Annotated in this window: 8 protein-coding genes (1 of these 8 running past the window's edge); 6 read left to right on the top strand and 2 right to left on the bottom strand. The window is 43.9% G+C overall.

Annotation, left to right across the window (positions count from 1 at the left end; all coding sequences use genetic code 11):
* The first annotated feature begins 141 nt into the window (after positions 1 to 141).
* From DBR40_RS08035 to DBR40_RS08025, 3 genes are all read left to right on the top strand, one after another.
* The gene (locus DBR40_RS08035) at positions 142 to 11,832 is read left to right on the top strand and encodes a gliding motility-associated C-terminal domain-containing protein (RefSeq protein ID WP_124559224.1); all 11,691 of its coding nucleotides are present in this window, start codon (positions 142 to 144) and stop codon (positions 11,830 to 11,832) included.
* An 11-nt stretch (positions 11,833 to 11,843) separates the two neighbouring features.
* On the top strand, positions 11,844 to 12,818 hold the full coding sequence (locus DBR40_RS08030) for a type IX secretion system membrane protein PorP/SprF (RefSeq protein WP_233603832.1): 975 nt from the start codon (positions 11,844 to 11,846) through the stop codon (positions 12,816 to 12,818).
* Between the two features lie 111 nt (positions 12,819 to 12,929).
* Positions 12,930 to 13,577, top strand: a complete 648-nt coding sequence (locus DBR40_RS08025; RefSeq protein ID WP_039479279.1) for a response regulator transcription factor — start codon at positions 12,930 to 12,932, stop codon at positions 13,575 to 13,577.
* A gap of 19 nt (positions 13,578 to 13,596) precedes the next feature.
* On the opposite strand, the gene DBR40_RS26665 is transcribed toward DBR40_RS08025, so the two are convergent.
* Together DBR40_RS26665 and DBR40_RS27260 are read right to left on the bottom strand one after the other, a co-directional pair.
* Complete coding sequence (locus DBR40_RS26665; RefSeq protein ID WP_158674009.1) at positions 13,597 to 13,770, bottom strand: hypothetical protein; 174 nt, start codon at positions 13,768 to 13,770, stop codon at positions 13,597 to 13,599.
* Positions 13,771 to 14,101: 331 nt separating this feature from the next.
* The gene (locus tag DBR40_RS27260; RefSeq protein WP_410522636.1) at positions 14,102 to 14,221 is read right to left on the bottom strand and encodes a YcxB family protein; all 120 of its coding nucleotides are present in this window, start codon (positions 14,219 to 14,221) and stop codon (positions 14,102 to 14,104) included.
* 197 nt (positions 14,222 to 14,418) lie between these two features.
* Here DBR40_RS27260 and DBR40_RS08020 point away from each other — a divergent pair, with 197 nt between their 5' ends.
* The 3 genes in view from DBR40_RS08020 to DBR40_RS08010 are tightly spaced (at most 58 nt apart) and all read left to right on the top strand, a layout consistent with a single transcriptional unit that may run on beyond the window.
* Complete coding sequence (locus tag DBR40_RS08020; RefSeq protein WP_124559223.1) at positions 14,419 to 39,477, top strand: Calx-beta domain-containing protein; 25,059 nt, start codon at positions 14,419 to 14,421, stop codon at positions 39,475 to 39,477.
* Positions 39,478 to 39,535: 58 nt separating this feature from the next.
* On the top strand, positions 39,536 to 40,507 hold the full coding sequence (locus DBR40_RS08015; protein WP_124559222.1) for a type IX secretion system membrane protein PorP/SprF: 972 nt from the start codon (positions 39,536 to 39,538) through the stop codon (positions 40,505 to 40,507).
* A 45-nt stretch (positions 40,508 to 40,552) separates the two neighbouring features.
* A protein-coding gene (locus DBR40_RS08010; protein ID WP_124559221.1) for an OmpA family protein crosses the window boundary here: on the top strand, positions 40,553 to 42,085 show its 5' portion. Its footprint extends 429 nt past the window's final position; only the first 1,533 of its 1,962 coding nucleotides appear in the window; it begins with the start codon at positions 40,553 to 40,555; the stop codon falls past the right edge of the window.

Genomic DNA, 42,085 nt, shown 5'->3' with positions numbered 1-42,085 from the left:
GCAAGCCGTGCACAGATTACTGTAACGATCTATCAAACACCAAAAGGATTTAATGATACTAAAACAGTTGATTGTACTGGTAGTTTCAGCTATAATCTTCAAACTGCAAATATTGATAATACAGCCAATGGTGGAAATGCTGTGCCTGCATCATTTACCTGGACTGTCAATTCAAACAGCAATGTAAGTGGAGCTGCAAGTGGAACGGGAAATACGATCAATCAAACTCTAATTAATACCAGCAATGCAGCTCAAACCATAACCTATACCGTAACGCCGAAAGCTACGGTAGCCGGAGCATGCGTTGGAAACCCTTTTACTATTATCGTAAATATTCCGGTTTGTTCATCAATTTCGATCGCAAAAGTAGCGGATGTAGCTACTGTTAATCAAGCTGGAAATACAATTCACTATACAGTAACAGTAGCCAATACCGGAAACGCAAGTCAAACCAATGTGGTTGTTAGCGACCCGTTATTGGGTGGAACTTTAAGCAATCCGGTTAAAACAGGAAATGCTGATAATATTTTAGAAAAAGGGGAGAGCTGGACTTATAGCGGATCTTATAATATAGTTCAGGCTGATTTGGATAACAATGGTAAACCAGTTAATAATTCTGGAAAAATTACCAATACAGCAAGTGTTCAAACCACAGAGTTGCTAACGGCGAAAACAGCTACAGCAGATGTTAGTATTACGCTATCGCCAGCCATTACTTTAGTTAAAACCGGTACCCTTAACCTGAATGGAAATACCATTGGCTATTCTTTTACGGTTAAAAATACAGGTAACGTTACACTTAATAATCTGGTTATAACCGATAGTAAAGTTACCGCGCCGATTACATTAGCTGCCACAACTTTAGCTCCAGGGGCCAGTACAACTGCTAACGCAAGCTACACAATCTCTGCTGCAGAGAAAACATCGGGTTCGGTAAGCAATACAGCAACAGTTACCGGAAAAAATCCTTCGAATGGCAATGTAACTGATGTTTCCGGTACAACAGCAACCAACGATACACCGACAGTAACTGCTACAGGTGTTTATGCGGCTGATGATGAAGGAACCTTAAACGCGGTAAGTGGTGGTGTTGCAGTTGCTAATGTTTTAGTGAACGACAAGCTGAACGGAAATCAGGCTACCTTAACGAATGTAACCATTACTCAGATATCGAGCAGTAATCCGAATGTTTCAATCGATCCGGCAACCGGAGAGGTGAAAGTACTTCCAGGCACACCTGTGGGTGATTATACTTTGGTTTATCAGATTGAGGACAAAGCAAATCCTGGAAATTTAAAACAAGCAACAGTTACAGTTCATTTGGTAAGTGGAGCGATAATAGCAGTAAACGACAATGGAACGGCAAACTCAGTAACTGGCGGAACAGCAGTAGCTAACGTGTTAGCTAACGATACTTATAACGGTACTGCAACTGCTCCAACCCTGGCTGATGTAACCATTACTATCGGCACTAACGACAGCAACGGAAAAGTAACACTTGATCCAGCAACTGGAGAAGTTAAAGTTGCTGCGAACACTCCGGCTGCTGTTTATACCTTAACTTATACCATCACCGATAAACTGGACGCGAGCAAAACTTCTACTGCAACAGTAAAAGTAACGGTAGCTTCGGGTACAATATTGGCCAAAGACGATGCCGGTTCGGCAAACTCAGTAACCGGTGGAACAGCGGTTGCGAATGTTTTGGCGAACGATACTTACAATGGTACCGCAACTGCCCCAACTTTGGCAGATGTAACCATTACCAACGGCACTAACGATAGCAACGGAAAAGTAACGCTGGATCCTGCAACAGGTGCAGTGAGCGTAGCAGCAAACACTCCGGCTAGTGTTTATACCTTAACTTATACCATCACCGATAAACTGGATGCAAGCAAAACTTCTACTGCAACAGTAAAAGTAACGGTAGCTTCTGGCGCAATCCTTGCTAAAGACGATGCTGGTTCAGCAAACTCAGTAACTGGTGGAACTGCGGTTGCGAACGTACTCTCAAACGATACTTACAACGGTACTGTAACTGCGCCAACTTTAGCAGATGTAACGATCACCAATGGTACTAACGATAGCAACGGCAAAGTAACACTCGATCCTGCAACAGGCGCAGTGAGTGTTGCAGCAAACACTCCGGCGGGTGTTTATACTTTAACGTATACCATCACCGATAAACTGGATGCGACTAAAACTTCGACTGCAACAGTAAAAGTAACAGTGGCTTCAGGTGCGATATTGGCTAAAGATGATACAGGTGCAGTAAACTCGGTAACCGGCGGAACTGCAGTGGCTAATGTATTAGCGAACGATACCTACAATGGTACTGCAACTGCCCCAACTTTAACAGATGTAACCATTACCAATGGTACTAATGATAGCAATGGAAAAGTAACGCTTGATCCAACAACTGGAGAAGTTAAAGTTGCTGCGAATACTCCGGCTGCTGTTTATACCTTAACTTACACCATCACCGATAAACTGGATGCGACTAAAACTTCTACTGCAACAGTAAAAGTAACAGTGGCTTCAGGAACGCTGACAGCAAAAGACGATGCAGGTACAGTAAACTCGGTAACTGGTGGAACAGCGGTTGCGAACGTTCTTTCGAACGATACTTACAATGGTACTGCAACTGCGCCAACTTTAGCAGATGTAACCATCACCAACGGCACTAACGATAGCAACGGAAAAGTAACGCTGGATCCTGCAACAGGTGCAGTGAGCGTAGCAGCAAACACTCCGGCCGGCGTTTATACCTTAACCTATACCATCACCGATAAACTGGATGCAAGCAAAACTTCTACTGCAACAGTAAAAGTAACAGTGGCTTCAGGAACGCTGACTGCTAAAGACGACGCAGGTTCAGCCAACTCGGTAACTGGCGGAACGGCAGTTGCTAATGTTTTGGCAAACGATACATATAATGGTACTGCAACTGCACCAACTTTGGCAGATGTAACCATCACCAATGGTACAAATGACAGCAACGGAAAAGTAACACTGGATCCTGCAACAGGCGCAGTGAGTGTTGCAGCAAACACTCCGGCGGGTGTTTATACTTTAACGTATACCATCACCGATAAACTGGATGCGACTAAAACTTCTACTGCAACAGTAAAAGTAACAGTGGCTTCAGGAACGCTGACAGCCAAAGACGATGCAGGTACAGCAAACTCTGTAACTGGTGGAACGGCTGTAACGAACGTTTTGGCGAATGACAATTATAATGGTACCACAACTGCACCAACTTTAGCAGATGTAACCATCACCAACGGTACAAATGATAGCAACGGAAAAGTAACACTCGATCCTGCAACAGGTGCAGTGAGCGTAGCAGCAAATACTCCGGCTGGCGTTTATACCTTAACTTATACCATCACCGATAAACTGGATGCAAGCAAAACTTCGACTGCAACAGTAAAAGTAACGGTAGCTTCTGGTGCGATATTGGCTAAAGATGATGCAGGATCTGCAAATTCTGTGACTGGTGGAACAGCTGTTACAAACGTATTAGCGAACGACAATTATAATGGCACTACAACTGCACCAACTTTGGCAGATGTAACCATTACCAACGGTACAAATGACAGCAACGGAAAAGTAACACTGGATCCAACAACTGGTGAAGTTAAAGTTGCTGCGAATACTCCAGCTGGCGTTTATACCTTAACTTATACCATTACCGATGAACTGGATGCAAGCAAAACTTCTACTGCAACAGTAAAAGTAACAGTGGCTTCAGGAACGCTGACTGCTAAAGACGACGCAGGTACAGCAAACTCGGTAACTGGTGGAACAGCAGTAGCTAATGTTTTGGCAAACGATACATATAATGGTACTGCAACTGCCCCAACTTTGGCAGATGTAACCATTACCAACGGTACAAATGATAGCAACGGAAAAGTAACACTTAATCCTGCAACAGGTGCAGTAAGCGTTGCGGCGAACACTCCGGCTGCTGTTTATACCTTAACTTATACCATCACCGATAAACTGGATGCGAGCAAAACTTCTACTGCAACAGTAAAAGTAACGGTAGCTTCGGGTGCAATATTGGCCAAAGACGATGCCGGTTCGGCAAACTCAGTAACCGGTGGAACAGCGGTTGCGAATGTTTTGGCGAACGATACTTACAATGGTACCGCAACTGCCCCAACTTTGGCAGATGTAACCATTACCAACGGTCCTAATGATAGCAACGGAAAAGTAACACTCGATCCAACAACTGGAGAAGTTAAAGTTGCAGCGAACACTCCGGCCGGCGTTTATACCTTAACCTATACCATCACCGATAAACTGGATGCAACTAAAACTTCGACTGCAACAGTAAAAGTAACAGTGGCTTCAGGAACGCTGACTGCTAAAGACGACGCAGGTACAGCAAACTCGGTAACTGGTGGAACAGCAGTAGCTAATGTTTTGGCAAACGATATATATAATGGTACTGCAACTGCTCCAACTTTGGTAGAAGTAACCATTACTAACGGAACTAACGACAGCAATGGCAAAGTAACACTCGATCCAACAACTGGAGAAGTTAAAGTTGCAGCGAACACTCCAGCTGGCGTTTACACCTTAACTTACACCATCACCGATAAACTGGATGCGACTAAAACCTCTACTGCAACAGTAAAAGTAACGGTAGCTTCGGGTGCAATGTTGGCCAAAGACGATGCAGGTACTGCAAACTCAGTAACTGGCGGAACAGCGGTAGCTAATGTTTTGGCGAACGATACCTACAACGGTGCCACAACCGCACCAACTTTGGCAGATGTAACCATTACCAATGGTACAAATGATAGCAACGGAAAAGTAACACTTGATCCTGCAACAGGAGCGGTAAGCGTAGCAGCGAATACTTCGGCTGCTGTTTATACCCTGACTTATACCATTACCGATAAACTGGATGCGACCAAAACTTCTACTGCAACAGTAAAAGTAACAGTGGCTTCAGGAACACTGACAGCAAAAGACGATGCAGGTACAGCAAACTCGGTAACTGGTGGAACAGCGGTTGCGAACGTACTTTCAAACGATACCTACAACGGTACCACAACCACACCAACTCTGGCAGATGTAACCATTACTAACGGCACTAACGATAGCAACGGAAAAGTAACACTCGATCCTGCAACCGGTGGAGTGAGCGTTGCAGCGAACACTCCAGCTGGCGTTTACACCTTAACGTATACCATCACCGATAAACTGGATGCAACTAAAACTTCAACTGCTACGGTTAAGGTTACAGTGGCTTCGGGAACTTTAACTGCTAAAGATGATACCGGTTCAGCCAATTCGGTAACTGGTGGAACAGGGGTAACAAACGTACTTTCAAACGATACTTATAATGGCACCACTTCAGCACCAACTTTAGCTGATGTGACCATTACCAACGGCACAAATGACAGCAATGGAAAAGTAAAACTGGATCCTGCTACAGGCGCAGTGAGCGTTGCTGCGAATACCCCGGCTGGTGTTTACACTTTAACCTATACAATAACCGATAAACTGGACGCTTCGAAAACTTCTACTGCAACAGTAAAAGTAACGGTAGCTTCGGGAACTTTAACGGCTAAAGATGATTCAGGTTCAGCGAACTCGGTAACGGGTGGAACAGCGGTAACAAACGTACTTTCAAACGATACTTATAATGGCACCACTTCAGCACCAACTTTAGCAGATGTAACCATTACCAATGGTACAAATGATAGCAACGGAAAAGTAACACTTGATCCTGCAACAGGAGCGGTAAGCGTAGCAGCGAACACTCCGGCTACTGTTTATACCCTGACTTATACCATTACCGATAAACTGGATGCGACTAAAACTTCTACTGCAACAGTAAAAGTAATAGTAGCTTCGGGAACGCTGACGGCTAAAGACGATGCTGGTTCGGCAAACTCCGTAACTGGCGGAACGGCAGTAGCGAACGTACTTTCGAACGATACTTACAATGGTACTATAACTGCACCAACTTTGGCAGATGTAACCATTACCAACGGAACTAACGACAGTAACGGAAAAGTAACACTTGATCCAACAACTGGAGAAGTTAAAGTTGCAGCGAATACTCCGGCTGCTGTTTATACACTGACTTACACCATTACCGATAAACTGGATGCAACTAAAACCTCAACTGCTACGGTTAAAGTAACGGTAGCTTCGGGTGCGATATTGGCTAAAGATGATGCTGGTTCGGCAAACTCGGTAACTGGTGGAACAGCAGTAGCAAATGTTTTGGCGAACGATACTTATAATGGTACTACAGCTGCCCCAACTTTGGCAGATGTAACCATCACCAATGGTACAAATGATAGCAACGGAAAAGTAACACTCGATCCTGCAACAGGCGCAGTGAGTGTTGCAGCGAATACTCCAGCTGGCGTTTACACCTTAACTTACACCATCACCGATAAACTGGATGCGACCAAAACTTCTACTGCAACAGTAAAAGTAACGGTAGCTTCGAGTGCGATATTGGCTAAAGATGATGCTGGTTCGGCAAACTCCGTAACTGGCGGAACAGCAGTAGCGAACGTACTTTCGAACGATACTTACAACGGTACCACAACAGCACCAACTTTAGCAGATGTAACCATTACCAACGGAACTAACGACAGCAACGGAAAAGTAACACTCGATCCTGCAACAGGATCGGTTAGCGTAGCAGCGAATACTCCGGCAGGTGTTTACACCTTAACTTACACCATCACCGATAAACTGGATGCAACTAAAACCTCAACTGCAACAGTAAAAGTAACGGTAGCTTCGGGTGCGATATTGGCTAAAGATGATGCTGGTTCGGCAAACTCGGTAACTGGTGGAACAGCAGTAGCAAATGTTTTGGCGAACGATACTTATAATGGTACTACAACTGCCCCAACTTTGGCAGATGTAACCATCACCAATGGTACAAATGATAGCAACGGAAAAGTAACACTCGATCCTGCAACAGGCGCAGTGAGTATTGCAGCGAACACCCCAGCTGGTGTTTATACCTTAACGTATACCATCACCGATAAACTGGATGCAAGCAAAACTTCTACTGCAACAGTAAAAGTAACGGTAGCTTCTGGTGCGATATTAGCCAAAGATGATGCTGGTACAGCTAACTCAGTAACTGGTGGAACAGCTATTGCGAATGTACTTTCGAACGATACTTACAACGGTACCACAACCGCGCCAACTTTAGCAGATGTAACCATTACCAATGGTACAAATGATAGCAATGGAAAAGTAACACTCGATCCTGCAACAGGTGCAGTGAGTGTTGCAGCGAATTCTGCCGCTGGTGTTTATACCTTAACGTATACCATTACCGATAAACTGGATGCGACTAAAACCTCTACTGCAATAGTAAAAGTAACGGTAGCTTCGGGAACGCTTACAGCAAAAGACGATACGGGAAGTGTTAATGGTTTAGTAGGAGGGACTCCAGTGGCGAACGTATTAGCAAATGATACTTATAATGGAACAACTGCTGCCCCTGGATTAAGTGATGTTACACTTAGTCAGGTTTCAACAACTAATCCGAACGTTACACTTAATACAACAACCGGAGAGGTTAATGTTAAACCTAATACCCCGGCAGGCGTTTACACGATAGTTTACGAAATTGCAGATAAATTAGATACTACTCAAACAAGGCAAGCTACAGTAACCATTACAGTTACTGCACCAGCAATCGTTGCTACAAACGATGCTGGCAATGCAAACGGCTTTACCGGTGGCACAGCAGTAGAAAATGTATTGGTGAACGATACTTATAATGGTAACCCTGCAACTTTGGCTGATGTTAAATTAACCCAGGTTTCGAGCAGCAATACTAATGTAAGTTTAAATGTGACCACTGGAAAAGTGAATGTAGCACCAAACACGCCTGCCGGAACCTATACTTTGGTTTACCAGATCGAAGATAAACTGAACCCTGGTCAAACTAAAACAGCCACAGTAACCATTACCGTTGGTACAGGTGCAATTTTAGCAAAAGATGATGCCGGTACCGTTAATGGATTTACAGGAGGTACTGCAGTCGCCGATATTTTAGTGAACGACCTTTATAATGCAGTTTCGACCGCAACAACCGGAACCGTTTCAATCACCCAAAATTCAACTGATAACCCGAATATCAACATCGATGTTGCCAGCGGAAAAGTAAATGTAGCAGCTAAAACACTTCCTGGAGTGTACAACCTGACCTATACCATTACCGATAAACTGGATGCGACCAAGACTTCTACAGCTAAAGTTGTGGTTACCATTCCGGATTGGAGCAGCGATCTTCAGATCAGCAAAACAGCTAATGTTAGCGGTGTAGAAACCAGCGGAAATATCAGCTATACCATTAAAATCAAAAACAATGGTCCGACTACCGTTTTAAGCGGCAAATCGATAGGGGTAACAGAAAACCTTCCAGCCGGACTTGAAAATATTACCTACGCAGCTACAGGCGGTGTTTACAGTGCAACTGGAAATACCTTTACCTTATCGGCCGATTTATTGACTGGCGATGAAGTAAGTTTAATAGTGAATGGGAAAGTAGCAGCAGGCTATGCAGGTTCGGCACTGGTTAATCAGGTATCTTTAACCGCACCTTCCGGAACAAACGATCCTGAAAATGCCAATAACCAATCTTCGGTAACTACGCCTTTATTAAAAGGTGGTATAGCACTGGTTAAAACTGGTACCTTAAGCGCCGATGGAAACCAGATTACCTATACTTTCACCGTTACCAATACCGGCGATGTAACCATTAATGATATTGTACTGGTAGATAGTAAGCTAGCCCTCACCAAAACCTTACCTGGTACTTTGGCGGCGGGTGCAAGCTTAACCTATAATGAAGTTTATACCCTTACACAGAGTGATAAAGATGCCGGAAAAGTAAGCAATACGGCTTCGGTAACAGCAAAAACACCTGCTGGAAATTCCGTAACTGATATTTCGGGTAGCGGAAGAAGTAACGATACACCAACTGAAACACCAGTAGTGAGTACTCCATCGTTTACCTTTACCAAAGTTGCCACTTCAGTAGGTACAAAGGCTGGCGAATCAATCGATTATACCTTCACCATTACCAATACCGGTAGCACTACATTGAGTAATCTGGTATTGAGCGATGCAGCGGCAAATGTAGGTAGCATACAGCCGGCAAGCATTGCAACGTTGGCACCGGGAGCAAGTATTAATGCTGTGGCTAAACATACCTTAACACAAAGTGAGATCAATTCAGGTAGCTTTACCAACCAGGCTACTGTAAAAGTTACCGATAGTAAAGGCAATACGATTACCCAATTATCAGATGATCCGGCTACTACCACGCCTAACGATCCTACTGTAACGAAGATAGTTCCTTCGCCTGCTTATACTTTAACCAAGGCCGCTGCAAATACAGCAACCAAAGCCGGCGACGTAATTAATTATAACATTACTTTCAAAAATACAGGTAATGTAACATTAACCGATATTGCTTTAACAGATGCAAATGCCGATGCCGGAAGTTTAACACCTGCCAATATCACCCGCGTATTACCGGGCGAAACGGTGAGCATTAGCGCTAAACATACGGTAAAACAAAGTGACGTAAATGCAGGTGGTTTTAGTAATCAGGTAAATGCAACGGCTAAAGATCCCCAGGGAAATACTTTAACCAAAGTGTCTGATAATCCGGCTACACCTGCTGCCGATGATGCTACTTTCTCGCCAATTATTGCCGATCCATCTGTAAGGTTTACCAAATTGGTAGCCAGCGGTGCCGGTGTAATCAAGGTGATTGAGTACAGCATCCAGGTAACCAATACCGGTAACATTACCTTAACCAATATCGTAGTAACCGATCCTGGTGCTGATGCGGGTAGTATTACGCCTGCGGTTATTGCCAAATTAGAGCCAGCAGAAACAGCTATGATCCTGGCGCGACATACGTTAACCCAGCCTGAAATCGATTACGGAAAATTTGTAAACCAGGCCAGTTTAACGGCTAATTATGGTGTGGGCAACAAGCTGGCCAAAGTTTCTGATAATCCTAAAACTATAGCTCCGGATGATCCTACAGTTTACATTATTCCAGAAGCCCCAGGTTTAACTTTGGTTAAAACAGGTGCCCTAAGTGCTGATGGCAATACGGTTTCTTATACATTCACAGCAAAAAATACCGGTAATGTTACTTTAAGCAACTTTAACCTGGTTGATGCTAAAATCCCTTCAACGGTTACTTTCACACCAGCAAGTATTGCGCCTGGTGAAACTGCTGTAGCAACCGTAGTGTACACCATTACCCAGGCCGAGAAAAATGTAAGTTCGGTTAGCAATACTGCCACACTTACGGCAAGTACTCCGGCAGGGAATAAGGTTACCGATATTTCGGGAACGGCTGAAGATAACGACAGTCCGACAGTTTTAGAACTACCGCGCATTGCCAGTGCCAAAACAGTTACTGATGCTAATAATAATGGCAAAGCCGAGCCTAACGAAGTATTAACCTACAGCATTGTGGTACGCAATAACGGTACTACAAACCGCACCGGTGTTAAAATTACCGATCAGATACCGGCCAATACCACTTATGTAAATGCAAGTGCCGATAAAGGTGCTGTGTTGGCAGGTAATGTATTAACGTGGACCAACCTAAGCATACCAGCTAACGGACAGGTAGTGGTAACTTTCAAGGTGACTGTTGATGCAGCCCTTCCTTCAGGCGTTTTAAATATCAATAACATTGCAACAGTGGTTGATCCGGCCAATATTGCATCTCCATTAAATCCGGCAGTTGCTATTCCAACCGAAGGCAAGTTAGAAGGCAGTAAATCGGTAGCCGATAACAAAGGAAATAAAGATGGTAAGGCACAGGCAAACGAAATATTAACTTATGCATTGCAGGTGCGCAATACTGGTGGCTCGGCATTAAACGGGGTAACCATTACTGATGAGCTTCCGGCAGGTTTAACCTACGTACCAGGCTCGGTTTCTGGTTATGGAACGGTAACAGGCAACAGCCTGAAATGGACCATCAACATGCAACCTAATTCGAGCACAGTGCTCACCTTCGATGCTAAAGTTACACCAGATGTAAATAGCTATAATACCATTAAAAACGTAGCGACAATGACTGCTCCAAACGGAACAGTGATTAAGCCTGAGGTAATTATGGATGTAGATAAATCGGCCGATCTGGTAATCACCAAAGAACTGATGACCAAAGGCGAAATCAGGACCGGATCTGATGTAACCTATAAAATTACCGTAACCAATAAAGGAGCAAATAAGGCTACCGGTGTTACTGTTACCGATAGGTTAACAACGCTTATCGATGCGCCAAAAGAGATTACCGTAACCGTGGGTACTACGACTTACAGTACCACAACCCGCGATTTTGTATGGTTGGTTGGCAGTCTGGATTTAAACCAGTCGGCAACCTTAACCTTCAAATCACGTACACTGGCTACAGGTATATTGAATAATAGTGCAACGGTAAAAGCCGATCAGCCCGATCCGGTAATGAACAACAATACTGTACTTGCAGACGCAGCAACTATTTCGGGTGATGATTTACTTATCCCGAACCTGTTTACGCCAAACGGAGATGGTAACAACGATACTTTCGAGATCAACGGATTGGCCAATTTTGCCGAAAACGAACTGACTATTGTTAATCGCTGGGGTAATGAAGTTTACCGCGCCAAAGGTTACCAGAATAACAGGACAGGTGAGGGGCTGAATGAGGGTACTTATTACTATTTATTACGCGTACGTAAGTCGGGCAGCAGCGAACTGAAAGTGTTTAAAGGTTACATTACTTTAATCAGGGCATTTAAGAATTAATACGAAAGGGAATGATGAAGAAATTAATAAAATTAATAGCAGGTTCGTTCATGTTGCTTTCGCAGGGTGTATTTGCCCAGCAAGATGCCCAGTACAGCCAATACATGTTTAATGGTATATACATTAATCCGGCTTATGCGGGTTATAAAGAAGTGTTAAATGTGCATAGCTTTTACCGTAGCCAGTGGACGGGTATTACAGGTGCACCCCGAAGCATGTCGCTGGCAGTTGATGCCATTGCCAATAGTGGCAATGTAGGTTTAGCTTTGCAAATAGCAAGCGATAAACTGGGCGCACAGAATAACCTGAGCATTTACGGCAACTATGCTTACCGCATTAGGCTGAACGATGATGGCAGCTCTCGCCTGGCCTTAGGTTTTGGTGTAGGCATGGCGCAGTTGGGTATAGATGGTTCGATGCTTAATCCCAACAATCCGGAACCTAACCAACCGGTAGGCATGCAGAGTACCATTGTACCCGATGCAAGGGCAGGCGTGTATTTTGCCAACGATAAATACTACGCTGGTTTTTCGGCCGATAACCTGATTGCCACTTATATCGATATCGATCGTTATGCTTTTATTCCACAGCCCAAACCACACTATTATTTAACAGCAGGCGCATTGTTTCCGCTTAACGAAAATTTTCAGATCAAGCCTTCTTTTTTATTGAAAGACGATCGAGGTGGGCCAACCAGCTTAGATGTAAACGCCTTTTTAATTATCAAAGATTTTATCTGGATTGGGGGCTCTTACCGTACAGGAGTTAAATTGTATGATAAAAGTTACCTTCAGAAAGATCTTACGCCACGCAACTCTGCGGTTGCAGCTATACAGATCTTTCCTTCAGAAAAATTAAGAATAGGTTATGGTTACGATTTCTCTATTGGCCCTTTACAAGGCTATAGCGGCGGTACTCATGAGGTTTCTATTGCCTATTCTTTTATCAGGCAAAACATCAGATTGGCAACCCCAAGGGTGTTCTAAACAAAATAACTTAATTGTGTATAATAATATTTACACTTTTAGACAAAAAATAACTTACATTAGCGTACAAAAAAATAACTTTTTATTAACTTGCAGAATATTATAAAAACAATGAAAACAAAAAATGCTGTTAGCGGCTTCACTGTGCTTATTGCCGATGATCATGAGATCATTCGTCGCGGCTTAAAAGGTTTAATATCAGACTTTTGGCCGGGTGTCGAAATTATTCATGCATCAACCCTCGAGCAGGCGCTTGTTGAGGCAGAGAAATCGCCAAGTTTAATTATCATTGATGTAAACTTGCCAGGCGGTAACAACCTTAAAGTAATCGATCAACTTAAATTGGTTCAGCCAAATGCAAAAATTCTAGTATTTTCTTCATTAAACGAGAATATTTATGCCGTTCCATATTTAAAATCGGGTGCATCAGGTTATTTAACTAAAAATGCTGAAGAATCAGAAATTGTGATTGCGATTACCACAATTCTGGCTGGTAGCCGTTACTCGAGCAGAAACGTTAAAGAAAATATGTTCAATAGCATATTGGGTAACGATGCCGATAATCCGTTTACTAAACTTTCGGGCAGAGAACTTGAAGTAGCAGAGCTTTTAACCAAAGGCATTGGTGTATTAGAGATCTCTAACCAGTTAAATCTTCAAATGGGTACAGTAAGTACGTATAAATTGAGGCTTTTCCAAAAATTAAAAATAAAGAGCATCATCGAACTTGCCGAAAAAATGAGCATTTACGAAAGATAAAAAGAGTATTTTACTCTTTTTATCTTTCTCTGTTTTTATTTTTGGTGCCCAATCCGCTTTCTCCCGATTCGTTGCGAGTGGAGCCTGCCTGTCCAAACTTATCCGATGAGCCAGCTCCATTTTGATCAAAAGATGCTTTTTCTTTTGAAGTCCCTTTTATTTTTTCTTTATTTTCTTTCCGGTGAGTATTCATGATTCTATGTATTTGTCTGCAATAGAAACATTTTAAAACAAGCGAAGGTTTTGTTTGATGATTATATCTTTTTATTTAGCCACGTCAACTCATTAAGACCTCAAAGCATGCAATTGATAGTCTTGATATTGTGTAATTTATTGTGAATAGAGGAGCACAATTTTAATACAAATTTTAAGTTTATTATACACAAAATGGTGTATGGCTTTACTTTCTCTACATAAGCGTTTAGCCGCAAACTTTCCAAATATTTTAAGATTGTACAGTAGTTTTCTTCCGAAGTAGGTTTAATAACCATCAGTTAGATAGCGGTATAGCTTCAGGTTGTACACTAGTAGTTGATCCAGATCAATAATTTATAAATAATCCGATTTACAGAACTCCGTTTAGGCACAATTAGACCATGATTTTTTTTGATAAAAATCAAAATATAATTTTTTGTAGGATTAATTGTACGATTTTCTCTGTTAAGGTAAAAAACGTGATACTTAATAATATATCTTTGCAGCTGATTGAAGCAATGAGTAAAAATTTATTATTTTCTTAAAACCACAGGTTTTAAGAATACGTAAGTATGGGAATGTGGAATAGCACGAAATAAATTTATTGCAACAGTGCTCTTTCAATTATGACGATCATCTCCCGTGTATGAATAAAAATTTACCTTCTCATTCCTTGTGCCTTTCTTTGTCTAAAACTTTTGTTTTTTTTAAACCACTGGCAAGCCGTTTTAGTCGCTTTTTAGTTTTCTTAATGTTGTTTTTGCTTGCCAATATTGGCTTAACGAAAGCACAAACTTATAAAACCCATTATATTGCTCCGGCTCCTTGGCAATACTGGAGCCAGGCCAACGAGCTGGTGGTTACCACCAACACATCGGGAACGTCGGTAACGGTAAAGAAAAGTGATGGAACGCTGGTTACTACGCTTACGCCAACGCCAACAGCACCTGCTGTGTATCGCTTCGTAGGGAATCCAAATACAGTTTCGGCCAATGCCTTAAATACCATATTAAACGATCGTGGAATTATTGTAGAAGGTAATAATCCGATTACGGTAAACATCCGGAATGTGGCTTCTGATGCCTACACTGATGCCAATATTAAAGGAAATTCGGCGCTATTCAGTTTTGGAGATGCGGCTATTGGTACTTCTTTCAGGGTAGGTTATTATAGGGATGGCTTAAGTAATGTGGTGTACAGTGTAATGGCTGTTGAAAATAATACCACTGTGAAATTAAACGGAACGGCTATCACTACTTTAAATGTTGGACAAAGTTATATTTTTCAAACTCCCATTGGTGGATTAGTAGAAAGTTCGGCTCCTGTAGTGATGAATTCGGGCTCTAATTTAGATGCACCTGCAGGCTGCGGCGATGGTGTTTTTAACCCGGTACCACCTGTTACCTCTTTGGGGAGCGAGTACCTGGTAATTAGAAGTGCAGGTAATTCTACTGCAGAGCAGACCACAATTGTGGCTACACAAGCGAACACCACTTTAACCGTAACCAATTATAATGCTAATGGTACTTTAACCTCAACAAATACTTATAATTTAGTTGCGGCGGGTAGTTTTGTAACCATCGTTAACGGTGTTTCAGGAAGTCAATACAGTACATCAAGGATTTTGGCAACTAAGAATGTAGTAGCCTATTCAGGTACAGCAGATGGATGTGAGGTAGATATGCTTACATTGGCTCCGGTAACGTCATGTGGAGGTAGTTTGGTGGCCAAAACCTATAAATTTAGGGGCAGTGGTGGGGGAGATTTGCCATATTTTGGCTATATCACCACTAAGAGTGCAACCGATAAGGTATTTTTAACCACAACTGGTGGTACTACCAATTATACCAATACCGACTTAGAATCGATTGCAGGTGTTGGCGTAAGGCGACAACTGGGAAGTACCGGGAATTATATTATCGATTTTACCAATACGAACATTGGTACACCGGCAGCCTTAACCTTTACAAGTGCTACCAGGATGAACATTGCCATGGTACAAAGTGGTGGTGGTTATTCCATGTCTAATTTTATTACACCTTTGCCCGAGCAGGCGCTGAAACCAACCCTAACCCAACCAACTTGTAGTAGTGCAACCTTAACTGCCGATCCCTCGGGCGTTGCGCCATTCCAATGGTACTTTAATGGGGTTGCAATTGCTGGTGCAACCGGGAATAGTTATACCCCAACCGAATCAGGAACATATACCATTACCTCGCGACTAAGTTGTGGTACAAGTGCACAATCTTTACCTGTAACCGTAGCTTTATGTAATGTTGACAGGGCAATTACCAAAACAGTAGATAATTCAACTCCTGCAGTAAACGGATCAATAAAATTTACCGTAACTGCCAGTAATATTGGTGTGGGGACTGCGCTTGGGGTATCAGTAACCGATTTACTAAAATCGGGCTATACTTACGTAAGCCACACTGCATCTGCCGGAACATCGTATACGAGCGGTACTGGTCTCTGGAACGTGGGTTCGTTAGGCTCAAATGCATCAGCTACGCTGGTAATTACGGCTAAGGTAAATGCCTCTGGCGATTATAGCAACACGGCTACCATAACCGGAACACAAACCGATCCTAACACCGCAAATGATGCTGTTACCATCAGTACAACACCGACTACAGCTATTTCTTTAACTTCTGCTGCTTCTACCGATGCTCAAAGCATTTGTATAGGCTCGGCCATTACCAATATTACCTATTCTATTGGCGGTACAGCAACAAATGTTAATGTAACGGGTTTGCCGGCCGGTGTTACCTCCAGTTATAATACAAGTACCAAGGTGCTTACTATTTCCGGAACACCAAGTGCAACAACTAGCGGTGCCCAGGTTTATACCGTAACCACCACAGGTGGAAACCCTAACGTATCGGCATCGGGAACCATACAGGTAAATGGCTTGGTAGGTACGCCGGTATTTACTGCCGGAAGCAGTTCTACCAGGTGCCAGGGAGCGGGTACGCAAACCTATGCGGCAACTGCAACTAACGCAACTAGTATTACCTACAGTATCAATACTACCAGTTCGCAGGCAGTAATTAACGCTACAACTGGTGAGGTTACTTTTTCGCCTGTGTTTTCGGGTACCGCAACCATTACTGCAACTGCAGCAGGTTGTACGCCTAAAACGGCTACCCATACCATTACCATTACTTCTACCGGAACCATTACAGGTGCTTCGCCGGTTTGTAGCGGCAGTAACGGAACCTTAACATTGGGCAATACCACAGCTACCCCGGTAAGGTGGGAATATTCTACCGATAACGGTACCACCTGGAGTACATATTTGCCTAATACCACCTCAACTACTTTAAATTATACCAACCTTAACGTTACAACTTCTTTCAGGGCAATTGTAACAGGTGGAGGTTGTGCAGAAGCATCATCAACGCCGGTAACCATCAGTGTAACTACCAGGCCAAGTATTGCTAACCAGAGCTATAATTTATGTGTATCGGGCTCTTTCAATTTTGCCCCGGTAGATGCTCCTGCAGGTACCACTTATAGCTGGTCGGCTCCCACCATATCAGGTGGTACGGTTACTGGTGGAACTTCAGGCACTGCTGCCAGCTCTGTTTCACAAACTTTAACCAATACCGGAACTACTACAGCTACCGCGGTTTATACCGTTACGCCAACCAATGCAGGTTGTGCGGGTACTGCTTTTACCATCACAGTAGTTATTGGGCCAAATATTTCTGCTTCGGCTGCAAATCCGCCTACTTTATGTAGCAATGGCACTTTCTCAGTAACGCCTACAAGCAATATTGTCAATTTAAAATATACCTGGACAGCCAGCCTGATTAGCGGAAGCAATGTTACCGGCTTTAGTAATGGTACAACAGCCGTTAGTGCGCCAATTAGCCAAACTCTGGTTAACAGCTCGGCTGCCACTGCAACCGTTCGCTACACCGTAACACCGGTGTTGGATAACTGTAGTGGTAACACATTTACCTTTGATGTAAACGTACAGAGCGCGGTTACCGTCGGAGCAATTGCTGCCAGCCAAACCATCTGTACCAATACTGCTCCAGCCCCGATCAGTTCTACCACAGGTGGAACAGGAGCAGGCACAATAACTTATATATGGGAAAATTCTACCAACGGTACCACCTGGAATATCATTAGTGGTGCAAACGCTGCAACTTATACGCCGGGTGCTTTAACCCAAACTACCCAATACCGCAGAACAACGGTATCAACCTTAAACGGAGTTGCCTGCCAGTCGGCAGCTACAACGCCGGTAATCATTACCGTGGGTACAGCGAGTACCATCACAACTCAGCCAGTTAACCAAAATGTAAGGGCTTTATCTAATGTTACCTTAAATGTAGCCACCACAGGTGGTACTGGTACCAGCCAATATCAGTGGCAGGTAAGCACCAATAATGGTACAAGCTTTAGCAATATTTCCAACAGCAGTTTATATAGCGGGGCAACAACCAATACCTTAACCATTACGGGGGTAAACAGCACCATGGAAGGTTACAAGTACCGGGTTTTGATTACCCAAAGCGATAATGCCTGTGCGAGCGTAATTTCTAATGTAGTCAACCTAACTATCGATTCTGATCGCGATGGGGTGCCAGATAGCGTCGACCTCGACGACGACAATGACGGTATTTTAGATACAGTTGAAGGAACCGCTGATTTTGACCGCGATGGTATTCCAAATTACCTGGATGTAGATTCGGATAACGATGGTATTGTTGATGCCATAGAATCGAATGGAAATCCTAACAATGATCCTGATAAAGATGGTAAATTTGGTACAGGTGCATTTGCAGATGTTAACGGAAACGGATTAATCGATACTTTAGATCCGGCCGCTGGTGGTACAGCACTGGTTATTCAGGATAAAGACAAAGATGGCAAACCAAACTACCTTGATCTTGACTCGGATGGTGATGGAATTCCGGATACTTACGAAGCAGCATTTTACATTATTGACGGTGAAAACGATGGTATTATTGGTACAGGGGCGATAGTTGATGCGGATAAAGATGGACTTTCAGATTTGAATGATCCGGATTTTGTAACCATTAGCACCTTATTTAATCAGGATCGCGATTTCGACGGACTTTCAAATTACCTGGACATTGATAATGATAACGATGGAATTATCGATAATATTGAAGGCTTGCCTACAAGTTTATACGTGGCACCAAAAGGCCTGGATACCGACGGTGATGGTATTGATGATGCTTATGATGTAAACAATGGCGGCGCCGTTTCAGGTTACTCAAACATTGATGGAGGTAGTGCGCCCGATTACGTAGATACAGATGCCGATAATGACGGATTTAGGGATTGGCTTGAAAACGCAGTAAATAGTTCTTTAGAGGTTGACGTAAAAAATAACCAAACCGGCGCTGCTGGTGCCGATGGCATTATGGATTTATTGCCGGATGCAGATGGCGATGGATTGGCTGATATTTATGATAACGATAATGGCAATACCAGTCCTATAGGTTACGCTACAAACGCTGGTCAAACGCCCCTTTCGATGCCCGATACGCAGACACCGGGTGGTGACAGGGATTGGAGATCAACATCAGATTACGATAGGGATGGTGTGCCTGACGGTATTGATTTAGATGATGATAACGACGGAATTTTAGATACGGTAGATGGTTTTACCGATGACGGTGGCCGCGATGGTTTGCCTAACTACCACGATTTGGATTCGGATGGTGACGGCATTCCGGATGTGATTGAAGCCGGTGGTTCTGATCCTGATAACAACGGTTTACCTGGCATTGGTTTAATCGGCCCCTCAGATGTTGATGCCAATGGTGTTCCTTTAGCGGCTAACGGAGGCTATACCCCACCAGATAAAGATGGTGATGGTATTCCGAATTTCAGGGATTTAGATTCTGATGGTGACGGCATTTTTGATGTAACCGAAAACGGAGGCCCTGATCCCGATGGCGATGGAAAAGTAGGTACCGGTTTAACCAACGATTTTGATAATGATGGTATCGTAGATATTGTGGATGACTACAATAACCTTACTGGTTCTTTGGCTGGCGATCCTTCAGGTACACCAATGACCGTAAAAGATGCAGATGGTGATGGTATTCCAAATTACCTTGATCTGGATTCGGATGGCGATGGTATTAAAGATTCTGTAGAAGGTACCACCGATACAGATGGAGATGGCATTCCGAACTACCTGGATCTTGATTCAGATGGTGATGGTATTTCGGATAATATCGAAGCACAAAGTACTGCCGGCTATATTGCACCTTCGGGTACTGATACCAATCAGGATGGTATAGATAATGCTTATGGAACTGGTCTGGTTCCTGTAGATACAGATGGTGATGGTAAGCCCGATTATTTGGATTTAGATTCGGATAATGATGGCGATAGCGATACGATAGAAGCTTATGATACGGATAATAACGGAGTAGCCAATGTAGTAGCTGTGGGTGCAGATGCTGATAAAGATGGTTTAGATGATGCGTTCGATAATAATGATGCGGCCTATAATCCAACTAACGGACAAACACCTGCTTCATTCCCTAATTTAGATACACCGGGTACTGCGGAAAGGGATTGGCGTGAAGATTATAACATTGCTCCGGTAGCTACGGTACCTGCTTCAATTTCATTGGTAGAAGATACGCCAAAAGCATTAACCGGAATCAGTTTTGCCGACGCCGACGGAGGTAGCCTGAATGAAGTGGTCACTTTAAGCGTGCCTGCAGGACAGGGTACTTTAACCGCTACCAGCGAAGCAGGTATTGCAGTTACAGGAACTGGCACCAACAGCATAACCATTACCGGAAGTACAGCAGCTGTTAATGCTTTTATTACAGCCAGCAAAGTAACTTATAACCCTGCAGCCAATGCAAATGGTAATGTTACCCTAACAGTAGGAATAAACGATCAGGGCAATACCGGTGGGCCGGCATTAACCGATAGCAAAACAGTAACCTTAAGCATTCAGCCGGTTAACGATATTCCAACAGTAGCTAATGTGACTAAAAACGGAACTGAAGATACCAATGTTACTTTTACTGCTGCTGATTTTACCAGCCAGTTTACAGATGTTGATGGTACTTTGGCTAAAATACAGGTGTTAAGTTTACCATCGGCAGCGCAAGGTTTGCTTAAACTAAATGGCGTTAATGTAACTGCGGGACAGGAAATTGCAACCGCAGATTTGGCCAACCTAGTTTTTGTACCAGCAGCTAACTTTAATGGAAATGTATCATTCAGCTACAATGGTAGCGATGGTACTGCTTATGCAGCTACACCGGCTAATGTAAACATTAATATTGCCGCGGTTAACGATAACCCGGTAATTACTGCCGTACCGAAAGCAGGTACTGAAGATGTAACTTTAACCTTTACAGCCAGCGATTTTACCAATCAGTTTACCGATGCGGATGGCGATGCACTGGCCAAAATCCAGATCGTAACCTTGCCACCGGCCGCACAGGGGGTATTGAAATTAAATGGAACCAATATTGTTGCTGGTCAGGAAATAACTGCGGCTAATCTAGCAAACATCACCTTTGTTCCGGCACCTAACTTTAATGGCGCAGTTACCTTTAAATGGAATGGTAGCGATGGTACAGCATATGCAACTGCACAAAATGATGTAAATATTGTTATTGCGGCAGTTAACGATATCCCAACCATTAACAACATCAGCTTAACTACTGCTGAAGATGTTAACCTGCCGTTTACGCTGACTAATTTTAGCAGCAACTTTAGCGATTTGGAAGGCGATGCATTGGCCAAAATCCAGTTGTCTAACCTTCCTCCAAATACACAGGGAACACTGCTGCTAAACGGATCGGCCATAACCGCCGGTCAGGAAATTTTAGCATCGGATATTGCCAATCTGGTTTTTGCTCCTGCCTTAAACTTTAACGGAAATGTGAGCTTTAACTGGGCTGGAAGCGACGGCACTTCATACTCGTCAGTTGCTACAGTTAATATTTCGGTTACTCCAGTAAATGATCCACCGGTTGTAGATAACTTTAACAAATCCGGAAATGAAGATACGGTTATACCTTTTGTACCTGCCGATTTTACCGGTCACTATACCGATGCCGAAAATAATGCTTTAACTAAAATTCAGGTGGTAAGCCTGCCAGCTAATGGCCTGCTTAAATTAAACGGTATAAATATTACCGCCGGACAAGAAATTAACAGCGCTGATTTAGATAAAATAACCTTTACGCCTGATGCCAATTTTAATGGCGCGGCAAACTTTAACTGGAATGGATTTGACGGAACAGTTTACGCTACAGCGGCTAAAACGGTTACCATTACCATCAATCCAATAAACGACGCACCATCTTTTGTAAAAGGTACCGACCAGCTTATTAATGCCAATACCGGTGCACAAACCGTAAACAACTGGGCTTCGGCTATTGCCGCCGGACCAACTGATGAGGTGGCCACGCAAACGGTAAACTTTAGTCTGACCAATAACAATAATGCTGCATTTACAGTACAACCAGCTATCGATGCTTCAGGTAATTTAACTTACACGCCTGCCGCTAATTTTACAGGTAAGGTTACGGTAACAGTTGTATTAAACGATAACGGAGGTACTGCAAATGGCGGAGTAAACCAAAGCGCATCGCAAACTTTCATCATTTCGGTTAAACCGGTAGGGGTAACCGACAACATCAATACTTTGGTAAATACACCGGTAACTACCGATGTTAAAGCCAATGATGGTGCAAGTGCAACTAATGCCACTGTATTGGCTGGTAACGGAGCACATGGTACAACCACTGTTGATGGAACCGGAAAAGTAACTTACACACCAAATACAGGTTATACCGGAACAGATAGCTATACCTATACTTTAACCACTGTCGATGGGGTAGTGAGCGATCCGGTTACGGTTAATGTGAGCATTTACCCAACAGTTGTATTGTCAGGACCTGCTTTAGTTAACGAAAATGCAGGTACGGTTAATTATACCGTTACGCTTACCGGTACGCCTGGTACAACACTGGCTTCACCGGTTACTGTGGTAACAGCGATTACGCCTAATACCAGCAATGCAGCCGATTATAACTTTACAAGTTCGACCATTACTTTCCCTGCAGGGGCAGTTGTAGGCGCAGCAAGTGGTACCATTACTTTCCCGGTTACCATTGTTGATGATAATATCCTGGAAAGCACGGAGAGTTATACCGTATCTATCGGATCAATAGCCGGCCCGGCATCTTTGGGTAATGCAAGTGTTGCTACATCAATTACCGATAACGACAATGCATCAGTAGCCATTAACAATGTTACAGTGGTCGAAAATGTAAATGGTGGTGTGGCTACTTTTACAGTAACCTTAACCGGTGCGGTACAAAATAGTTTTATCGTTAATTTTGCAACGGCCGATGGTACTGCTGTTCAACCAGGCGATTATACCGCAACAACTGGTACAGTTACTTTCCCGGCAGGATCGGTAAGTGGCGCAACACAAACCTTTACCGTTCCGGTTATTAACGATAACATTACCGAAACAAGCGAAACCTTTACCGCTACACTTTCTGGAATAACCGGACTTACCACCATTGCTACCGCAACTGGTACAGCTACCATTACCGATAACGACCCTGCAACCGTAAGCATTTCGGCAATACCAACCAGTTATGATGAAGCTGCAGGAACAGCCACTTTTACCGTAACTTTAAATAATGCGGTTCAAGATGCATTTACGGTTGATTATGCTACTGCAAATGGTACAGCAACAGCCGGATTAGATTATACCGCTAAAAATGGAACACTAACTTTCCCGGCAGGCTCGGTGGCGGGTGCCATCCAAACTTTCACGGTTTCAATTACCAACGATAATGTGGTTGAGCCAGCCGAAACCTTTACGGCTACCTTAAGTAACCCAACAGGCGGCCTGGTAACCATTGCTACTGCAACAGCTACGGCAACCATTACCGATAACGATACTTCGGTGGCAACTATTACGGCAGGTACCAGCGGAAATGAAAACGGACCTGTAAACGGAACATTTACCGTTAACCTAAGTAATCCATCGGCTACAGATACGCAGGTTACCTATTCGTTAGCTGGTACTGCGGTAGAAGGTACCGATTACGATGCCATTGCGACCAAAATCATTACCATTCCGGCAGGCCAAACGGCGGCAACCATTACCATTCCGGTTAAAACCGATGTCCTGGTTGAAGGAACTGAAACGGTTATTGCCAATCTGCTGTCTACAAACAGTTCTTTGGTTAACGTAACCACAGCGCCAGCCGATAAAACAGCCAGCATTAATATTCTCGACAATAATACTGCAACAGTGAGTATTTCGGCTACACCAACCAGCATTAATGAAGCTGCAGGTATAGCCACCTTTACGGTAACTTTAAACAGTGCAGTTCAAAATGCATTCGATGTTACCTATGCTACCACAAACGGAACGGCAGCGGCAGGTCTCGATTATACCGCAACCAGTGGAACGCTAAACTTCCCGGCAAATGCTGCGGCAGGTACTACCTTAACCTTTAATGTGCCTATCAATAACGATAACCTTGTTGAGCCAAGCGAAACCTTTAACGGAACTTTAACCGGCGTAACCGGTGGTTTGGTTAGCATTGCAACGGCCAGCGCTACGGTTACCATTACCGATAACGATGCGGCTGTGGCCAGCATTGCAGCGGGCATAAACGGAAACGAAACCGGGCCAATAAACGGAACATTTGTAGTTACCTTAAGCAATCCGGTATCAACCGATACACAGCTTAGCTATACTTTAAGCGGTTCGGCTACAGAAGGCAGTGATTATAGTACAATTGCCACTAAAACCATTACCATTCCGGCGGGTCAAACCACAGGTACCATTACCATCAACGTTCAGGCCGATGCGCTTACCGAAAGCACCGAAACTGTAATTGCGGCTTTGGTTAGCTCAAATAGTGCAGCAACGGTAAATACCACTCCGGCAAGCATCAACATTATCGATGCCAATACTGCCAGTGTAAGTATTGCCACAACACCAACCGTTAATGAGTCGGCCGGTACTGCAACCTTTACCGTAACTTTAAATAATGCGGTTCAAAATGCGTTTAGTGTAAATTACAGCACAGCTGATGGAACTGCAACTGCGGGACTAGATTACACGGTAACCAGCGGAACATTAAACTTCCCGGCCAATGCAGCTGCGGGTACAGTATTAAGTTTTACCGTTCCAATCAATAACGATAACATAGCCGAAATTTCTGAAACCTTTACGGCTACATTAAGCGGCATTACAGGTGGGGTAGTGGTAATCAGTAATGCTACCGCTACTGCAACTATTACCGATAACGATGCAGCAACTGTATCAATTATTGCAGGTACTAACGGAAATGAAAACGGACCAGCAAACGGAACATTCACCGTTAAATTAAGTAATCCGTCGTCAACCGATACACAGATTACCTACACCCTGAGCGGAACAGCAACAGAAGGTACCGATTATGATGCCATTGCTACCAAAACCGTTATCATTCCGGCCGGGCAAACCACCGGAACCATTACCATTCCGGTTAAAACCGATGTTATTGTTGAAGGAACAGAGACTGTAGTGGCCACAATTGTAGCTACGAACAGTGCCCTGGTAACGGTAGCGCCGAGTCCGGCTGATAAAACCGCAACGATCAACATAAATGATAATACCACTGCAACGATCACCGTTTCGGCCACTAACGATGGGACCGAACCTGGCACACAGGGCTTGTTTACCTTTACGTTAAGCAATGTTGCTACAACCGATACCCAAATTACTTACGCAGTGAGCGGAACAGCAACCAGCGGAACGGATTACAGCACTTTAGGTACAACGGTAACTATTCCGGCCGGACAAACCAGTGTAACTCTACCGGTTCTAGTACTTGATGATACCTTTGTTGAGCCAACTGAAGCCGTTGTGTTAACGATGGTGGCGGCTACCAGCAATCCGGCTATTACAGCAAGCACAGCGCCTGCAACCGTAAACATTAACGATAACGATAATGCAACGGTAAGTGTTGGTAATGTTTCGGTAACCGAAAATGGTACCAATGCAACTTTTACGGTAACTTTAACCGGTAATGTTCAAAATGCATTTACTGTAAATTACGCAACTGCAAACGGATCGGCCTTGGCTGGTACCGATTATACTGCCACAACAGGCAGTGTAACTTTCCCGGCTGGTTCGCTTAGTGGTGCAACGCAAACCATCAACATTCCGCTAATTAATGATAACATCGCCGAATTGGCTGAAACATTTACCCTAACGCTGAATAGTGTAGGAGCGGGATCAACCGTAACTATTCCTGCCGCCGGTGCTACCGGAACAGCAACCATTACCGATGATGATGCCGCTAGTGTGGCGATTGCCAATACATCGGCCATCGAAAGTGTCGGTAATATGGTTTTCACCATAACTTTAACCGGTAATGTACAGGATGCAGTTTCGATAAACTACAGCACTGCAGATAACACCGCTATTGCTGGTGCCGATTATACGGCTAAAACCGGCGTGGTTACTTTCCCTGCCGGATCTGTATCCGGTGCAACACAAACCATCCTTATTCCGGTAACTGATGATAACGTTACCGAAAGCGCGGAAAGTTTCAAGGCAACATTAAGTGCTGCCACTGCTCCGCTTACCATTACGCAGGCGGAGGGAATCGGAACCATTAACGATAATGATGCTTCGACGGTTAGTATTTCAGCAACTCCAACCAGTGTTGATGAAGCAGCAGGCACCGCAACCTTTACGGTAACTTTAAACCGAGCCGTGCAGGCAAGCTTTAGTGTTGATTATGCAACAGCTAACGGAACTGCTACCGCAGGTAACGATTACACCGCTACCACCGGAACTTTAAACTTCCCTGCCGGATCTTTAGCAGGGGCAACTTTAACCTTTACCGTTCCGGTTACAAACGATAACATTGTTGAGCCAGCCGAAACTTTTGTGGCCACCATCAGCAATGTAACAGGTGGATTGGTAACCATTGCTATCAATACTGCTACGGCAACTATTACCGATAACGATACATCGGTAGCGACCATCACGGCAGGAACAACAGGTAACGAAAATGGCCCTGTTAGTGGTACTTATACGGTTACTTTAAGCAATCCATCGGCAACAGATACGCAGCTTACTTATACTTTAGGCGGAACAGCTACCGAAGGAAGCGATTACGCAAGTATCGTAAGCAAAACCATTACCATACCTGCGGGTCAAACCACGGCAACCATTACTATTCCGGTATTAACTGATGCTCTGGTAGAAGGTACTGAAACCGTAATTGCTACATTGGCAAGCACCAATAACTTTGCAGTAACCGTAAGTAATACACCAGCCAGCATTAATATCGGCGACAATACCACTGCTACGGTAACAGTGGCGGCAACTGCCGATGGTGCCGAGCCTGCTGTGCCAGGTACTTTTACTTTTACCTTAAGTAATGCGGCAACCACCGATACACAGATTACTTATGTTGTTAACGGAACTGCTACCAGCGGAACCGATTATACTTCCATTGGTACAACGGTAACTATTCCGGCTGGTCAGAAAACTGCTACAGTTTCTGTTCCTGTATCAGACGATAACATTGCCGAGGGTAATGAAACGGTGATTTTAACCATGACCGCTGTAACCAGTAATCCATCAATTACAGCAAGTATAACACCGGCAACAGTTAATATTGCAGATAACGATGCCGCTGTGGCCACCATCACTGCAGGTACTGCCGGTAACGAAAACGGACCGGTGAATGGTACCTTTACCGTAACGTTAAGTAACCCTTCTTCGCAAGCTACCACTATTACCTATACTTTAGGCGGATCGGCAGCTGAAGGAAGCGATTACACCGCTATTAGCACCAAAACGATTACCATCCCGGCTGGTCAAACCGCTGGCACCATTACCATTCCGGTATTGGCCGATGCCCAGGTAGAAGGAACTGAAGCGGTAATTGCTACTTTAGCAACTTCGGCAAATGCACTGGTAACAGTAAGCAATGCTCCTGCAAGCATCAATATTACCGACAACAATACTGCAACGCTAAGTATCTCGGCAACACCAGCCAGTATAAACGAAGCAGATGGAACGGCAACTTTCACCGTAACCCTAAGTAATGCAGTACAAAATGCATTTACGGTTGATTACGCAACTGTAAACGGAACGGCAACAGCAGGTATCGGATCGGATTATACCGCAGCAAACGGTACCCTTACTTTCCCTGCGGGATCTCCTGCCGGTGCAACCTTAACATTTAGTGTTGCCATTAATAACGATAACCTGGTTGAACCAGCCGAAACTTTCGATGGTATCTTAAGTAACGTTACCGGTGGATTGGTAACCATAGCGAATAGCTCTGCTACCGTAACGGTTAGCGATAACGATGTTTCGGTTGCTACAGTTACACCAGGATCAAACGGCGATGAAACCGGACCTGCTAACGGAACCTTTACCGTAACTTTAAGCAAGCCATCATCAACCGATACGCAGATTACCTATACTTTAGGTGGCACAGCAACTGAAGGAAATGATTACGCAACCATTACAACCAAAACCATTACCATTCCGGCTGGTCAAACTACCGGAACCATTTTGATTCCGGTATTGGCAGATGCTGTAACGGAAAGTATAGAAACTGTAGTAGCGAACCTGGTAAATACCTCGAATCCATCAATAGCCATTAATGCTGCTCCGGCATCTATTAATATCCTCGATGCCAACACTGCAAGTGTAAGTATTACCACAACACCTTCAGTTAATGAGGGCGATGGGACTGTTACTTTTACCGTAACCTTAAATAATGCTGTTCAGGATGCATTCAGTGTGAATTATGCTACTGCTAACGGAACTGCGATCGACGGATTGGATTATACCTCAACAAGTGGTGTATTAAATTTCCCTGCAAATTCTGCCGCAGGCGATAAATTAACATTCACCGTGCCGGTAACCGATGATGGTATTGTAGAAGCGACTGAAAACTTCACCGCAACATTAAGTAATATAACCGGTGGGGTAGTGTTAATCAGTAATGCAACCGCAACCGCTACTATTTTAGATAACGATAGTTCAATTGCAACTATTTCGGCAGGTGTACCGGGCGATGAGAATGGTCCGGTTAACGGAACATTTACCGTAACCTTAAGTAAACCATCATCAACCGATACGCAGATTACCTATACTTTAGGAGGAACTGCAACTGAAGGAAGCGATTACACACCGTTTGTTTCCAAAACATTAATTATCCCGGCTGGTCAAACCACGGGTACCATTACTGTTTCGGTACTGGCCGATGATTTGGTAGAAGGAACGGAAACGGTTATTGCAACCTTAACTACTTCTGGCAATCCGCAAATTACAGTAAACAATACGCCTGCAAGCATCAACATAAACGATGCGACTACTGCAACAGTAACTGTAGCCGCTACGACTGATGGTGCTGAGCCAACAACACCAGGTTTATTTACCTTCACTTTAAACCATCCGGCTACAACTGATACCCAAATTACCTATAGCGTAAGCGGAACAGCTGTAAGTGGTTTAGACTTTACTGCAATTGGTACAACGGTAACCATCCCTGCCGGACAAACCACAGCAACAGTAAGTGTACCTGTATTAAATGATAATGTTGCTGAAGAAACAGAAACAGTAATTTTAACCATGGTAGCCGCAACAAGTAATGCTGCTATTACTGCAGGTACGGCACCTGCAACGGTTAATATTACTGATAACGATACATCGGTAGCGACCATCACAGCAGGAACGCCAGGGAACGAAAACGGGCCTTTAAATGGTACATTCATTGTTACTTTAAGCAACCCGTCGTCGGTGCCAACTACCTTAACCTATACTTTAGGCGGTACGGCTACCGAAGGAAGTGATTATACTACTATTGTAACGAAAACGATTACCATACCGGCTGGTCAAACTACTGGTACCATTACCATTTCGGTATTGGCCGATCAGATTATAGAAGGAACAGAAACGGTAATTGCTACATTAACCAACTCAGGTAATCCGTTGGTAACGGTAAACAATACTGCTGCAAACATTAATATTGCCGATAACAGTACGGCAACAGTAACCGTAGCGGCTACAACAAGCGGAGCAGAGCCTGCTACCCCAGGCTTATTTACCTTTACCTTAAGCAATGTATCTACTACCGATACGCAGATTACCTATTCGGTTAACGGAACCGCTACAAGCGGAACTGATTATACCGCAATTGGTACAACGGTTACCATCCCTGCGGGACAAACCACTGCAACGGTAACGGTGCCAGTGATAGATGATAACATTGCTGAAGGAATTGAAACCGTTGTGTTAACCATGCAGGCTGCAACCAGCAATGCAGCAATTACAGCAAGTGCAACCCCGGCTATTGTAAATATTACTGATGATGATACATCGGTAGCAACAGTTGCTGCAGGCATAAATGGTGCTGAAAATGGCCCGGTTAGCGGAACTTTTGTCGTAACCTTAAGCAAGCCGTCATCGCAACCAACAACCATAACCTATACCATTGGGGGTACAGCGGTTGAAGGAAGTGACTATGCCACAATAGTAACGAAAACCATTACCATCCCCGCCGGACAAACTACCGGAACCATTACCATTCCGGTATTGGCCGATAACCTGGTAGAAGGAATGGAAACCGCTGTGGTTACCTTAACTACTGCTACAAACCCGCTGGTAAGCGTAAGCAACACACCTGCCAGCATTAACATTATCGATAATACTACTGCAACCGTAACTGTAGCAGCAACAACTAATGGGGCAGAGCCTACTACTGCAGGTCAGTTTACTTTTACTTTAAGTAATGTATCTACAACTGATACTCAGGTAACCTATGCAGTTAGCGGAAGCGCAATCAGTGGAACTGACTATACGGCAATAGGTACAACGGTAACCATACCAGCCGGACAAACAACTGCAACAGTAAGTGTGCCTGTATTAAACGATGAAATTGTTGAAGGTACAGAGGCGGTTATTTTAACCATGACTGCCGCAACAAATAATGCGGCAATTACAGCAAGTACAACACCAGCAACCGTTAATATTACCGATAACGATACCGCCATTGCAACTGTAACACCTGGAACAACGGGTAATGAGAACGGCCCGGTTAATGGAACATTTACCATAACCTTAAGTAAAGCATCGGCTACCGATACACAGCTTACTTATACTGTAGGCGGAACAGCTGTTGAAGGAAGCGATTACTCGCCAGTGGTTAAAACCGTTACTATCCCGGCAGGTGCAACTACGGCAACCATTACTATTCCGGTATTAACCGATGCCATTGTAGAAGGAACAGAAACCGTTCAGGTTACTTTGGGTACTTCAAATAATCCATTGATAAGCGTAAATAATACACCGGCAAGCATTAATATTTTAGATAACAACACGGCAACAGTGAGTATTACTGCCACACCTGTTATAAATGAAGCTGCCGGAACAGCAACCTTTACCGTTACTTTAAATACTGCAGTACAAAATTCGTTTAGTGTTGATTATAATACTGCAAACGGAACAGCAACTGCAGGTTTAGATTATACCGCGACCGCCGGAACTTTAGTGTTCCCGGCCAATTCATCAGTAGGTACCAGCTTAACATTCACCGTACCGGTTAATGATGATAACATTGTTGAACCAGCCGAAACCTTTAGTGCTAATTTGAGTAATGTAATTGGCGGATTGGTAACCATTGGAACATCAACAGCAACGGTAAGCATTACCGATAACGATACCGCTGTGGCGACCATTACTCCGGGTATAAACGGAAATGAAAGTGGCCCGGTTAACGGAACATTTACGGTAACGCTGAGCAATCCGTCAGCAACCGATACGCAGCTTACCTATACTTTGGCAGGTACTGCAACTGAAGGTACAGATTACGCCAATATCGTAACCAAAACCATTACCATCCCGGCCGGACAAACAACCGCAACGATTACTATTCCGGTAATTGTTGATGCTGTGGCTGAGAGTATCGAAACAGTTGTGGCTACTTTAGGTACTTCGAATAATGCGGCGATAAGTGTTAACGGAACAGCGGCCAGCATCAATTTATTAGATGCCAATACCGCTAACGTAAGTATCTCGATCAGTGCACCAAGTGTTAATGAAGGAGTGAGTACTGTTACTTTGTCTGTACTGCTCAATATTGCGGTTCAGAATAGCTTTACGGTCGATTACGCAACAGCAAACGGAACAGCGCTGTCAGGATTGGATTATACTGCTACCAGCGGAACTTTAACCTTCCCGGCAAATTCGGCTGCAGGCACTATACTTAATGTGGTAATTCCGATTATCGATGATCATTTAATTGAAAATTCAGAATCGTTTACTGTAGGCTTAAGCAATGTAGTTGGGGCAGATGTAGCGATTGGTACAAGCCCGGCAACAGTAGTTATTGCCGATAACGATAGCGCAGTGGCGAGCATCACCGCGGGCACTAATGTAAATGAGAATGGTTTAATAAACGGCGTATTTAATATCACGTTAATCAATCCATCGGCTACACCAACAACCTTAACCTTTGCTTTAAGTGGAACAGCGACCGAAAGTGCCGATTACAGCGCCGTAACTAAAACAATTATTATCCCGGCGGGTGCAACCACGGCAACAATTACCATTCCGGTATTGGCCGATGCTTTGGCTGAAGGTACTGAGACAATTATTGCTACCTTAACAGCATCTGACAATCCGGCAATTACACTTAATAATACACCTGCTATCGTAAGCATTACCGATGCTGATGCGGCAAGTGTAAGCATTTCTAGCGCACCGGTAATTAACGAAAATGCAGGTACCGCTACATTTACGGTAACTTTAAGTAACGCTACACAAAACAGCTTTACTGTAAATTACGCTACGGTAAATGGTACGGCAACTTCGGGCACTGATTTTACCGCTACCAGCGGGACTTTAACTTTCCCTGCAAATTCGGCGGCAGGTGCAACTTTAACTTTCACCGTTCCAATTAACGATGATAACCTTGTTGAACCAACCGAAACATTCAGTGTGGCATTAAGTAATGTTACAGGTGAAGTGGTTACATTGGGTACTTCTGCTGCAACGGTATCAATTACCGATAACGATGTTTCAGTAGCGACTATTACTGCAGGAACAAACGGTAATGAAAATGGCCCGGTTAGCGGAACATATACGGTAACCTTAAATAATCCTTCATCAACCGATACGCAGATTACTTTTACAGTTGGCGGTACAGCAACAGAAGGTAGCGACTACAGCGCCATTACCAAAACCATTACCATCCCAGCTGGTCAAACTACCGGAACCATTACTATTCCGGTGGTAAGCGATGCTGTTGTAGAAGGAACAGAAACAGTTGTAGTTACTTTGGCCGGTACCAATAATCCAATGATAACGGTAAACAATACTCCGGCAAGCATTAATATTTTAGATAATAATGCTGTTTCTGCAAGTATCTCAGTTTTCCAAACCAATGTAGATGAGGCTGCGGGCACGGCCACCTTTACCGTAACCCTAAGCGGATCGGTACAGGATGCATTCAGTGTTGATTATAACACATCTAACGGAACTGCAATTGCAGGTTTGGATTATGTAGCTACCAGCGGAAAATTAACTTTCCCTGCGGGGTCGGCTGCCGGTGCAAGTTTAACCTTTACCGTTCCGATTATAGATGATAACATTGCCGAACCTGGCGAAACTTTCAATGGTATAATCAGTAATGTAACCGGTGGCCTGGTAACCATTGATGATGGAATAGCTACAGTAACCATTACCGATAACGATGCATCGGTAGCTACCATTACTGCAGGTACAGCCGGGAACGAAAACGGTCCTGTTAATGGAACCTTTACTGTAACTTTAAGCAAACCTGCTGCTACCGATACGCAACTTACCTATACTTTAACCGGAACCGCAACAGAAGGTAGCGATTACAGTAACATTGTAACCAAAACCATCACCATTCCAGCAGGCCAAACTACCGGAACCATTACGATTCCGATATTAACAGACGCTATTGTTGAAGGCGCCGAAACCGTTGTGGCTAGCCTGGTAACTTCCGGAAATCCGTTGGTAAGTATCAGCAATACGCCAGCTACCATAAATATTGCCGATAATACACAGGCGATTGTAACTGTGGCAGCAACTGTTGATGGTGCCGAACCGGCAACAGCTGGTCAGTTTACCTTTACGCTAAGTAATGTATCTGCAACCGATACCAAAATTAATTATAGTGTTAGCGGAACAGCAACTAGTGGAACCGATTACACATCAATTGGTAACACGGTAACCATCCCTGCCGGACAAACTACGGCAACGGTATCAGTACCTGTATTGAACGATAACATTGTTGAAGGAACCGAAACGGTGATTTTAACTATGAATGCAGCTACCAATAATACCGCAATTATTGCAAGTGCTACACCTGTAACAGTAAATATTACGGATAGCGGTTCTTCTATTGCTACGGTAACAGCCGGTACAAACGGTAATGAAAATGGACCAGTTAGCGGCACATTTACCATTACTTTAAATAATCCGTCGGCTACCGATACACAGCTTACTTATACTTTAACAGGAACGGCAACAGAAGGGGCTGATTACAGTATAATTGTAACCAAAACCATTACCATACCTGCAGGTCAAACCACCGGAACAATTACTATTCCGGTACTTACTGATGGCATTGCAGAGGGTAATGAAACTGTTATCGCTACTTTAGTTTCATCGGGTAACCCATTAATTACGGTAAGTAATGTTCCGGCAACCATTAATATTGCCGATAACAACAGTGCAGTCGTAAGTATCTCTACCACGCCAACCATAAATGAGTCGGCAGGTACAGCTACATTTACCGTAACGCTAAACACGGCTGTACAAAATGCATTCACCCTGGCTTATACCACAAATGATGGGACTGCATTAGCTGGTTTAGATTACACAACAACCAGTGGAACTTTAACATTCCCTGCAGGTGCTGTTGCTGGAACAGCTTTAACATTCACTGTTCCTGTTAACAACGATGATATTGTTGAAGCCGACGAAACATTTAGCGCTACAATCAGCAATGTAACCGGCGGACTGGTAACCATTGGTACAGCTACCGCAACAACTACCATTACCGATAACGACACTTCAATAGCTACTATTGCAGCTGGAGTTGATGGTAATGAAAACGGTCCGGCAAACGGAACATTCAGGGTATCATTAAGTAAAGCATCGGCAACCGATACGCAGCTTACCTATACTTTAGGTGGTACCGCCACAGAGGGTAGCGATTTCAGTACTATTGTAACCAAAACCATTGTTATTCCTGCAGGTCAAACTTCCGGAACAATCAGTATTCAGGTTCTGGGCGATGCACTGCTTGAAGGTAATGAAACCGTTACTGCTACATTAACCCTTTCGGGTAACCCTGCAATAACAGTAAGCAATGTGCCGGCAACCATTAATATCACCGATAACAATGCCGCAACGGTAAGTATATCTGGTACGCCAACCGTTAACGAGTCGGCTGGAACGGCTACATTTACGGTTACTTTAAGTAATGCAGTTCAAAATGCATTCACCGTAGCGTATGCAACAAGCAATGGAACCGCAGTTGCGGGCTTAGATTATAACGCAACCAGCGGAATTTTAACCTTCCCTGCAGGTGCTGCTGCCAATAGTACTTTAACGTTTACTGTGCCAATTAACGACGATAATATTGTTGAAACCGGCGAAACGTTTAATGCAAGCATCAGCAATGTAACCGGAGGCTTAGTAACCATCGCCAACAATACGGCAACTACTACCATTGTAGATAACGATGCTTCGGTAGCAACCATCACCGCCGGAACAGATGGTAACGAAAGTGGCCAGACTAACGGAACGTTCAATATTACGTTGAGTAAAGCTTCGGCTACCGATACGCATATTACCTATACTTTGGGTGGTACCGCAACCGAAGGCAGCGACTACAGTACTCTTGTAACGAAAACCATTACCATTCCGGCTGGTCAAACTACCGCAACCATTACCATTCCGGTATTGAGCGACTCCATTGTAGAAGGATCAGAAACCGTAATTGCTACTTTAACACTCTCTGATAACCCTTCGGTAATAGTAAGCAATGCTCCGGCAACCATCAATATTTTAGATGGAACGAATACAACGGTTACTGTAACTGCAACAGCCGATGGCGCTGAACCTGCAACAGCAGGCCAGTTTACATTTACTTTAAGTAATGTATCAACAACAGCTACGCAAATTACTTACACGGTAAGTGGTACAGCAACCAGCGGTGCCGATTATACAGCTATCGGTACTACGGTAACTATCCCTGCCGGACAAACCATGGTAACAGTTGCCGTTCCTGTACTTGATGATAACATTAACGAAGGAAATGAGACGGTAATTTTAACGATGAATGCAGCTACCAACAATGCATTAATCGTAGCCAACACTACACCTGCTACAGTTAACATCAGAGATAACCGTGCACCTGTGGCTACATCACCTGCGCTAAGCACTAATGAGGATAACGCTGTGAATGGAGCAATTACTGCAACCGATGCCGATGGCGATCCACTTACTTTTACAGTAACTACGCCAGCAGCGCATGGTACTGTGGTAGTTAATCCTGATGGCACATATACTTATACGCCTGCACCAAATTATAATGGTACAGATGTATTTATTGTAACCGTAAGCGATGGCAAGGGAGGCACAACTGCAGTGACTGTTTCGGTAACAGTAGCGCCGGTAAACGATGCGCCGGTTGCAACTGCACCAGCTGTTGTTACCAATAAAAATACACCGGTTAACGGAACCATTACCGCTAGCGATGTAGATGGCGATCCGCTTACCTTCACCGTAACTACGCAACCGGCACACGGAACTGTTGTAGTGAATGCCGATGGTACCTATACTTATACGCCTGCTAATAATTATAGCGGTGCTGATAGCTTTACGGTAACGATTAGCGATGGTAAAGGTGGTACAATTGCGGTAACTATACCAGTAACGGTTAATCCAACAAACGTTGCTCCGGTTGTTACTGCACCAGCTATTGCCACAAACGAGGATAATGCGGTGAACGGAACCATTACCGCTACAGATGCTGATGGCGATCCGATTACTTTTGCGGTAACTACGCCACCTGCACATGGTACAGTAGTGGTTAATGCTGATGGTACCTATACGTATACACCTGCTCCAAACTACAACGGTACAGATACATTTACCGTAACCGTAAGTGATGGTAAAGGCGGTACAACTACAGTAACTATTTCGGTAACAGTAGCGCCGGTGAACGATGCGCCTGTGGCAACAGCACCGTTCCTGGTAACCGCCAAAAATACCCCGGTAAATGGTAAAATTACCGCAACCGATGTTGATGGCGATCCGCTGACTTATACCGCAACCACATTGCCTGCGCACGGTACTGTGGTGGTTAATGCCGATGGTACTTATACCTATACTCCAAATGCAGGTTATAGCGGGGGTGATACTTTCACCGTAACGATTAGTGATGGTAAAGGGGGCACAACCACAGTAACCATTTCGGTAACGGTTAATTTTACCAACGATGCACCTGTGGCTACGGCACCAGCCATTACTACCAATGAAGATAATTCGGCCAACGGAAAAATTACCGCGACCGATGCTGATGGCGATCCGCTTACCTTTGCGGTAACTACGCCACCTGCTCATGGTACAGTTGTAATAAATGCTGATGGTACCTATACTTATACACCTGCTCCAAACTATAATGGTACAGATACCTTTACGGTAACCGTGAGTGATGGTAAAGGGGGCACAACTACGGTAAGTATTTCGGTAACGGTAAATCCGGTTAACGATGTGCCTGTGGCAACTGCGCCAGCCATTACTACGCCACAAAATACTACGGTTAACGGCAGCATTACTGCCAGCGATGTAGACGGTGATCCGCTTACTTTCACCGTAAGTACGCCTCCTGCGCATGGTACGGTAACAGTTAATGCCGATGGTACTTATACCTATAGCCCGGCTGCGGGTTATAGCGGTGCTGATAGCTTTACCGTAATCGTAAGTGATGGTAAAGGAGGGACAACTACCGTAACTATTCCGGTAAATGTAACCCTGGTTGCCGCTCCGGCCATGAGTTTAACCAAAGTAGCTACCAATGCGGTAAGCAAAGCAGGCGATGTGATTAATTACAACATTGTAGTAACCAACACAGGTAATGTAACCTTAACAAATGTTACTGTTTCTGATGCGGGTGCCGATGCAGGATCGATCTTACCAGCTGGAATTGCGAGCTTATTGCCAGGTGCCAGCGTAACAGTTACGGCTAAGCACACGGTTACTTTAACTGAGGTAAATACCGGTTCGTTTAGCAACCAGGCTTCGGCAACTGCCCAAACACCAAATGGTGGTACTTTAAACAAACCAAAATCTGATGATCCGAATACAACGGCTGTTGATGATGCTACAGTAACGGTAATCGCTCCGGCATCAACCCTTACTTTGGTTAAAACAGGTACTTTAAGCAGTGATGGAAATAGCATCACCTACAACTTTACTGTGAAAAATACAGGCAATGTAACCTTGCATATTATTACGTTAACCGATGCTAAACTGGGCTTAAACAGGGTAATTCCTGGAACATTGGCTCCGGGTGAAACTGTAAGCGATAGTTATGTGTATCAGTTAACTCAGGCTGATAAGGATGCGGGTAGCGTTACCAATACGGCTGGCATTGCGGCACAAACACCGGCAAATGTTACGGTAAAAGATGTATCCGGAACGGCCGAAAATAATGATACGCCAACCGTTACGGTAATCCAGAGTTCGGGCGCAATTGCCCTGGTTAAAACGGCATCATTTAGCGGCAACAAAGTTACCTACACCTTTACCATCAAAAACACAGGTGCGGTTACTTTAAATACCGTTACTTTAACCGATGCTAAGCTGGGCTTAAACAATAAGGCTATCATTGTTACCGGCGGACTTGCTCCTGGAGCAACAGTTACCAATGTTGAGGTGTATACTTTAACCCAGGCCGATAAGGATTTAGGTACAGTAACCAACACCGCAAGCGTAAACGCCAAAACTACTGGTGGCGCTAACGTTTCTGATATTTCCGGAACATCTGATGGCAATAATACAGCAACTGTGATCACGGTGCCTAAATCGCCAAAAGCAGTTGATGATGAAGGCGGAACTGTTGCCAATAAACCGGTAACCATTAATGTACTGGCTAACGATGATCCTGGAAATTCTACCCTCGATCAGTTAACGGTAGAAATTATGGTTCAACCTAAACATGGTAAAGTGGTTGTAAATGCAGATGGTAGCATTACCTACAGACCTGATCCTGGCTATACCGGCGATGATACGTTTAGTTACCGCGTAAAAGATGCTTTCGGATATTACACCAACGTAGCTGGGGTAACCTTAACCGCCAACTTCGCCGGACTTACCATTCCGAACCTGTTTACGCCAAACGGCGATGGTATTAACGATACCTTCGAAATTCTGGGCATCAACCAGTACCAGGCCAACGAACTTACCATTGTAAACAGATGGGGTAACGAGGTGTTCCGTGCTAAAGGTTACCAGAACAACTGGACAGGAGAGGGATTAAACGAAGGTACTTATTACTACCTGTTGCGCGTTAAAAAAGCAGGCAGCGATCAGTACGAAGTATTTAAAGGTTACATTACATTAATCCGGGCGTTTAAAAAATAGATAAGAGGCTTAGTAGGTCTGGTTTTTAAACCAGACCCTACTTTAAGATATTAAGACGATGAAGAAATTAATTTGGATAATAGCAGGTTCGTTCATGTTGCTATCGGGGGCAGCATCTGCACAGCAGGATGCCCAGTACAGCCAATACATGTTCAACGGCATTTACATCAATCCGGCCTACGCAGGTTATAAAGAAGTATTAAACGTACACACCTTTTACCGTAGCCAGTGGACGGGAATTACCGGTGCACCCCGAAGCATGTCGCTGGCGGTCGATGCCATTGCCAACAGTGGTAATGTGGGGTTGGCGCTTCAGGTGGCAAGCGATAAACTGGGCGCACAGAATAACCTGAGCATTTACGGTAACTATGCTTACCGCATCAGGCTGAACGATGATGGTAGCTCTCGCCTGGCTTTAGGTTTAGGGGTAGGTATGGCACAATTGGGGATAGATGGTTCTCTTTTAAACCCGAACAACCCTGAACCTAACCAACCGGTAGGCATGCAGAGTACCATTGTACCCGATGCAAGGGCTGGCGTATACTTTGCCAACGATAAATACTATGCTGGTTTTTCGGTAGATAACCTGATTGCTACTTATATTGATATCGATCGTTATGCTTTTATTCCGCAACCCAAACCACATTATTATTTAACAGCAGGTGCACTGTTTCCGCTTAACGAAAATTTTCAGATCAAGCCTTCTTTTCTGTTAAAAGACGACCGTGGCGGACCAACCAGCTTAGATGTAAATGCCTTTTTAATGATCAAAGATTTTATCTGGATAGGTGGTTCTTATCGTACAGGAGTAAAACTGTATGATAAAAGTTATTTGCAAAAAGATCTTACACCACGCAACTCTGCTGTTGCAGCCATACAGATCTTTCCTTCCGAAAAATTAAGGATTGGTTATGGTTACGATTTCTCTATCGGTCCCTTGCAAGGTTACAGCAGCGGTACCCACGAGATTTCGATTGCCTATTCATTTATCAGACAAAATATCAGGTTAAGTACCCCAAGGGTGTTTTAAATAAATCATATTTCATATTTTTGACCAAATTAACTAAACGCTATAATGAAGAAAATTTTACTAGGAACCTGTTTTTCTGCATATTGTTTATTTGCTCTCAGTTTCTCAGCAAAAGCACAATATGTTTTAAAAGATGCCGATAAGCAATACGAGCTGTTTAATTACAGCAAAGCCATTGATTTATACGAACAGGCCTATAAAAAGAAAGCAAGCTTGCATACTGCCGAACGTTTGGCCAGCGCCTATGCCCTGGTTTACAATTATAAGGAGGCCGAAAGCTGGTATGCCATTGCCTCGAAAATGCCCGACAGCAAAGTCGAAAATATTTTAGGTTATGCCAAAGCTTTACAAAGCAACTCTAAATACAGCGAAGCCAAAGTGCAGTACCTGGATTACATCAGTAAAAATAAAAACGTATCAGAAAAGCAGCAGGCTGTTTGGCTTTCTTCCTGCGATTCGGCCTTGAAATGGTTAAAGAACCCTAAAAAGATCGAACTGGTTAATCAAAAGGCATTAAACAGCATACAGTCAGATTGGGGTGCCGTTAATTATCAGGGAGGGGTAGTATTTACTTCCGACAGGTCGGATGCCCGCCTCGAAACGCAGGAAAGCAAACCCTTTTTAAGGTTCGATGGCAGCAAAGAACCCGATAAAAAAGTTTATGGCTGGACCGGTAACGGATATTTAAAACTGTACATCAAAACTTCCCCGGCTGATAGCCTGGCCTTGTTCCCGATAAAAGCCGGAACAAGGTACCATGTAGGTTCGGCAAGTTTTACTGCCGATGGCAAAACCATGTATTTTACCTTAACCCGCATTACCAACGAACTCGAGCGTTTAAAGAAACAGCCTACAACGGTTAATGTTGAGATTTTTAGCTGCAACAAAGCTGCCGATGGTACCTGGAGCAAACCTGTATCTTTTGCCTATAATAACGTAAACCAATATTCGGTTGGCGATCCTTTTATTACCACCGATGGCGATAGCCTTTATTTCGTTTCCAATATGCCTGGTGGATTGGGCGGGACAGATATTTATGTTTGTTTAAAAACCAGTGCCGGCGACTGGGGGAAGCCAATTAACCTGAAAGAAGTAAACACCGAGGGCAATGAACGTAGCCCGGTTTTTGATGCAAAAGATAATTTTTATTTCTCGAGCGATGGCCGTACCGGAATGGGCGGACTGGATGTGTTCAGGGCTTTAAAATCTGGTAGCGAAATCCGTCAGATTGAAAATATGGGTTATCCCTTCAATTCCCCGCAGGATGATTTTGGCTTTAGCCTAAACGAAAAAGGCGGTATTGTTTACCTTTCTTCTAACCGCGAGGGTGGTTTGGGCAGCGATGATATTTACAGCATCGACCAGAAAATGATTTTAGCTTTCAAACTCGAAGGCCGTGTTTTTGATAAGGGAAGTAAACAACCGCTCACAGGTGCCTTAGTTACTTTAGCCAAGGTAAATGGCAGCATCTTAAAAACAGAAACCGACGAGAACGGTTTTTACAAGTTTGATCTCGACAAAGAATCAGAATACAATGTTTCGGCCGAAAAAACAAATTACAGGGCTGATGTAGAAAAC

It is taken from the genome of Pedobacter sp. KBW01, assembly GCF_003852395.1.
GTDB lineage: Bacteria > Bacteroidota > Bacteroidia > Sphingobacteriales > Sphingobacteriaceae > Pedobacter.
Note: the sequence above shows the minus strand (reverse complement) of the source record. Positions and strands in the feature narration are given on the sequence as shown.

Bases quoted from the DNA above. Each gene is read 5' to 3' on its own strand.
- DBR40_RS08020 (WP_124559223.1), top strand. From the start codon at position 14,419: ATGAATAAAAATTTACCTTCTCATTCCTTGTGCCTTTCTTTGTCTAAA.
- DBR40_RS08025 (WP_039479279.1), top strand. From the start codon at position 12,930: ATGAAAACAAAAAATGCTGTTAGCGGCTTCACTGTGCTTATTGCCGAT.
- DBR40_RS26665 (WP_158674009.1), bottom strand. From the start codon at position 13,770: ATGAATACTCACCGGAAAGAAAATAAAGAAAAAATAAAAGGGACTTCA.
- DBR40_RS08015 (WP_124559222.1), top strand. From the start codon at position 39,536: ATGAAGAAATTAATTTGGATAATAGCAGGTTCGTTCATGTTGCTATCG.
- DBR40_RS08030 (WP_233603832.1), top strand. From the start codon at position 11,844: ATGATGAAGAAATTAATAAAATTAATAGCAGGTTCGTTCATGTTGCTT.